The following is a 56,288-nucleotide window of genomic DNA, read 5'->3' as shown; positions in this document are numbered from 1 at the left end:
CCGCAGGAACCGGTCGGTCTCCTCCTGATGCGCGGTCTGCCGCTCCAGGATCTCCAGCTCGCGGCGGGCCGCGGCCAGCTGCAGCTCCGCACCCTTGATCTGATGCCCGAGCTGCGCCACATCGGTCTTCGCCGTGGCCAGCTGCAGCCGCCAGTCCTCCAGCGTCCGCTCGAAGTCGGCCTGCACGGCCAGCACCTCGCCCTGCATGCTGAAGGCCTCGCCGAAGGCCTCCGACACCTCGGCGGTCTTGTCGAGCGCGTCGCCGAACTGCTTCCCGCCCGTCTTGATGCCCATGATGAACGGGCCGGCGAGCACCTGCGGCACACCGTGCGCGACGGCCGCGGCGAGCTTCAGCCCGGCCGCGACGAAGTGCGCGTTGGCGCCGTCCCGCATCGTCGACATCTGCGCCTGCTGTACGGCGGACATGCCGGCGGCGATCTGCCCCTCGTAGTGCGTGACCCGCCCCAGCGCGCCCTCGCGGGCCTCCTGCAGGTCGGCCAGCTGCTCGGCCGCGATGGTGACCTGGCCCTCCTTGATCTCCCGGGTCATCGTCAGGATGGTGGCCTCCTGCCGGGACTGCAGCAGGCTCAGCTCCTCGCCGTCGCGCCGCTCCAGCACGGACAACAGGTCGCTGCCGAGGCCGCGCAGCCGTTCGGTGACGTCCTGCGCGCGGCGCAGCACCGCGGCGAAGCGGTGGTGCGGCACCTCGGGCACCGCCGCGAGGGCGGCCAGGTCCGTACCGGCGCCCGCGGCGGCCCCGCCGACCAGCGCGGACACGTCCAGCGGCGGCTCGAAGAGCGGCACCGGGCGGCTGATGCCGAGGATGTCCAGCGAGGCGCGGATCTTGCGCAGCCGGTCCTCGACCCGCGACCAGTAGTCGCCGAGCACCTCGTTGTCCGGCACGTGGAAGTACGGCAGCGTCACGCTCTCGTGCACCGCGCCCTTGCCGACCACGAGGGTGCCGCCCGCGGTCAGCTCCGGCAGCCGGTCGGCCCGGTTCCCCCCGTTCAGCCCCGCGAAGGTCGCCGCGGGTGCCGGCGCCGGCGGGCTCACCCCCTCCGGCCGCTCGCCGAGCAGGTCGTACGCGACCACGTACAGCATCCGCGCCTCGTCGATGCTCTCCGCCGTGTACCGGCGGAAGAGCGCATCGCCCCAGTCCAGGAGGTTGTCGATGTACGCCATCACCACCGACCTCCGGTACGCGACGGGCCGCAGCCCGGCGATGGCGTGCGGGCTGAACGGGTCGTCCAGATACGCCTGGATCAGCTTGTCCCGGTCGCCCATCGCGTCGTACCCGCGCCGCAGCCCGGCGATCATCTCGACCCGCTCCAGCAGACTGCGCCGCGGCTCGCTCGCGGCCATCCTGCCGAGGATCAGCCGGACCTGCTGCAGCCCGGTCCCGGCGAGCGTGCCGAGGTAGTCGGCCTCCTCGGTGGTGAGTTCGCGGACCTGGTGGAAGGCGGGCGCCAGCGCCTCCAGCTTCGTCAGTACGGGCCCGAGCTGCCGATCGAGCTCCACGGCGGCCAGCGCCGCCATACCGGCCCGGCAGCCCGCCGCGAGCGCCTTCACATCCACGGCGAGGAAGGGCAGGAACCGCCAGTAGTGGGCCTGCTCGGTCGGGTCGAAGACGTACTCGTACCAGCGCCGCGCGTCCTCGAAGCGCTGCCCGGCATTGAGCGCCTGCGCGATGAGCAGCGGCGCGTGGCAGAAGATCTCCCAGTAGTACAGGCCGTTCGCGCTGCGGAAGTCCAGGTGCGAGCCGGTCGGTACGGACGGCACGGACGAGGCCGGGCGCACCTTGATCGTGGTGGCGTCAGAGACCTCCGTGCTGAAGGCCGGCAGCTCGTCGATCTCCTGGGTGGCCGGGGCCAGCAGCGCGGCCACGCCGCCGGTCAGCAGCTCCCGGTTGAGCAGATACGCCGTGCTGGACGTCAGCCGCACCACCTCGTGCGGCAGCGCCGCGTACTCGAAGGGCCGCGGGATCGCCACCGCCTTCGGGTACGCGGCGTATTCCGGGCCGAGGAACAGGAACAGCGCGTCCTGCCCGTCGAGCAGCCCCGTGAAGCGCCGCTCGTACGTGGCCGGCAGCCCGCCCCAGTTGCCCTGCAGCGGCTGGAACTCCAGCGCGGTGTCCAGCTCCTTGCCCGCCGGCAGCTCCGCGTACGCCCGCTCGTTGACCACGTAGGTCAGGTCGGCGCGGCGGATCACACCCCGCACCGGCATCGGCTGCGTGCTGCGCTTCGGATAGCCCTCGTCCATGGTCGCCGGGATGCTCCCGTCGGCCCCGAGGGTGTAGCGGGCGTACTCGTCCCTGGTGACCAGGAAGAGCTTGCCGCTGTCGACATAGGCCGCGTCGACCGCGCCCGTGCGCGACAGCGCGGTCTCGGCCCGGCCGAGGTCGCGGCTGGCGCGCGGCTCGGACGGCGCGCCGCCCTGGTCGCGGAAGGTGTAGGTGCCGGCGGTGTTGTCGAAGGCGTACACGCCGCTGCGGTAGCCGAAGGCGGTGTCCATGCGGGTCTCCGGCAACCCGTCCGGGTTCTTGGCGATGGGCTTCGGATAGCCGGCGTCCGGCCGCCCGTCGCGGGCGCTGATCCGCAGGTACTGGTCGCCGGTGACGACGAACAGGACCCGGTTGACGGTGAAGACGCAGGTCGGGAACCGGGTCAGGCCCCACCGGTCGCGGACCGGGCGGAGCAGGTCCAGCGAGCCGGACTGGACGTAGGCGTCGCGCTCGCGGGAGAAGAAGAACTCCGTCCCGTCGCCATCGGCGACGGCCGCGTCGATACGGCTCCAGCGCGGCAGCTCCTCGGTGTTGCCGGCGAGCGGCTTCGGATAGCCGGGGTCGGGCTGGCTGAACGGCCGTCCGGTGAAGCGGACATACTGGCTGCCGGAGAAGACGAAGGTCTGGTCGCGGCGCACCAGCACTGAGTCGACCACACCGGTGCGGGTCAGGTTGTTGCCCACGATCCCGAACCGGTCGGCGGTGTTGGAGCGCGGCTGCCGCCAGGCGTCCTTGCCGTCCGGCACGGCGATGAAGCTCCGCTCCCCGCTGTGGAAGAAGTACCGGGTCGCGCCCGGCAGTTCCACCGCGGCGTCGATGCGGTCCCAGGTGGTCGGCAGCCGGTCGCCGTTGCCGCGCAGCTGCTGCAGCGCGGGCGGCTCCGCGGAGGCGCTGACCGGACGGCACAGGAAGCTGCCGCCCTTGTGGTCCACGCTCAGCCACGGCCCGTCCAGGGAGCCGGCGGGCGCGCCGAGGCGCACCACCCCGGCCGGGCTGATGGGGCTCTGCTCGGGCTCCAGGAAGATCCGGTCGAGCCGGGTGGCGCGGGACGGCTCGGACAGCCCGGCGACCCGTACCGCATACAGCTCGGGCGTCAGCGCGAAGCCGGAGGTGACCGAGTCGGTGCCGGCGGTGTACGTGCAGGTGACGACGATCGAGTCATGCCGCCCGGCCGGGCCGCCCGGCACCTCGCGGGAGGCCTGGACGTACAGCCCGGCATTTGTGATCGCGGCGCCCACCGGCGTGTCGGTGGCGAGCACCTGGGCGGGCATCCAGTCGCCGTCCAGGCTCCGGAACGAGTAGCAGATCTTCACCCGCCGCACCGGCGGCGGCGCCGTGATGGCCTGTTTGTCGCCGTTCTGCTTGACCTCAAGGGTGGTGTTCGCGGTGCTGTCCGGGGCGACGGTCTCCACCACCGGCCAGAACACGAAGACCCGGCCGAAGGCGTGCACGGGATCGACCACATCGGCGTCGATCTGCACCTTGACCTGCTGCCAGGGCTCCCAGGTGGCCGACAGCTTCTCGCCGTCGCGGAATTCGGCGGTGCGGAAGTAGTAGCGCCGCGGCTCGGTGCGGGTGCGGCCGAACAGCACCAGCTGCCGTACGCCCTCGGCGTCGCCGTCCGCGCGGTAGACATAGCCGCCGGCGATGGCGAGGCGGGAGACCTCGGTGTACTCGTCGAGGTAGCGCTTGTACGCCTGCTGCACGCCGTCCTCGGTGATCTCGCTCTGCAGCAGGTCCTGCTCCAGGGCCTGGAACGCCGGGGTCTTGCCGGGGCGCAGCTCGGGCCGCAGATAGTTCTCGGGGTAGAGGAAGACCTTCCGGTTCGCCTCCCACACCCGGTAGTTCTTCAGCCAGCCCCACCAGGTCTTCAGCCGCTCCCGTACTGCCGCCTCGTCGGCATCCGCGGGCAGCCCGGACTCCTCCAGGTCGAGCAGGTAGCGGTTGAGGTAGAGCTGGCAGGCGGCGATGGCCTCGCGCACCCGGGAGGTGCGGCCCGCGGCGCCCATCTCCACGTCGATGAGCAGCTGCTCGAAGAGATCGCGGGTGGTCTCCAGGCCAGGGTTGAGCGACAGCACCGCCGGGACGAGGGCGTCCCGCTTGAGCACGTTCAGCTCGTCCTTGATACGGGCCGCGAGCGCCGTGAACTCCTCGGCGCCGCGGCCGCGTTCCAGCAGCCGGTACAGCGCGTCGGCGGCCGCGGCGGGGTCGGGGGCGGGCCCGTAGAGCCGCGTCCAGACGGCCGCGTGGACCTCCTCCGGGCTTGCGCCGAGCCGCTCGGTGACGGCGAGGACCTCCGCCAGCTTCAGCAGGAACTCGATCTCGATCCGGTCCTCCTCCGCGGGCACGGCGGCGACCAGCAGCGGGCTGTTGCGCCGCGCCCAGCGCACCTCCTCGGCGTCCCAGCCGCACAGCCGCGCCAGCTTGGCGTAGGGCTCGGGCTCGTTCCGTACGAGGAAGGCGCCGAGCTCGCCGCCGTGCTCGCGCGCGAGGGCGGCGAAGCGGGCGACGGTGTGGACGTCGCTGAGCCGGTAGTCGGCGGTGTCCGCCCAGCGGCGGCCGAAGTCCTGCGGGAAGGTCGGGTCGACGGCCTGGAAGTCGCCGCCCGAATAGCGGACATACCGGTCCCCGAGGGCCAGGTATGTGCGCCCGAGCAGCGTGAACGCGCCGTCCGGGCCCTGCGCCTCGAAGTCCGCCGGCAGGTCGCCGAAGTCGTCGGCGACGGTGCGCGGGAAGCCCTGGTCCACGGTGCGGTAGTCGGGGCCGGAATAGCGCACGTACTGCCCGCCGCCGAAGGCGTACAGCTCGCCCGCCGGGGTGGCGAAGGCGGCCTGCAGCGGCTGGGTGGCGAGCGCGTTTGCGACGACGCCCCACCGGCCGGCCAGCGGCTCCAGGCTGCCGCCGTGCAGCGACTGCCGCCCGCGGAAGAGCCAGGGCATTCCGTCCTGCCCGAGGAAGGCGGCGTCGATGCCGTCCTGGAAGGCCTCGGGGAGCGTCGGGATGCCCAGCTCGGCGCCGAGCGAGGTGGCCAGCGAGCGCGGATAGCCCTCGTCGACCGTCTCGTATCCGAGGCCCGAGTAGCGCACGTACTGGTCGCCGGAGAAGAGATAGGTCCGCCCGCCCTTCACCAGGGCCGCGTCGACCCGCCCCTGCTCCGCGATGTTGTTACGGACCCGGCCGACCGTGTCGAGGCCGAGGGTGGCGGTGGCGCTGTGCGAGGCGACGTGGCAGCCGCCGGCCGCGAAGACGTAGACGGTGCGCTCGCCCGCGAGCACCGCATCCACGCCGCCTGCCAGCACGTCCTCGAAGGTCTCCGGCAGCTGCGCGAAAGGCTCCTCGCGGCGCAGGTTGCCCGCCGTGGACTTCGGATAGCCCGGGTCCGTGTAGCGGTAGTCGGGCGAGGAGTAGCGCACATAGCGGGTGCCCGAGATCAGATATGTGGTGCCGCGCCACACAAAGGCGGCATCGACGCGGGCCGTGCCGTCCTCCGGCACGAAGGGATTCGCCGACACCCCCTAGCGGGAGCGGATCGGCGCGGCCGGCCGCAGGTCGTTGTCGGCGTAGCGCTGATACGCGCCCGCGCGGAAGAAGTACGTCGCCTCGTCGGGCGCGGTGAAGGCCGTGCTCAGCCCTTGCTCGCCCACCTCCAGGCCGCGCCACACCCGCTCGGCGGGCCGCGGCGCCGACCAGCGGCCGGTGCGCTCGTCGCGGGTGACGACCTGCCGCCCGTAGACGAGAAGGAGCAGGTCGCCGTCGGTGAGCACCGCGTCCGGGATGGCCGAGTCGTCGTGGAGGGCAGCGCGGATGTCCTCCGGCAGCTCCCAGAAGCCGGCGTCGGTGACCCGCGGATAGCCCTCGTCGGGGCGGGAGTAGTCGGTGCCCGAGTAGACGGCGTAGCGCAGGGTGCCGCCCTCGTCGGGGGTCTCGAAGACGTAGGTGCGGCCGCCGGAGACGTACGCGAGGGTGACGCTCTCCAGGCCCGCCCAGTGCGCCGCGACCGGCTGCGGATCGCCGTCGGTGACCTCGGCCCGCCCGGTGTACGTGACGAACTGGTCGCCGCTGAACAGGTACGTCTTCCCGTCCCGCCCGGTGAAGGCGGCGTCCACCAGGTTCTCCTGGTAGATGCGGTTGCGCGGGCGGCCCCACTCCTCGGCGAGCGGGAAGGTGCGGCGCAGCTTCACATCGTGGCAGTCGGCGCCCTTGAAGAGGTATGTGCCGCCGTCGGCGCCGCTGAGCACCGCGTCGAGGCCGGTGCGGAAGCGCTCCGGGACGCCGCGGAGGGTGCGCGGCCGGTACGGCATGGTGGCGATCCGCGCGCCCTCGGGCGCGGACTCCTTGAGCCACTGGCCGCCGCGCTCCACGACGACGGCGCCGTCCTCCAGGAAGGCGCAGCCGACGCCCGCGTGGTCGTAGCGGCGGGTGAGCGCGTCGGAGACGACGTGGCACTGGCGGCCGCGGAAGAGATAGACGTTGCGGCGGTCGGCGAAGGCGGCGTCGACGCCGTCGAGTTCGGCGTCGAGCGCGGCGAGCCGCGGCTCCTGGGGGAGCGCGGCGAGGGTGCGCGGGTAGCCGGGCTCCACGGCCGAGTAGTCGTGGTCGCGGTAGCGGACGTACTGGTTCCCCGAGAAGAGGTACGTGTACGTGCGCGGCACCGCCACCCCGTCGACCTGCTCGGTGGCGTCGAGCAGCAGGGTGGCGTCGACCAGGCCCGTACGGGCGAGGTGGTTGGCCACCCGGCCCCAGAAGGCTTCGGTGAGGGCGGGGTAGCCGTCGTCGAGGCGGTTGCGTTCGCGGCCGGAGAAGCGGGCGTAGCGGGAGCCGCTGAACACGTAGGTGCGGCCGTCCTGGCCCGTAAAGGCGGCGTCGACGCGGGCGAAGGGCAGGCTGTCCCAGCCCTCGCGCAGCGGCCGCGGCTCCGACCACCAGCGGCGGCGGCTGTCGAAGGTGACGTACCGGTCGCCGGCGAAGAGGTAGGTCTGGCCGTCCTGGTCGGTGAACACGGTGTCGATGGGGCCCAGTTGCAGGCCCGCGGGCAGGTTCCACCAGTTGTCGCCGAGGGGCTTGGGGAAGCCGGCGTCGCACACCGCGTAGTCGCGGGTCGAGTAGCGGGCGTAGGCGCGCAGGCCGTCCGCCCTGGCCTTGAGCTTGAGGCCCTCGCGGCGGAGGGTGACGGTGATGTTCTGCTCGCAGCTGACCCGCCATTCCGGCGACTTGCCGGTGAGCGTCACGGCGGTCAGGCCGTGCTCGGCCAGGCGCGCGCGCAGCGCCGGGGTCAGCCCCTGCGCGTCGAGCTCGTCCCCGGTCTCGGGCGGCAGCTCGAAGAGCACCCCTGCCGTGCCGAAGAGATACGTCCGGCCGTCCAGCACGAACGCCGTGTCCACCGCGGCGAGCCCGGCCCAGTCCCCGGCGACGGCGCGCGGGAAGCCGGAGTCGACCTGGGTGTAGTCGGCGCCGGAGTAGCGCAGATACGTGCTGCCGCTGAAGAGGTACGTACGGCCGTCGAGCCCGGCGAACGCGGTGTCCACCCGGCCGCTCGGCAGCGCGGGCGGCAGCAGGCCCCACCGCTCGGCGGTGGGCACGACCTGGTCGGAGCCGCCGCCGACGGCGGCGGTGCGGCCGTTCCGGAACAGGTGCAGCACGCCGTTCCCGTCGGTGAAGGCGGCGTCCACCCCGCCCTCGAACTCGGCGGGCACGCCGCTTAGCCTGCGCGGATACCCGTCGTCCACGCGCACCCCGGCCATCTCCAGGCCGTCGGAGTAGCGCACGGTCTGGTCGCCCGCGAACAGATGCACCGCCTCCCCGTCGGCATACGCGGCGTCCAGCCGCTCGGCGCCGGCGAAGGCATTGCGCACCTTGCCCCAGCGGCCCGCGACCGGCTGCTCGGTGCCGCCGACCGCGAGCCAGCTGCCGCCGGTGAACAGGTGCATGCGGCCGTCCGGGTCGCGGAAGCAGGCGTCGACGGACGACGCGAAGTCGCGCGGCAGCGGGCGCTCGCCCTGCCACCACTCGGTCACCGGCCGCGGGAAGCCCTCGTCCACCGCGCGGTAGTCGGGGCCCGAGTAGCGCACGTACTGGTCGCCGCAGAACAGGTGCACGCGCCCGTCCTCGTCCACGTACGCGCTGTCGATGCGCTCGGGGTCGTCGAAGTTGTTGCGTACGGCCCCCCACCGCTGCTCGCGCGCCGCCCAGCGGGTGCCGCCCGGCTCCCGTACGAAGGTCGCGGCGGCGCCGCCCTGCACGCGGCCGACGAGCCATTCGGTGCCGTCCGGCAGGGCGAAGGCGGCGTCGACGGCGGTGAGGGCGGCGAGGCCCGCGGAGAGCTCGGTCAGGGGCTTGGGGCGCGGGTCGGCGAGGGCATGGGTGGTGGCGGAGTACGTCCAGTAGCCGCCGGGGGCGAAGACGTAGATGGTGCCGTCGTGGCTGTGCAGCAGGGCGTCGATGGCCGCCACACCAGGCGGCAGGGCCAGGGGCTCGGGGAACTTGCCCGCGAGGTCCTGGTCGCGGAAGACGGCGGTGGTCTCGTCGGCATCGAGGCCGAGCTTGCCCGCCAGCAGCGCGAATTGGCGGATGCGCCGGTAGGTCCGCTCGAAGCGCGGATCGTCAGGTACGGCCGTGACCTCGCCGCCCGCGGCCGCGGCCAGGACGGGCGCGACGAGGGCGTCCAGCGCGTCGGGGCCCGCGCCCGCGACCGCCGTGCAGATGGCCTCGGCGGTGGGCGCGGGCACGCCGAAGGCGTCGCCGAGGGCGGTGTACAGGGCCTCCTGCTGGCGTGCGGCGAGCGCGGTGAGCGCGTCCGTGACCTCGGTGACGGCGGCGGCGGTCTCCTCGGCCGCGGTGTGCAGCAGGAAGAACACATCCCTGGCGTAGTCCTCCAGGCCCGGCAGGCTGAAGCCGATGGCGTGGCGGACGTTGCGGAAGTAGTCGATCCGGTCGGCGGGGATGCAGCGGGCCGCGTCCAGCAGCCCGGCGGCGGTGAGCTGGTCGGTGAGGCGGGTGGACTGCTCGTCGGTGAAGCCCAGTTCGGTGAGCTCGGCCGGGTTGAGCCGGTACGGGCGGGCGTCTTCGAGGATGCCGGCTATGCGGCTCCGGACGACGGCGCACTCGGCGGGCAGCACGTCGGGGCCCAGTTCCAGCACGCTCTCCGGGTCGGTGAAGAACGCCTCGTCCGTGATCCGGCCGTCGTCCAGCCAGTCGCCGTCGAGGAGTTCGGCGATGCGCTGGGCGGCGGCCGCGTCGGCGGCGTGCGCGAAGTCCTCTGGGTGCAGGGTGAGCAGGTCGAGGCGGAAGGCGGCGATCTGCCGCTGCATGGCGTCGAGGAGCTGCCGGCGCAGCGGGTGGAAGCCGACGGCGAGGCCGAAGTCCTCGATGGCGAGGGCGGCGAGGCGGGCCTTGTCGCGGTAGGTGCCGTCGGGCGCCAGGTGCCCGTTGAAGGCGAGGCTCTGCAGCAGGGCTTCGAGCCGCTCCTCCGTCAGCCCGAGCCCGGCGAAGGTGTCGGCGCCGGGGGCCAGCGGCGTGCCCGTAAAGGCATCCAGCCGCTCCCGCAGCACGGCCCGTACGCCATCGGCCACGTCGTCGAGGCGGACGTCAGGGCGGAACGCGGCGGCGTTGTCGGCCTCGCGGAAGAAGTCCGGGTCGGCGATGTTGCCCTCGCTGTCGAGGTAGCCGTTGTGGACGAGGTTGTCGTACAGCTCGGCCCGGCCGGGGGCCGCCGGCCCCGCCAGCTGCTCCAGGTCGGAGGGGAAGCAGCAGGCGCTGCCGTTCACCAGGCTGGTGAGCAGCTTGAACAGCGGGTCCTGGTAGGCGGCGAAGTCGCCGGCGAGCCGCACGGCGGCCCGGTCCTCGGCGAGGAGGACGCCGTCGGCGTCCAGGGCGCCGGAGAGCACCAGGTTGGCGTAGATCTTGTTGGTGAGGCGGTCGCCGAGGCCGAGGCCGAGGAAGTCCTCCATGACGACGGCGGGCAGGTCGGTGACGGCGTCGTACGCGGCGGCCCGCACGGTCTCGGGCCGCAGCCGCAGCAGGCGCGGCTCGCGGGCGCTGACCACGCCGTCGTCGTACGCGCCGACCACGTCGTGCACGACATCGGCGGCGCGCTCCCCGAACCGCGGGGAGGCGAAGGCCTCGGCGGACAGGCCGAGTTCGGCGAAGGTGCGGGCGAGGGAGTCGAGGACGGCGAGCCGGTCGGGGTCGTCAGGGGGTGTGCCCTCGGATGCGGCGGCGCTCCGGCCGCCGAGGATCGCGGCGAGCTCAGTGCCGCTGAACCCGGTGGCCTGCATCCACGTCACCACCGCGAACAGCGTCTGCAGCAGCCACAGCCCGGCCGCGGGCTCCCCGGCGGCCAGCACCCGGTACGGGTCGGCGCTGTCCGCGGGGGCGGCGCCGATCACGGCGAAGGAGGAGGACCGCTGCAGCGACGGGTCGCTGTCGATCGCGTCCAGGATGTCGAAGAGCTCACCGACGGGGATGCCGAGCGCGGCCGCGGACCGGCCGGCGCGGCGCAGCAGCCCCATGGCCGCGAAGGTGGTCCCGCCGTCGAACGGGCTCGACTCCGCCCGCCGGTAGCGGGCCCGATAGCGCCGCACGATCTCGGCGAGATCGCTCTGCGGCACGTCCAGGGCGAGCGCCAACTGCCGCCGGTACTCGGCGCTCGCGTCCGCCAGGATGTCCCCGGCGGCCTCGGTCACGCCCTCCACGGGCACCGCGGCGACCAGCCGGCACACGTCCGCGACGCCGGCCTGGAGCCCCCGGTGCAGCCGCAGCACCGCCGCGAGCGCGCGGATCGCCGCCGCGTCGATGCGACCCGCGGCGCAGCTGGTCAGCACCGCGTCGAGGTCGGCGAGCGGCAGGTCGCTCATCCGCGCCAGCCGCACGAAGCGGTTCACCCGCTCGAACCAGGCGGCGGGCACCGGCCCGCTGCCGTACACGAGGCGGGTGTCATCCGAGGAGACGGTCACCCGGGGGCCGCCCGCGTGCGGGAATCCCGCCGCCAGCAGCTCGGCGACCCGCTCGCCGCTCAGCCCGGTCGCCCGCCGGAAGCGCTCGACGACCTCGAGCGCGGCGAGCGGCTCATCGGCCGCCAGCCCGTACGCAGCCCGCACCCCGGTCTCGTCCGCGGCCGGGGCAGTGACGGCGGCGACGTCCTCGGGGGACAGGCCGAGGTACTCGCGCGCCAGCACGTCATGATCCACGGCGGCCGCGAACAGCCGGTACAGCTCCTCGGGCGTGGTCTTGAGATGCCCGAGGTGATTGCGTACGCGCTCATGCCGCAGCGAGAACGGCAGCCCGAACGGATGCCGCAGCCCCACCCGCAGCTTCTCGTACGGCTCGGCCCCGACCATGCCCTCCAGCACGTCGCAGACGATGTCGAGATACGGGGCCTCGGTGTACGTGTTCGCCGCGTCCAGGGGGATCTTCGTCAGGTCGGGCCGCCGCTGCAGTAGCGACGCCCCGCCCTCGAAGGCCGCGTCCAGCAGCCGCAGCAGATCGACGAGGTAGGCGGCCGGCGAGTACACCGACCGCGCCGGGTCCGCGGCGCGGAAGTCCAGGTCGCCGAAGAGCCGTTCGTAACTGGGCAGCGAGGCGTTCTTACGCACGGGGACCCCCTCAGAAAGGCGCCGGAGAGGGGGATTCAAGAGCCGGAAGGACCCAGTCGGCAGGGGGCGTTGGATGCCTGAATCCCGCCGAACGGTCCGCTGTCCGCCCCCGCCCGGCTCCTTGCGCGCCCCGCGCGGCAGCAGTATCCATGTTGACCTTCCCCCCGGGTGAAGCCGCACCATCGTCGCCACCGGCCGGACGGCCGGGGCGAGGAGGGGGCCGGTGCCTGAGCTTGTGACGATCGGGGTGTTCGCGCGGGCCGCACGGCTGTCGCCCAAGGCGCTGCGGCGGTACGACGAGCTCGGGGTGCTGCCACCGGCCGCGGTGGACGGCGAGTCGGGGTATCGCTACTACGATCCGGCGCAGTTGGAACGGGCCCGGCTGATCGCCTGGCTGCGGCGTCTGGGGATGCCGCTGCCGCGGATCCGTGAGGTGTGCGAGCTGCCGTCGGGGGAGGCGGCAGAGGCGGTGGCCGCGTACTGGGAGCAGGTGCGCGCCGAGACCGCCGCGCGGGGGGAGCTGGCCGCGTTTCTCGTCGAACATCTGCGGGGGAGCGGTGGCTCGTCGGGCGCTGAGCCCGCTGCCGTACTCGGCCTGCGGTACGCCGCCCGGTCCGAGTCGGGCCTGGTGCGTACGAGCAATGAGGACACCGCCTACGCCGGACGCGGGCTGCTCGCGGTGGCCGACGGGATGGGCGGCGCGGGCGGCGACCTGGCGAGCGCCGCGGCCGTCGACGCGCTCAAGCCGCTGCAGGCCCTCGCCGTACCGGCCGGGGAGCTGCTCGGCGCGCTGGCCGCCGCCGTGGAGGACGCGGACCGGGCGATCGGTGACATCGCGGCGGCCACGCCGACGGGCGCGGCGGGCACGACGCTGACGGCGCTGCTGTGGTCGGGGTCGCGGCTGGGGCTGGTGCATATCGGGGACAGCCGGGCGTATCTCGTACGGGGCGGAGAGCTGCATCGGATCACCCACGACCACACGTATGTGCAGTCGCTGGTCGATGCCGGGCGGCTGACGGAGGAGGAGGCGGGGTCGCATCCGCAGCGGGCGCTGCTGGTGCGGGCGTTGAGTGGCAGCGGGGTGGCCCGGCCGGACCTGTCGTTGCATCGGGCCGAGGCCGGGGATCGGTATGTGCTGTGCTCCGATGGGCTGTCGGCGGTGGTGGGGGAGGGGGAGCTGCGGGCGGCGGTTGTCGGTGGGGGCGGGCCGGAGGAGGTGCTGGACGCGCTGCTGGCGCTGGCTTACGGGGTGGGGGCGCCGGACAACGTCGCGTGCGTGGTCGCCGATGTGGAGGGGCTTGACGGGGCGGCGGGCAGGCCGGCGGCACCCGCCGGGGCCGGGGCCGGGGCCGGGTCTTGGGCCAGGGCCGGGGCCGAGCGGCCGGGGCACGATGCCGCGGCGGGGCGGTGAGCCGGACGACGGCCGTCCGATCCCTCGCCGCCCTCGCGGTCGACCGGCGGCCGCTGGCCGTCCCGGCGTTCCGGAGGCTATGGGTGGCTTCGGTGGTCAGTGCGGTCGGTGGGTCATTCAGCGTGGTGGCAGTGCCGGCGCAGGTGTTCGCCATCGGCAGGTCGTCGGCCGCCGTGGGGGCGGCGGGAGCGGTGTCCTTCGTCGCGCTGGTGGTGGGCGCGTTGTGGAGCGGGGCGGTGGCGGATGTCCGGGACCGACGGGGCGTGCTGCTTGTCGCCAATTGCGGGCTCGCGGCGACGTATGCCGCGCTGGGCGCGTACGCGCTCGTGGGCGGCGGGCTGATCGCGGTCTTGATGGTGCTGGTCGGCTGCCAAGGTCTGGCTTTCGGGGCGATCATGACCACGATGGGCGCGGCCGTGCCGCGGCTCGTGCCCGTCGAGCTGCTGCCCGCGGCCAACAGCTTGACCTCGCTGGTCCGTTACGCGGGCGCGGTGCTGGGGCCGCTGCTCGCGGGGCTGCTGATGCCGCTCACCGGGCTCGGCGCGCTCTACCTGTGCGACGCCGTGGCGCTGCTCGCGGTCGTACGGGCCGTGGCACGGCTCCCGCCGCTGCGGCCTCGGGCACCCGGCCCGTACGACCGCGTCGGGTCCCGTGCTCCGCACGGCCTCGTGCCGCACATCCCGCCCGGCCTCGCGCCGCCCGCCCCGCTCGGCATCCTCCGCCAAGTCACCACCGGCTTCCGCTACCTGGCAGCCAGCCGCCTGCTCCTCGCCGTGCTCGGCGTCGACCTCGCCGCCATGGTCTTCGGCATGCCCGTCGCGCTCTTCCCGGAGCTCGCCCGCGACGTCTACGGCGGCCCTGACGGCGGCGGCCCCGCCCTGGGGCTGCTCTTCGCCGCCTACCCCGTAGGCGTGTGCTGCGTCGCGCTGCTGTCGGGAGCCTTCACACGCGCCGAGCGTCACGGCACTGTCATGGCCGCCGCAGCCATCGCCTGGGGCGGCACCGTCGTGTTCCTCGGCCTCGCCGCCGAGCTGTGGCTCGCGCTCATCGCGCTCGTCCTCGGCGGCGCGGTGAACTTTCTCCTCAGCACCTTCCGTAACGCCATCACCCAGGCCCACACCGACGACGCCCTCCGCGGGCGCGTGCAGGGGGCACTCACGGTCGTGCTCATCGGCGGACCGCAGGTGGCGAACTTCGTGCACGGCGCGGCCGGGGCGCTCATCGGCCCGCGCCTGGCGGTGTGCGGCGGCGGATTACTCACCATGGTGACCGTCGCCGCGATCGCCAGAGCCGTACCCGAGCTGCGCTGCTATCGCGCCACCGGCTGACTCACTCCCCGGCGGCCGGAAACCGCCGCACCAGGTTTCCGCCCAGCTGCACGGCAAGTCCGCCCAGGTCACCGCCCACATGGCGGCCCAGGCGCAGCAGCAGTTCGGCCGCCGCGTGGGCCTCGCTCAGGGACAGCAGAGGCGCGTCCTTCGGGCTCGTCTCCGTGCGGCCGAGCAGCTCGGACAGGCGGGCGATGTCGGCCGGGGAGCCCAGCAGGGAATCGTCGGTATTGCTCATATCCAGCCAACGTACACAGCGGAACTGGCATAGGGTGCGGCGGGCCCGCGGAAGCGGTGCGGGTTTCCCGTGGAGGGTGTTGCGGGCAACTCCCATACGGCGACCGGAGGGGGACGAGCGTGATCGTGTGGCTGAACGGGGTTCCCGGCACAGGACAGCGCGCGGTGGCGGAGGCGCTGGTCGAGGCGATGCCGGGGAGCACACTTTACGAACCCGAGCTGATCGCGGGCGGGCTGCGCATGATGCTGCCGGAGAAGCAGTACGAGTCGCTCGCCGACTTCCGCGAACTGCCCGCCTGGCGGCGGCTGGTCGTGGACACCGCGGCCGCGCTGCTCGCCCAGATGGGCGGCGGCGCGCTGATCGTGCCGATGACCTTGGTCAGCGAGGCGTACCGGGACGAGATCTTCGGCGGGCTCGCTGCCCGCGGCATTGGCGTACGGCATGTGCTCCTGCGCTCGGAGGAAACGGTTCTGCGCGGGGACCGGATGCCGGCCTGGGTGACGCGCGACGCGTACGCCGTCGACGCCGGAGGCCGCGGCCCCGAGGAGATAGCCGACGCACTCGCGGCCGCGCTCACCGCCGGGGCCGGGGACTGCGCGATCGTGCAGACGCCGGAGCCGACCGGGGAGACCATCGCGGCGGGCGTGCTGCTCTTCGACGAGGAGGGGCGGGTGCTGCTCGTCGACCCGACCTACAAGCCGGGGTGGGAGTTCCCTGGCGGCGTGGTGGAGCGCGGCGAGGCGCCCGCGCGCGCGGGGGTGCGCGAGGTGGCCGAGGAGCTCGGCATAGAGCTGGACGCGCCGCCGCGGCTGCTGGTGGTCGACTGGGAACCGCCCGCGCCGCCGCGCCACGGCGGCCTGCGGCTGCTCTTCGACGGCGGGTTACTGGATGCCGGGCAGCGCGCGCAGGTGCTGCTGCCGGGGCCCGAGCTGCGCGCCTGGAGGTTCGCCTCCGAGGCGGAGGCGGAGGCGATGCTGCCGCCGGTCCGCTACACCCGGCTGCGGTGGGCGCTGCGTGCTCGGGCGCGGGCGACGGCGCTCAACCTGGAGGCCGGGGTGCCGGTCGGGTAGCCCATCAGAACCGAAAATGCCCCATTCGGCACACTGTGAGTGCGTGTCGGTGCTTTTGTCTGCATAGCGTCTGTGCCAGTAGCGAATCACTGGCTTGGAAAGAGGACGCGTTGTGATGCGGACGATATGCACGGCGTTGACGGCCACGGCGCTGGCCGCGATAGCCGTCGGGGTGACGGCGCCGGAGGCGGCGGGACAGGGCGGAGACGGGGACATCACCTCTTTCGGATATTCGGTGTCCCCGAAGAAGGTGAAGGCCGGCGGCCAGGTCGACCTCACCGTGCAGGACTGCACGGACTCCGAGGCCACGGCCCGCTCCGGCATCTTCGACCGTACGACCCTCGGCATGCCCGGCGCCGTGCAGAGCGCGCGGGTCACCGTGGACTGGGACGCCAAGCCGGGCGCCCAGTACTCGGTCATCTTCACCTGCGGCAAGGAGACCGGGCGTACCACGCTCACGGTCTCGGGCACGAGCAGCGGCAGCGCCTCGCCGGAGCCGACCAGCCCGTCGCCGCGCACCGGCTCGACCTCCCGGCCGAAGCCGTCGGGCAGCGCTACGCCTGCTGCTCCGGGTGGTACGCGGACCACTCCGGCGCCCTCGGGGTCCGGTGCCGCTGGGTCCACTGGTTCCACTCCCGCGCCCGCCGCGCCGACCGCGCCCGCCCGGGGCGGACTCGGCGGCTCGCAGGACGACGGGCGCTACCTGGTTGCCACCGGTTCGGCACTGAGCTCCGCCGCGCTCGCGGTGGGTGTGCTGACGTACTGCAGACGGCGGGCTGATCAGCGCCGCTAGGGCAGTCCCGTCCGCATAGGGCGCGGCGTCCCGCACCGCCGGGGCGCCGCGTCCGCCGAACCCACGAACGGTGAACCAGCCATGACCCGCCACATACCCGGGGCCGCCCGGGATCCGCGCGGCTACCGCTCCACCATGGTCCTGCTGCTGTGCGCCTTCCTGGTCGGCGTCGGCATGATCCTCAGCGGCCTCGGCCAGGGCGAAGGCCCGCCGCGGCCCACGGGCGTCGACGGCGCCGGGCCGCGCCCGCACGAGCCGCTGCCGGCCGCGGCGCCCGCTCAGGTCCGTATCCCCGCCGTCGGGGTCGACGCGCCGCTGACGGCGACCGGTCTCGACGCATCAGGCTGGCTGCAGGCGCCGCCGTCGAACGTGAAGAACCTCGCCGGCTGGTATCGCGGCGCCACCACCCCGGGCGCGAAGGGCACCGCGCTCATCGTCGGCCATGTCGACAATCGCGTCGGGCCCGCGGTCTTCTACAACGCCGGCAAGCTGAAGCCGGGCACGACGATCCAGATCGACCGCAAGGACGGCCGCACCGCGGTCTTCTCCGTCTACCGGGTACGGCTCTATCCGGTCGACCGCTTCCCCGCCAAGCAGGTCTACGGGCGGAACGGCATGCCCGAGCTGCGGCTGCTCACCTGCGGGGGCACGTATATGCCGGGGAAGGGGTACGAGGCCAACACGGTGGTGTACGCGCGGCTGACCGGGGTGCGGTGAGGGCTCGGCTCGGGTGCCGCAGCTGCTTCAGCTGCCTCAGCTCTGGGCCGCCGCGTACTTCGTGAGGAACAGCGCCTCCGTCAGCGTCAGCTGCCGCAGCTCCTCCGGTGACACGCTCTCGTTCGGGGCGTGGATCTGCGCCTCCGGCTCGCTGAGGCCGATCAGCAGGATCTCCGCCTTCGGGTAGAGCGAGGCGAGGGTGTTGCAGAGCGGGATCGAGCCGCCCTGGCCCGCCGCCTGCATCTCCTCGCCCGGGTACGCCTCCGCCATGGCCGCGGCCATCGCCGTGTACGCCGGGCTGGAGGTGTCGGCCTGGAACGGCTGGCCCTGGCCGACCTGCGTCGTGCTCACCTTCGCGCCCCAGGGCGTATTGGCCTCCAGGTGCGCGCGCAGCAGCCGGGTGGCCTCGGCGGCGTCGGTGCCGGGCGGCATCCGCAGCGACACCAGCGCCCGGGCCTTCGACTGCACGGACGGCGTGGCGCCGACCACCGGCGGGCAGTCGATGCCGATGACGGTGATGGCGGGCCGGGACCAGATCCGGCTCGCGATGCTGCCGGTGCCGGTCAGCTCGACCCCGTCGAGGATTTTTGCGTCCGTACGAAATTGCGCCTCGTCGTACGCGATGCCGTCCCACTCGGCGCCCGCGCCCAGCCCGTCGATGGTCGTCGAACCGTCCGCGGCGCGCGTCGAGTCGAGGGTGCGGATCAGCGCGGCGAGGGCGTCGGGGGCGGCGCCGCCGAACTGGCCCGAGTGCAGATTGCCCGCCAGGGTCTCCACTTCGAGCTGCACCAGCGTCATGCCGCGCAGCGAGGCGGTGACGGTGGGCGTGCCGACGCGGAAGTTTCCGGAGTCGCCGATCACGATCGCGTCCGCGGCGAGCAGCTCGGGGTGCGCCTCGGCGTACCGCTCAAGGCCGCCCGTGCCCTGCTCCTCCGAGCCCTCCGCGATGAACTTCACGCCCACCGGGATCCCGCCGTGCTGCTTCAGCGCGCGCAGGGCGGCCAGGTGCATCACGATGCCGCCCTTGCAGTCGGCGGAGCCGCGCCCGTACCAGCGCCCGTCGCGCTCGGTCAGCTCGAACGGCGGGGTGACCCAGGCGTCCTCGTCGAGCGGCGGCTGCACGTCGTAGTGCGCGTACAGGAGGACGACGGGGGCGCCGGCGGGGCCCGGCAGGTAGCCGTACACCGACTGGGTGCCGTCCGGGGTGTCCAGCACCGCCACGTCCTGGAAGCCTTCGGCGCGCAGGGCGCCGGCGACCCAGTTCGCGGCGCCCTCGCTCTCGCTCTTCGGGAACTGCTCGAAGTCCGCCACCGACCGGAACGCCACCAGCTCGGCGAGCTCGTCTCGCGCACGCGTCTGCAGCGCGGCGACGGTCGCGGCAAGCTGATCGTTCGGGGCGGTGCTCATGGGAACGCTCCTTCGGGTCACACCGTTGATGAGGTGTTATGCGGGGTGCTGCCGATCCTGCCACAGCGGTTCGCCGCCTTAGGATGCGGCGGTACGTACCGGACGGTTTGGCGCGAGCGGGAACGGGACTTCAGGTGAGCAGCGACCAGGTGCAGGACGGCGGCGAGCAGGGACCGGACGGCGGCGAGCGGGGGGACGGCCGGGTGTGGGACGTCATCGTGGTCGGCGCCGGTCCTGCCGGGGCGAGCGCCGCACATGCCGCGGCGGGGGCCGGGCGCAGTGTGCTGCTGCTGGAGCGGGCCGAGCTGCCGCGTTACAAGACCTGCGGCGGCGGCATCATCGGCCCGTCGCGGGACGCGCTGCCGCCGGGGGTCGAGCTGCCGCTGAAGGACAAGGTGTCGGCGGTGACGTTCTCGTACCACGGCAAGCTCGCCCGCACGCGGAAGGCGCGGACGACGCTCTTCGGGCTGGTGAACCGGGCCGAGTTCGACGAGCTGCTGACGGAGGCCGCGGTCAAGGCGGGGGCCGAGCTGCGTACCGGCGCCACGGTGGCGCGGGTGGAGCAGCACGGCGAGAACGTGCCCGACCGGCGCACCGCCGCCGTGGTGCTGTCCGACGGCGAAACGCTGCTGGCCCGGGCCGTGGTCGGCGCGGACGGCAGCGCGTCGCGTATCGGCGCGCATGTCGGGGTGAAGCTGGAGCAGACGGATCTCGGCCTGGAGGCGGAGATCCCGGTGCCTGCGGAGGTCGCCGAGGACTGGCGCGGGCGGGTGCTGATCGACTGGGGGCGGCTGCCGGGGTCGTACGGGTGGGTGTTCCCCAAGGGCGACACGCTGACCGTCGGGGTGATCGCGGCCAAGGGGGAGGGGGCCGCCACCAAGCAGTATCTGGAGGACTTCATCGCGCGGCTGGGGCTGGCGGGCTTCGAGCCGGCGATCTCGTCGGGGCATCTGACCCGGTGCCGTACGCACAACTCGCCGCTGTCGCGGGGGCGGGTGCTGGTGTGCGGCGACGCGGCCGGGCTGCTGGAGCCGTGGACGCGGGAGGGGATCTCCTTCGCGCTGCGGTCCGGGCGGATCGCGGGGGAGTGGGCGGTGCGGGTCGCGGAGGCGCAGGACGCCGTGGACGCGCGGCGGCAGGCGCTGAACTACGCCTTCGCGATCAAGGCGGGTCTTGGCGTGGAGATGGCGGTCGGGCGGCGGATGCTCGCCGTCTTCGAGCGCCGGCCGGGGGTCTTCCATGCGGCGCTTACCGGGGTCCGGCCGGCTTGGCGGGTGTTCGCGCAGTTCACGCGGGGGCAGGTGTCGATGGCGGATGTGGTGCGCAGGTATCCGATGGCGCATCGGGCGCTGGCGGTGCTGGACCGGCGGGAGCGAGAGGCCACCGCTCCGTCGTGACGCGGCACTCCAGCGGCGAAGCCGCGGAGCGCGCCCGTGCCGTGCCGTGCCGATGGCGTACTCCCCGTGTAGTACGCGTGATCACCGCGCACGGCTGACGCCCGGCGCCCGCCCGCCGGTCTAGCGTTGCAGGCATGAAGCGACCGGTGCCCCTGTGGAAGGGCGACGACGAGGACGGCGGCGGCCCGCCGCGGGCCCTGCCCCGCTGGCTGGCGCAGGCGCCGTCAGCGCGGCTGCCCTGGCGGACGACGCTGCTCCTGACCCTGTTCATGGTCGTCGGGACCAGGGGCGCCGCGGGCGGCTTCGAGGCCGGCCCGCACGAGGGCGGCCCGGACCCCTCCGTGGCCGCCTCCAACCTCGACCGCGTGACCCCGAACGGCTGGGCCTATGCGCTCGTCATCGCCTCCGGCCTGCTCCTCCTCTTCCGCTACCGCTACCCGCCGCTCGCCCTCTTCGGCACCACGGCCGCGGTCCTCGGCTATCTGGCCGCCGGCTACATGTACGGCCCGATCTTCGTCAGCGCCGCCGTCGCCGTCTTCGCCGCGGTCGCTGCGGGCCACCGGAAGCTCGCCGGCATCACGATCGCCGCCTTCGCCGTCGGCCACATCGTCCTCTCGCACGCCCTCTACGACTACCTCCCACCCTCGCGCGACAGCGCCCCCAGCTGGGGCCAGCAGCTTTTCGCCGCCGCCTGGATCGCCGCCGTGGTCGCCGCCGGCGAGCTGCTCCGCTCCCGCCGCGAGCAGTGGGCCCACGAGCAGGCCGAGCGCGCCGCCGCCAAGCAGCGCCGCGCCGACGAGGAGCGGCTGCGCATCGCCCGCGAGCTGCACGACGTGCTCGCGCACAGCATCTCCGTCATCAACGTCCAGGCCGGCGTCGGCCTAGCCCTCCTCGACCAGCACCCCGAGAAGGCCCGCGAGGCGCTGACCACGATCAAGGGCGCCAGCAAGGAGGCCCTCGGCGAGGTACGCCAGGTCCTGGAGGCGCTCCGCACCCCGGGCGGCGCCGCCCCCCGCACCCCCGCCCCCGGCCTCGCCCGCCTCGGCGAACTCACCGACCAGGCCGCCGCCGCGGGCCTCACCGTCGACGTCACCACCGAGGGCACGTCCCGGCAGGTCCCCCCGGCCGCCGACCTCGCCGCCTTCCGCATCATCCAGGAGGCGCTCACCAACATCGTCCGCCACTCCGGCTCCCGCACCGCCCGCGTCCTCCTCTCCTACGACCCCGGCGAGCTCAGGCTCCGTATCGACGACGACGGCCCTGCCACCGCGGGCGGCGAGACCGGCGGCGGCAACGGCCTCGTCGGCATGCGCGAGCGCGCCGCCGCGCTCGGCGGCACGGTCGAGGCGGGGGAGCGCCCGGACGGCGGTTTCCGGGTGCTTGCGCGCCTTCCGCTCGGCGATGCGGTTAAGTTGGCCCCGGCCCCCGCCCCGGCCAACGACGGCAAGGAGAGTCACCAGTGATCCGCGTAGTGCTCGCCGACGACCAGCTGCTGGTACGGGCCGGCTTCAGCGCCCTGCTCGACGCGCAGACGGACATCGAGGTCGCGGGCGAGGCCGCCGACGGCGAACAGGCCGTCGCGATGGTCCGCGAACTCAAGCCCGACGTCGTCCTGATGGACATCCGCATGCCGGAACTCGACGGCCTCGCCGCCACCCGCCTCATCACCGACGACCCGGTGCTGAAGGACGTACGGGTGGTCATGCTCACCACCTTCGAGCTGGACGAGTACGTCTTCGAGGCCATCCGCTCCGGCGCCTCCGGCTTCCTCGTCAAGGACACCGAGCCGGACGAACTGCTGCGCGCGGTCCGCTCCGTCGTCGACGGCGACGCCCTGCTCTCGCCGGGCGTCACGCGCCGCCTGATCTCGGAGTTCGCGGCCCGCTCCAAGGAGCCGGAGGCGGCCACCGGCCTGGAGGAGCTCACCGAGCGCGAGCGCGAGGTCATGGCGCTGGTCGGCATGGGCCTCTCGAATGAGGAGATCGCCCGCCGCCTGGTGGTCAGCCCGCTCACGGCCAAGACCCACGTGAGCCGCACGATGATCAAACTCCACGCCCGCGACCGCGCCCAACTGGTCGTCCTCGCCTACGAATCGGGCCTGGTCCGCCCCGGCTGGCTCGGCTGACCCCCGGCCGCACCTCCGTCGATCTTCCTCTGTTACGGTCCGGCCATGCCGCGACTGACGGAGGTCCCCGGATATCCGCGCTTCTGGACGGCCACTGCGATCTCGTCCTTCGGCTCCCAGATCACCGCACTGGCCCTCCCCGTCCTGACCGCCATCACCCTCCACGCCTCCGCCACCCAGGTAGGCCTGGTCAACGCGGCCCGCTGGGCCCCGTACCTCCTCTTCGGCCTGCTCGCCGGCGCCCTGGTGGACCGCTGCCGCCGCCGACCGGTCCTGATCGCGACGGACTTCGGCCGGGCAGCCCTGCTCCTGGCCATCCCACTGCTGTACGCGGCGGACGTGCTGAGCATCGGCGCGCTGTGCGTGATCGTGTTCGCCTTCGGCGCCCTGTGCCTGCTCTTCGAGGCCGCCGACCAGTCCTTCGTGCCCAGGCTGGTCCCGCCCGGCCTGCTCAACTCCGGCTACGCCCGCCTGGAACAGGCCGACGCGGCGGCCCGGGCCGGCGGACCGCTGCTCGCGGGGGTGCTCATCAAGTGGGTGGGTGCGCCGGTGGCGGTGCTGCTGGACGCGATCACGTACCTGATATCCGGGCTGCTGCTCATCGGCGTACGGAAGCCGGAGCCGGTGCCGGACCGGAGTGAGCGGCGCACTCTGGTACGGGAGTTGCGGGAGGGTCTCGCCTGGGTCTACCGGCACCGGACGCTCGCGCCGATGGCTCTCACCTCCCACGCGATGCTGCTCTTCAACACCGTCGTGAGCACCGTCTTCGTGGTCTTCGCCCTGCGCGTGCTGGAGATCGGCGGCTTCGGCCTCGGCGTCGCGTACGCCTGCGGGGGCGTCGGCGCCGTGCTCGGCGGGGCGGTCTCCGCGCGGGTGGCGCGGCGGCTGGACGTCGGCCGTACGGTGGTCGCGGGCCGGCTGATCGCCGCCATCGGCTGGCTGCCGCTCGTCCTCGCCGAACCGGGCCCGTGGGCGCTGCCCGCGGTCTCGGCCGCGCACTTCGTACTGTGGCTGGGCGTCGGCATCGAAGGCCCGGTGTCGATGGGCTACCGCAACTCCGTCACCCCCGACCGCCTCCGCGGCCGCATGAACGCCACCATCCGCTCCTTCAACTGGGGCATGGTCGCGATCGGCGCCCCGGCCGGCGGCCTGATGGCCGACCACATCGGCTACCGCTTCGCCCTCTGGACCGGCCTGACCGGCGCCGTCGCCCAGGCGCTCACCCTCGCGGCCTCCCCGACGAGGCACGCCCGCGGCGCGGACGCACTCACGCCGTCGGCCGCGACCTGACGCAGGGTCGCGCGGCACTCAGCGACGCGCGGCCCCCACCGCCTGCTGCGTAGTCAGCGCGTCGAGCAGCCCGGGAAAGGCACCGGTCGATGCAGCCCTGTCATGCGTTGGCGAGGGGGCTGTCGAACGCTACGTACCACCCCTCAGCCAGCCGGTGCGCGGCACGCGGCGTACCGCCGAACGGGCCGCGCGGCTGCGTACATCCGGGGTATGCCTCACCCCGCGCCGTACCCCCCGTACCCATCCGGCTCCCGCCCCACCGGCTGCACCACCCGCTCCAGCCGCGGCAGCGGCGGGATCGGCCGGGTGGGCTCCTCGTCCGTGGTGATCGTCAGCGGCTCGCCGTGGTGGGCGATCTCCAGCGGGTCGCCGGTGAGGAGGCGGTAGCGGGCCTCTTCCGGTACGACCTCCACCTGCAGGCACCGGCCGCGGTAGCCCATCCGGAAGGACAGCCTGCTCAGCGCCGGAGGGAGGCGCGGGGCGAAGGTGAGCAGGCCGTCGTGGTCGCGCATGCCGCCGCAGCCGGCCACGGCCATGCTCCAGGCGCCGGCCATGGAGGCGATGTGCAGGCCGTGGTGGATGTTGCGGTGCAGGTCGTGCAGGTCCGTGAGCGCCGTTTCGCGCCAGTACGCGTGCGCCAGGTCGAGGTAGCCGACCTCGGCCGCCACCACGCCCTGCGTCGCCGCCGACAACGACGAGTCGCGGACCGTCCTGGCCTCGTAGTACGCGAAGTTGCGCAGCTTCTCCTCGGCCGTGAAGTAGTCGCCGCGCAGGTGCAGCGCCAGCACCAGGTCGGCCTGCTTGATGACCTGCTTGCGGTAGATCTCGAAGTACGGGTGGGTGAGCAGCAGCGGATAGTGCTCGGGGCCCATGGCCGCGAAGTCCCATTCGGCGTGTTCGGTGAAGCCCTGAGACTGGTTGTGCACGCCGAGGTGTTCGTCGTACGGGACCACGACGTTGTCGGCGGCGGTCCGCCACAGCTTCGGCTCCTCCGGGTCCACGCCGAACGCCGCCGCGGCCTCGGGGCGGCGGTCGCAGACGGCGGCGGCCTCGCGGAGGTTCCGCTGGGCCATCAGGTTGGTGTACGCGTTGTCGTCCACCACCGCCGTGTACTCGTCCGGGCCGGTGACGCCGTGGATGCGGAAGCCGTCCTCGTCGTCGAAGTGACCGAGCGAGGTCCACAGCCGCGCCGTCTCCACCAGCAGCTCAAGTCCCGGGCCCGCGTCGAAGTCGGCGTCGTCCGTGGCCGCCGTGTAGCGGGCGACGGCGTCGGCGATGTCGGCGTTGATGTGGAACGCGGCCGTGCCCGCCGGCCAGTACCCCGAGCACTCCTCGCCGCGGATGGTCCGCCACGGGAACGCCGCGCCCTTCTGCCCGAGCGTCACGGCGTGCTCGCGCGCCAGCGGCAGCGTCGAATGCCGCCAGCCGAGGGCGTCGCGGGCGGCGCGCGGGGCGGTGTAGGTGAGGACCGGGAGCACGAACGTCTCGGCGTCCCAGAAGGTGTGTCCGTCGTAGCCGGGTCCGGTCAGGCCCTTCGACGGGATCGCCCGGCCCTGGGCCCGTACCGCCGCCTGCAGAGTGTGGAAGAGGGCGAATCGGACGGCCTGCTGCAGTTCGGGGTCGCCGTCGATCTCGACGTCGGCGTTGGCCCAGAACTCCTCCAGCGCGGCGGCCTGTTCCGCCGCGAGCCCCTCCCAGCCCGCCAGCCGGGCGGTGGCGAGGGCGCCCTCGACCTGGTCGCGCAGGGCCGCGGTGGAGCGGCGGTGCGACCAGCCGTACGCGAGGTACTTCACCAGCCGCACCTTCTCCCCGCGCGGCAGCCGGGTGGCGACGGTCAGGCGGGCGAGGTTGTCGTTCACCACCATGGAGGTGTCCGCCCTGCCGGGCGTGGTGACCAGGTGGTCGGTGCCGACCGCGACCCGCAGGCCGCTGCGCTTGGTGCGGTGCACCAGCGCCGCCTCGGTGCCCTGGCCGAAGGCGGACAGCGGTTCGAGCGCGGAGCCGATCGCGGCGGTGCCGCGCGGGTCGTGGGCCTCGTGGCCGTTGTGCCCCGGCTCGGCGACCAGGAGGTCCGACTGGATCGCTATGTCGAGGTCGCCGTCGAGGGGTTCGACCTCGTACGAGACGGCGGCGATGGAGCGGCGGGTGAAGGAGACCAGGCGCTCGGAGGTGACGCGGACGCTGCGGCCGCTGGGGGAGGTCCAGTCGGTGCGGCGGCTGAGGAGGCCGGTACGGAAGTCGAGGCACTGCTCGTGGGCGTGGATCTCGCCGTAGCGCAGGTCGAGGGGGGAGTCGCCGGCGATCAGCCGGATGATCTTGCCGTCGGGGATGTTGACCAGGGTCTGCCCGGAGGCCGGGAAGCCGTAGCCGACCTCGGCGTGCGAGTACGGGCGTTCCTCGAAGAACCCGTTCAGGTACGTGCCGGGGACCGAGCGCGGCTCGCCCTCGTCCAGGGTGCCGCGCAGCCCGACGTGGCCGTTGGCGAGCGCGAAGACCGACTCGAGCTGGGGGATGGCGCGGAGGTCCATCTCCCGGACCCGTACCGCCCACGGCTCGACGTCGTAGACCGGGCCGTGGTTGGTCATGCCGCCTCCTTGAGCAGTTCCGCGAGATCGTCGACTACGACATCGGCGCCGCTGCGCAGCAGCTCGTCCCGCTGGCCGAGCCGGTCCACGCCGATCACATGCCCGAAGTCGCCGGCCCGGCCCGCGGCCACCCCGGCGAGCGCGTCCTCGAAGACGGCGCAGGCGTCCGGCTTGAAGCCGAGATCGGCGGCGGCGGCCAGGAAGGTGTCGGGGGCGGGCTTGCCCGCGAGGCCGCGCTCGGCGCGGACGATGCCGTCGACGTGGGTGTCGAAGAGGTCGGCGATGCCGGCGGCCTTCAGCACTTCGGCGCGGTTGGCGGAGGCGGTGACGACCGCGGTGGCGTAGCCCGCGGCGCGTACGGCGCGTACGTACCGGACCGAGCCCTCGTAGACGGCGACGCCGTGGGTGCGCAGGTGGCCCAGCAGGCGGGCGTTCTTGCGGTTGCCGACGCCGGCGATGGTCTCCGCCGCGGGCGGGTCGGCCGGGGTGCCCGCGGGGAGTTCGATGCCGCGTGAGGTGAGGAAGTCGCGGACGCCGTCGAAGCGCGGCTTGCCGTCCACGTATGCCTGGTAGTCGGCGTCGGTGAAGGGGTCGGGGCGGCCGTGCTCGGCCAGCACATCGTCGAAGACCGCGCGCCAGGCGGCGAGATGGGCCTCCATGGTGCGGGTCAGCACCCCGTCGAGATCGAATAAACAGGCGCGTACATCTGCCGGCAGTCCCAGCACATTGCCTCCAGCCCCCGGTCGGGATCCCGCGATGGTAGGTGCGCCGGGCAGCAGGTGTCAGCCGGTCCGCCGCGCCGCCGACTTTCGCCGGTGTCCGAAGAGCGTCGCGTACGCCGGTTGGGCGCGGCTAGCGTCGCGCTCGATGTCAGCCCGTCCAGCGATAGCGGTGCTCGGGGCGCCCGGTGCCGCCGTACTTCAGCGACAGCTCGGCGCGGCCGGATTCGGCGAAGTACTCCAGGTAGCGGCGGGCCGCGACCCGCGAGATCTCCCCGGCCCTGGCGCACTCGGTGGCGGAGAGGCCCTCGGGGTGCTCGCGCAGGACGCGTTCGACGAGGTCCGCGGTGCGCGTGTTGAGGCCTTTGGGGAGCGTACGGGACACGGTGGGGCGCGCGCCGAAGACCGCGTCCACGTCGTCCTGGCCCGCGTCGCCGAGGGCGTCGAGCTTGGCGCGGGTGGCGGCGTAGTGGCGCAGCTGCTCCTGCAGGGCGGACTGGGTGAAGGGCTTGATGACGTAATAGAGCGCGCCGCCGCGCAGCGCGCCGCGGATGGTGTCGGCGTCGCGGGAGGCAGTGATCACCAGGACGTCCGTGTCCGGACTGTCGCTCCCGGCGCCCCGCAGCTCCCGCAGCACCGAGATCCCGTCCATGTCCGGCAGATAGATGTCGAGCAGCACCAGGTCGGGCCGCAGCCGCTCGACCGCCCGCAGCGCCTCGGCGCCGCTGTGCGCCACCCCGGCCACCTCGAAGCCCTCGGTGTCCGAGACATAGCGGCTGTGCAGCTTGGCAACCATGAAGTCGTCGTCAACGACCAGTACCCGGATCATGCGGGACACGTTACGTGCCGTTGCGTGCGACCAAAACGACCACAACTTTCCTTGCGGCCGGAAGAGAGACAGCCCGTTAACCCAGCGGCAACATGTGGGCCTCATCACGTGATCCCCAGGAACCCAAACACCTCAACGAAGAGGCGGTGACTCCCTTGCGCCCGCGCACTCCGCTCGCGCTCGCCGTAGCGGCACTGCTGGTCCTGCTCGGCCCGCCGCTGCTCACCTCGGGCAGCGGCGAGGCGGCCGGCAACCGCATCCCCGGACTGCGGTTCATGGTCCCGAACTCGCCCGGCGGCGGCTACGACATCACCGCGCGCACGGCCGCGAAGAACATCGAGGACGCCGACCTCAACGGCAAGGTCCAGGTCTACAACCTCGACGGCGCCGGCGGCACCGTCGGCCTCACCGCGCTGATCAACGACCGCGGCAACGAACGCCTCGCCATGTCCATGGGCCTCGGCGTCGTCGGCGCCCAGCGTACGAACGACACCGACTCGCGGCTCTCCCAGACCACCCCGATCGCCCGGGTGACCGAGGAGCCGGACATCGTCGTCGTACCGAAGAAGTCGAAATACAAGTCCTTCAACCAGCTGCTGAAGGACTGGAAGGCCAGGCCGGGCAAGATGCCGGTCGGCGGCGGCTCCTCGCCCGGCGGCCCGGACCACCTGGCGCCGATGCTGATGGCCCGCGAGGCGGGGATCACCCCGAAGTCCGTGAATTACGTGCCGTTCGACGGCGGCGGCGAGCTGCTCGCCTCGATCCTCGGCGGCAAGGTCGCGTTCGGCGTGTCCGGGGTCGGCGAGTACCTCGACCAGATCAAGTCGGGCGACCTGCGCGTGCTGGCCGTGACCAGCCCGAAGCGGCACCCGGGGCTGGACGCGCCGACGCTGAAGGAGACCGGGCTCGACGTCGAGTTCACCAACTGGCGCGGCATCGTCGCCCCGCCCGGGCTCTCCGACGCCGACCGGGAGAAGATGATCAAGCTCTTCGACCGGCTGCACAAGAGCAAGGAGTGGAAGGCGTCGCTGAAGAAGAACGGCTGGACGGACGCCTACCTGACCGGCGACAAGTTCGGCGACTTCCTCGACGCCCAGGACAAGCGGGTCGTCTCGGTGCTGAAGGAGCTGGGGCTGTGAGCGAGCAGACCATGACAGAGACCACCGCGGACGCCGGTGAAGGCGGCGGGCTGCGGGACCGGCTGCGCGGCAAGTCCGAGCTCGGCCTGTGCGCCCTGCTCGCCGTGCTCGGCATCCTCGTCCTGACCGACGCCCTCACCATGGACGACAACTTCGCCCAGCGCGGCCCGGTCGGCCCCGCCGCCGTCCCCACCGTCGTCGGCATCGCGCTGCTCGTCGTCGCCGCGCTGCTCGCCGTGGACGTGCTCCGCGGCGGCAAGGGCGAGGCCGAGGGCGGCGAGGACGTCGACCTGGACGCGCCCGCCGAGTGGCGCACCGTCCTGCTGCTGGCGGGTGTCTTCATCGCCAACGCCGTCCTCATCGGCATCGTCGGCTTCCCCGTCTCCGGCGCCCTCCTCTTCTGGGGAGCGGCGTATGCCCTCGGCAGCCGCAACTTCACCCGCGACCCGCTGATCGCGGCGGTCCTGTCCGTGGTGACGTACGTCGTCTTCAACAACCTGCTGGGCGTCCCGCTGCCCGGCGGCCCGCTGATGGGGGTGCTGTGACATGCAGCTTGCTTCGCTCATCGACGGCTTCGGCACCGCGCTGACGCCGGTCAACATCCTCTGGGCCGCGGTCGGCGTGCTGCTCGGCACCGCGATCGGCGTGCTCCCGGGCATCGGCCCGGCGATGGCGGTGGCGCTGCTGCTGCCGGTGACGTACGGGCTGGACCCGACGGCCGCGTTCATCATGTTCGCGGGCATCTATTACGGCGGCATGTTCGGCGGCTCGACGACCTCGATCCTGCTCAATACGCCGGGCGAATCGGCGGCGGTGGTCGCGGCCATGGAGGGCAACCCCATGGCGAAATCCGGCCGCGGCTCGCAGGCCCTCGCGGCCGCCGCCATCGGCCACTTCGTCGGCGGCATCATCGGCACCTGCCTGCTGGTCGCGCTGGCCCCGGTGGTCGCGGACCTGGCGGTCGACATCGGCGCACCCGACTACTTCGCCATCATGGTGCTGGCCTTCATCGCGGTGACGTCGGTGCTGGGCAAGTCCCGTATCCGCGGCTTCGCGTCGCTGCTCATCGGCCTGACCCTCGGCCTGGTCGGCATGGACCAGATGACCGGCCAGCAGCGCCTCACCTTCGGCTCCCTCCACCTCAGCGACGGCATCGACGTCATCATCGTGGCCGTCGGCCTCTTCGCCATCGGCGAGGCGCTGTGGGTGGCCGCGCACCTGAAGTCCGGCGGCGACCGGGCGATACCGGTCGGCCGCCCGTGGCTGGACAAGAAGGACCTCAAGCGCACCTGGAAGCCCTGGCTGCGCGGCCCGGTGATCGGCTTCCCGTTCGGCGCGATCCCCGCCGGCGGCGCCGAGATCCCGACCTTCCTGTCGTACGTGACGGAGAAGCGGCTCTCGAAGCACAAGGACGACTGGGGCAAGGGCGCCATCGAGGGCGTCGCGGGCCCGGAGTCGACGGCCTCGGCCTCGGCGGCCGGCACCCTGGTCTCGATGCTGACCCTCGGCCTGCCGACGACGGCGGTCGCGGCGGTCATGCTGGCGGCCTTCCAGCAGTACGGCATCCAGCCGGGCCCGCTCCTCTTCGAACGCGAGCCGGACCTGGTGTGGGGCCTGATCGCCTCGCTGTTCGTCGGCATGGTGCTGCTGCTGGTCCTCAACCTGCCCCTGGCCCCGGTCTGGGCAAAGCTGCTCCGCATCCCGCGCCCGTACCTCTACGCGGGGATCCTCTTCTTCGCGGCGGTCGGCGCCTACGCGGTCAGCGGCGAGGCCCTGGACCTCTTCATCCTGCTGATCATCGGCCTGATCGGGCTGGCGATGCGCAGGTACGGGCTGCCGGTGCTGCCCGCCGTGATCGGCGTCATCCTCGGCCCGGCCGCGGAGCTGCAGATGCGGCGCGCGCTGCAGATCAGCGACGGCAGCCTGACCGGCTTGGTCAACAGCCCGTTCGCGGTGACGGTTTACGTGGTCGTGGCGCTCATCCTGGCGTGGCCGTGGGTGAAGAAGCTGCTGCCGGCGCGGAGCTCCTCGGAGCAGCAGGCCGAGAAGGTCTAACGGCGGCCGAACCGCCAGAGTGTCCAGCAGACGCGGGCCGCGAAGACCACCACGGCGGTGATCTTCGCGGCCCGCCACAGGTTGGCGAGGGTCGAGACGGGCACATCGCCGAGAAACAGCACCGGGCTCATCACCAGTGCGAAGGCCGCGCCTGCGAGGAACACCCCGCTGACCGCGGCGTACACGATCTCCACCGTCGTGTCGTCACGTTCCGTCTGCGCCCTCGGCCCCCGCATGGGGACGAGACTATGGCCGTAGCGTCCGGGCCCGTACCCCTCGTGAGGGATACGGGCCCGGACGCTCACATGCGGACGGTCAGTCTCCGGTGCGGACCCGCTCCGCCTCCTCGGCCGCCTCTTCCTGTACGGACCGCGCCACCAGGATCGTCTGGGTCGGGGTCCGGCGCCGGCCGAGGCCCGGGAGGGTGAGCAGGAGGCCGGCGAAGGCGATGCCGGCGACCGTGTAGAGGCCCGGCCTGAAGGTGTCGAAGACCTCCTGGCGGGAGGCGCCCGCCGAGGCGTCGCTCGCCGTCACCACCGCGGTGACGATCGCGAGGAAGATGGCGCCGCCCACCTGGAAGGAGGTGTTCAGGAGGCCGGAGACCATGCCCTGCTCGTCGTCCTTGACGCCGTTCGTGGCCTGGATGTTGAGCGAGGCGAAGGCGACGGCGAAGCCCGCGCCGAGCAGCAGCATCGAGGGCAGGATGACGGCGGCGTACGACGGGCTGAGGTCCGCGCGCAGGAACATCAGATATCCCGCGAAGTGGAACGCGAAGCCGAGCACGATCATCCGCGGCGTGCCGAAGCGGTCGATGACCGCACCGATCTTCGTGGACGACAGCGCGACCAGCGCACCCGCGGGCAGGATGGCGAGCGCCGTCTCGATCGCCGACCAGCCGAGCAGCGACTGCATGTACAGCGTGGCCAGGAACTGGAAGCCGATGTAGCCGCCCATGAACAGCGCCCCGCCGAGGTTGGCGCGGACGATGTTGCCGGAGCGCAGCACCCCGAGCCGGATCAGCGGCTTCGGCGTGCGCAGTTCGATGGTGATGAAGGCGGCCAGGAGCACCGCGACGGCCGCGAAGGAGATCAGCGTACGGGCCGCGGCCCAGCCGATCTCGGGCGCCTCCACGACGGTGAAGACGAGCAGCATCATCGACGCCGTGCCGGTCAGCGCGCCCGGCACGTCGTACTGGCCGCGGCCGCCCTCGGCGCGCTTGGACTGCGGGATGACCTTCAGTCCGATGAAGAGCGCGATGAGCGCGATCGGCGCCGGCAGCAGCATGGTCAGCCGCCAGGAGACCTCGGTGAGCAGGCCGGAGAAGACCAGACCCATCGAGTAACCGGTGGCGCCGCAGGTGGTGTAGAGGGCGAGCGCGCGGTTGCGCATCGGGCCCTCGGCGAAGGTGGTCGTAATGATGGACAGGCCGGCCGGCGCGGTGAACGCGGCGCTCAGGCCCTTGATGAACCGGGTGGCGATCAGCAGGTTGCCGTCCTCGACGATGCCGCCGAGCACGGACGCGACGGCGAAGACGCCGAGCGCGATGAGGAAGACGCGGCGGCGGCCCAGGAGGTCGGCCGCCCGGCCGCCCAGGAGCAGCAGACCGCCGTAGCCAAGGATGTAGCCGCTGACGATCCACTGCAGGGACGAGGTGCCGAGGCCCAGGTCGGCGCCGATGGATGGAAGGGCGACCCCGACCATGGAGACGTCGAGGGCATCAAGGAAGAGGGCGGCGCACAGCACGAGGAGGGTGGCCCACAGACGGGGCGTCCAGCGCTGATCTGCCGCAGGGACGTTGTGCGGAGTCATGAGGGGAGACACTACATGCATGTGCATCAGATGCAAGCGCATTTAATTCACGTGCATTGAAGTTCGTATTCTGTTAACGTGCGGACATGGCTGACATGGCAGGCACTGACACGAAGGCCGATACGGCCGTCGTCGCCGAGTGGCGCGAGATCCGCGCCGCGCACGCGCGGACGATGTGTGAGCTGGACCGGGAGCTGAATCCCTACGGCCTGGGTGCCAGCGACTTCGAGGTCCTCGACGTGCTCGTCGAGGTCAGCGGCGGCATGCGCGTGCAGGAGCTCGCCGACCGGGTGTGCCTCAGCCAGAGCGCGCTCTCCCGCCTGGTGGCGCGGCTCGAGAAGAACGGCCTGCTCAACCGCGGCATGTGCCCCGAGGACCGGCGCGGCGTCAGCGTCTGCGCCACGGACGCGGGCCGCGCCGTGCACCGCGAGGTGCTGCCGCTGCAGCGCGCGGTGCTGGAGCGGATGATCAGCCAGCCCGTCAGGTGATCATCGAGGTCTCACGCCAGAGGCGGGCGAGTCCGGCGTCGCCGGTGACGGTGGCCGCGTCCGCCGGCAGGCGGTTCCACAGCAGGAGGTAGAGATCCTGCGCCGTGCCGGCCAGCTCACAGTCGGCCGGCCCGTCCGCGTTCCGCTCGGTACGCGGCGCGGCGTCGGACGAGATCCGTACGGTCCACGCGGCATCTGCGTCGGAGGGCCGGACGCGCAGGGTGGCAGGCCGCTCCGCGCGCACCCAGCTCTTCTGCCGGGCATGGAACCCCGCCAGCAGCTCATCGATGCCATCGGCCGCGAACTCCGGCTCGAACGGCGTCAGTTCCCCGCCACGCGCCGACTCGGCGTCCACCCGGTGCACCGCCGTCTCGTGCGCCTGCCGCCGGGCCCAGAAGGCCAGCGGCGACGGCGCGGGCAGAAAGGCCCAGCAGTCCGTGCCCGGATCGGCCGCCCGCAGCGTACGCACCAGCGCACCGTGCCCCTCCAGGAACCATGGCAGCAGCCCCGCCCCCGTCGGCTCGTCCGGCATCGGATCCTCCGGTACGGGCCCGGGCAGCCGCTCGGCGACGATGCGGGCCGCCCACCGGTGGAAGGTGCTCGTATGCCGGACGAGGTCGCCGGTCGTCCACCCGGGGCAGGTGGGGACGGCGGCGTGCTCTCCCGCCTTGGCGGCGGCATCGGCTAGCAGCTCACCCTCGCGCTGGAGGTGGTCGATGTGATCAGACGTACGCATGCCGCGGATTCTGCCCCGCGGGCGGGCTCGGCGTCACGTGGGTGGCGTAGCGTCGCGTTCATGAGCGAACGGCTGACCACCCCTGGCGAGGGTTTTCATCCTCATCTCCAAGAGGCGCCGGAGGCCGCCCCGCTGCGGACGCGCGTGCACCACATCCCGGCCGATGCGCTGGACGGGGACACCGCGCAGACGGGCGGCATGCGGCGATTTGCGGCGGTCAGTGGGCGGAGTGTGGGCTCGGAGAAGCTGTGGATGGGGGAGACGCATGTCGCGCCCGCGACATCGTCGTCCGATCACCATCATGGGGAGTCCGAGACCGCCATTTACGTGGTCAGCGGGCACCCGGAGTTCGTGTTCCTCGATGGCGAGGAGGAGGTCCGGCTGCGTACCTCGCCGGGCGACTACATCTTCGTCCCGCCCTTCGTGCCCCACCGCGAGGAGAACCCCGACCCGGCCGACGAGGCTGTGGTCGTCATCGCGCGCAGCACGCAGGAGGCGATCGTGGTGAACCTGCCGGGGCTGTACGCGCTCAAGGACGCGCCGGGTTAGGGACTCGCTATCCTGTCGATCATGCCATCAGCCTCCGGTCAGAGCGGTCTCCTCACCGAGCGCATCGCGCGCCAGCTGGAGCACGACATCCGCTCCGGTGTGCTCGAGGTCGGCGTCAAGCTGGCGTCCGAGCGGGAGCTGGCCGGGCAGTTCGGGTCGAGCCGGAATGTCGTACGGGAGGCGCTGCGGCAGCTCGAGGCCAAGGGGCTGATCGAAGTGGCGCCCGGCCGCGGCTCGTTCGTGCGGAAGCAGAGTCCGGGGGAGGCGCGGGGGTACGACGCGCTCTACCGGGCCGAGCGGCCCACCGCGCGGCAGCTGATCGAGGCCCGGCTGCCGGTGGAGATCGAGATCGTCCGGCTCGCCGCCGAGCGCGCCACCGACGACGACCTCGCCGCGATGAGCGCGACGCTTCACGCGCTGGAGCGGGCCACGGACGTGGTGACCAAGGCGCGGGCGGATCTGGAGTTCCACGACGCCATCGCGGTGGCCAGCGGGAATCCGGTGCTGCGGATCATGCTGTCGTCGATCAGCGGCATGATGTTCGAGATGATGCTGCGCTCCAACTCCGACGCGTCCATCGCGGAGCCCGGCGTGCCGCACCACCCGGAGATCTTCGAGGCGCTGCGGACCCGGGACGCCGAGCTGGCCTGTGCGCGGATGCGCGAGCACCTGAGCCTGGGGCTGCGGACGTACGGAGCGGATCTCGACGTCCAGCTCGACACCATGGCGCGGCGGCACATCGAGACCCTGCTCGACGGGGGCAGCGCGGGCTGATCGTCCCGGAATCCGGGACGGGGGTTCTCACCAGGGGACAAGGCCTGTTAACGTCGCGTTTCGCAACTGGTCCTACCAGTTGGACCAGACAGGCGATGTGGCGGAACGGATCAGAGGAACGAGACGATGATGTCCCCTCAGGGTCAGATAGGCCGGCGCGGCTTCGTCCGGCTGGCGGCCGGGGCCGGAGCCGCAGGGGCGCTCGCCGCCTGCGGCCGCCCCAGCGGGCCGCCCTCGGCGGACACGCCGCTGCGGATCATGGCGATCAACCACGTCTGGTCGCAGGCCATCCGCCGCCGGGTCGGCGAGTTTGAGGAGCGGATCGGCCGCAAGGTCAGCATCACCCTGCTCACCGCCGACCAGCTCACCAGCAGCTACAACGTGAAGCTGAACGCGTCCGGCACGGACGTCGACGTGATGATGGTCCGCGCCCTGCAGGACCAGCTGGTCTTCGCGCACAACAACTGGCTCACGGACCTGACCGGCCACATCCGCGATGACCGCGGCTTCGACTGGGCGGACTTCCAGCCGGCGCCGCGGCGCGCCTCGGTCACCAAGGGCAAGATCCTGAGCGTCCCGGTGGTCACCGAACGGCCGGTGCTCTACTACCGCAAGGACCTCGCCGACCCGCCCCGCACCCTCGACGCACTGCTGGCGCAGGCGCGGGAACTCACCGACCGCGGCAAGCAGTTCTACGGCTACGCCGGACGCGGCCAGCGCAACGGGGCGGTCTCGCAGTGGTCGAGCTTCCTGTACTCGTACGGCGGCAACTTCACCGTCGACGGCCGCTCCGGGATCGGCACCCGGCAGGCGCTCGCCGCCTACCGCTACTACGGCGAGCTGCTGCACCGCGCCGGCCCGCCCGGCGCCACCAACATGAGCCTGGAGCAGGTCACCCCCATCTTCGCCCAGGGCAAGGCGGCCTTCTGCGTGGAGGCGGACGCCGTATACAGCGGCTTCCTGGACCCCAAGGTCTCCACCGTGCGCAAGAACGTGGGCTTCGCCCCGTTCCCGGCCGGGCCCGCCGGGGCGAAGCCGCACAACATCCCGTCCTGGAGCCTGGGCATAAACCGCTTCTCGCGGCTGCAGGACGACGCCTGGGAGTTCATCCGCTGGGCGGCGGGACCGCGGATGTCCCGCGTCCTGCAGGCGGACGGGATACCCGGCGCGCGGCGCTCCGTATGGGACGACCCGCGCACCCTCGCGGAATTCCCCGACGACCTGGCGGCCGCGATGCGTGTCAACGCCGCCCGCGGCGTGGGCCACGACCGGCCGCAGGTGCTGCAGGTCGGCCGGGCCAGGGACATCGTCGGCCGACCGCTGGTGGCCGGGATCCTGGGCCAGGACGTGGCGCCGGTGGCGCGTGACGCCGACGCGGAGTTCGGCGAATTCCTCGTACGCGACAACCGGCACAAGGAGTCGTGATGACGCGCTCGTTCGACTCGGCCAACCGGCGCCTGAAGTGGGCGATGCTGACGCCCGCGCTGCTCTTCGTCGGCCTCATGATCATCTTTCCGCTCGGCTATACGGTCAACCTGGCCCTGACCGACGCCTTCGGCGCCGTGAACGCCGGATCGAGCCACGTGGGCCTGCGGAACTTCGCCGACCTGCTCACCGACACCCGCAGGTTCTGGCCCGCCGCCTGGCGCACCCTGCAATTCACCGTCGGCGCCGTCCTGCTGGAGACCGTGCTGGGACTCGCCCTTGCGATGCTGCTGCGCCGCCCCTTCCGCGGGATGCGCTGGGCCCGGACGGTCCTGATCATCCCGCTGCTGACCACGCCGATCGCCATCGGCATTCTGTGGCTGCTGATCCTGGACCCCACCAACGGCATCGCCAACCACCTGCTGTCCGGACTCGGCCTGCCGCGCATGGAGTTCCTCGGCTCCGTCAGCCAGTCGCTGCCCACCCTGATGCTGATCGACGTATGGCAGTGGACGCCGATGATGGCGCTGCTGCTCCTCGCCGGCCTCACCACCCTGCCCGAGGAGCCGGAGGAGGCGGCGCTGGTGGACGGCGCGGGCCCCTGGCAGCGCTTCCGGTACGTGATCCTGCCCATGCTCGCGCCCGCCCTGGGCACCGCGCTCGTGCTGCGGGCCGTGGACGCGCTGAAGACCTTCGACCTGCTGTACGCCACCAAGGGCCCGGGCGGCGGCGCCGACTTCGAGGCGGAGACCCTCAACGTCTACGCCTACGGCCTCACCTTCGACTACCAGGAGTACGGCCTCGCCGCCGCGCTGCTGGTGCTCTTCACCCTCGTGATCGTCGGCGTCGTGGTGGCGCTGCGACGCCGTACCGGAAGGAAGGACGCATGAGCGCCATGCGCGGCAGGACCTGGCTGGGGTGGCTGCGGGGCGTCACGATCGGGTGCGTGATGCTGGTCTTCGCGCTGCCGATGGTCTGGATGTTCGCGGCCGCGTTCAAGACGAATGTGCAGGTGACCGACCCGTCCGTGGGCCTGTGGTTCTCGCCGACATTCGAGAATTTCCGCACCGTGCTCACCGAGGGGCCGATCCTGCGGTCGATGGGCAACTCCCTGCTCGTCGGCGCGGTCTCGACCGTACTGTCCGCACTGATCGCGGTGCCTGCGGCCTGGGCGGTGGGCCGGTTCGGGATGCATCGCACCGGATCGCTGATCCTGGTCGCGCGCATCGTGCCCGCCATCTCCCTCCTGGTGCCCTGGTACTACCTGTTCGCCCAGCTCGGCCTGGTGGGCTCCTACACCGTCCTGATCCTCAGCCACATGTTCGTCTCGGTGCCGCTGATCCTCTGGATCATGATCAGCTTCTTTGCCGGGCTGCCCGTGGAGCTGGAGGAGGCCGCGCGCACCGACGGCCTGACCGCCTTCGGCGCCTTCCGGCGGATCACGCTGCCGCTCGCCGCACCCGGCACGGCCACCGCCTGCCTGCTCGCCTTCGTCTTCAGCTGGAACAACTTCATGTTCGCCCTCGTCTTCGCGGACGAGGGTACGCAGACGGTGCCGGTGACGCTGTTCCAGTTCATCTCCTACGCCTCGACCGACTGGGGCGGCCTGATGGCCGCCGCCACCCTCATCACCGTGCCCGTCGTGATCGCGGCGCTCATCGGCCAGAAGTACCTGGTGGCCGGCCTGACTTCGGGCGCGGCCAAGGGCTGAGGCAGCCACCGAGCCCGGCTTCCCGTACGTACCAGAGAAAGCGAACCATGAAGATCGTTGACGTGCAGGTCGTCGTCACCTGCCCCGGCCGCAATTTCGTCACCCTCAAGCTCACCACCGACGACGGCCTGACCGGCCTCGGCGACGCCACCCTCAACGGCCGCGAACTGGCCGTCGTCAGCTACCTCCGGGACCACCTCGCGCCGCTCCTGACGGGCCTGGACCCGCACCGCATCGAGAACACCTGGCAGTACCTCTACCGCGGCGCCTACTGGCGGCGCGGCCCCGTCACCATGGCCGCCATCGCGGCCGTGGACACCGCCCTGTGGGACATCAAGGCCAAGGCCGCCGAGCTGCCCCTGTACCAGCTGCTGGGCGGAGCGAGCCGGGACCGCATCCGTGCGTACGGCCACGCCGACGGCGCCACCCTCCCCGAACTGCTCGATTCGGTGCGCGCCCGCCTCGCCGAGGGATACCAGGCCGTCCGCATCCAGACCGGCGTCCCCGGCCTCAAGGCCGTCTACGGGGTCCACACCGGCGCCGCCCACCAGCAGACCCGCCCGATGGTGGAGGACTGGGACACCGAGGCGTATCTGCTCCATCTCCCCGCCGTCTTCGCGGCGGTACGCGCGGAGTTCGGCCCCGAGCTGCCGCTCCTGCACGACGCCCACCACCGCCTCACCCCCACCCAGGCCGCCCGCCTGGCACGGGACCTGGAGCCGTACCGCCCGTTCTGGCTGGAGGACTGCACCCCCGCCGAGAACCAGGAGGTCTTCCGCCAGATCCGCGGCGCCACCAGCACGCCCCTGGCCGTCGGCGAGGTCTTCAACAGCGTGCACGACTACCAGACACTGATCACCGAGCGGCTCATCGACTACGTCCGCTCCTCGGTCACGCACTTCGGCGGCATCACACCGCTGAAGAAGCTCTTCGACTTCGCCGCGCTCTACCAGATCCGCACCGCGACCCACGGCCCCGAGGACATCTCCCCGGTCGGCCTGGCCGCCGCCCTCCACCTGGACCTCGCCGTCCACAACTTCGGCATCCAGGAGTACTCCGGCCACACCCAGCTCACCGGCCAGGTCTTCCGCCACGCCTACACCTTCACCGACGGCCACCTCCACCCCGGCGAACAGCCGGGCCTCGGCGTCGACCTGGACGAGGACCTGGCCGCCCGGCACCCGTACGAACAGGCCTACCTGCCCGTGAACCGGCTGCAGGACGGCACGGTCCACGACTGGTGAGTCCCGCCGTCAGGGGTGGGATATGGGACATCATGAAGCCCATGGACGTCCCGTCGGTCAAAGAAACCGGTCTCCCGCTCGCGATGGAGCAGAATCTCGCGGAGCACGCCTGTCACCTGCACCGAACCCTGAAGGGCGCGTCCGTTACGGAGACCGGCGACCTGCTGATCGCCGACAGCGGTCTCGACGACGACACCTTCAACATCGTCGCGGCGGCTCGGTTCGCCCCGGAATCCGCCCCGACCCGCGTCGCGGAGACGGCCCGGATCCTGGCCGCCACCGGCCGGTCCTTCTCCTGGTGGGTGGGCCCCGCCTCCACCCCGGGCAATCTCGCCGAGCACCTGCAGGCCGCCGGCCTGGAGGCGACGGAAACCGAGACGGGCATGTGGAAGGACCTGCGCGGCCCGCTCCCCGCGGCACCCGCGGAAGGGCTGGAGATCCACCGGGTGTCCACTCCGGAGCAGCTTGCCGACTACGCCAAGGTCCTCGCGGCGAACTGGGACCCACCCGCCGCGACGGTGCGCCAATTCTTCGCCGCCGCCGGTGACTCGGCGCTCGCCGCCGACTGCCCCTCCCGCTATCTGCTCGGCACCCTCGACGGCCGTCCCGTCTGCTCGGCCGAGGTCTTTCTGCACGCGGGCGTCGCCGGCATCTACAACATCGTCACCCTCGCCACGGACCGCCGCCGCGGGTATGGCGGCGCCATCACCGCGGCCACTCTGCACGCCGCACGCGACGCCGGCTACGAGACCGCGGTGCTGCAGGCATCCGCCGAAGGAGAACCCGTCTACAGTCGCCTCGGGTTCACCGCCTGCGGCAACTTCACCGAATACGCCCTCGCGCCGTGAGCCGTGACAGCAACCTCAGTGATCAGCTGCCTTGCTGCCGGGTCACGTAGCCGATCAGGGCGGCGACGGCCGCGAGCAGCGCCACGCTGGTGAGGGCTACGGGCAGGGTGAACCAGTCCGCCATGAAGCCGATGGCGGGCGGGCCGAGGAGCATGCCGCCGTAGCCGAGGGTGGAGGCGGTGGCGACACCGCTCGGGCCGGCCAGGGCGCCGGCGCGTTCGACCGCTACCGGGAAGAGGTTGGCGAGGCCGAGGCCGGTGATGGCGAAGCCGATCAGCGCCGCCCAGAGGGAGGGCACCAGGGCGCCGATGAGCATGCCGGTGGCGGCCGTGATGCCGCCGGCCACGAGGATCGGGGTCTGGCCGAGCCGTTCGAGCAGTGTGGTGCCGCTGAGCCGGCCGATGGTCATGGCGAGTGCGAAACAGGAGTAGCCGGCCGCCGCGAGGCCCGGGTGCGCGTTCAGGTCCTGTTCGAGGTGGAGGGCGCCCCAGTCGGCCAGGGCGCCCTCGCCGAAGGCCGTGCACAGGGCGATGAGGCCGAAGACCATGACCAGTCGGCGGGTGCGGGAGTCGAGCCGGCGGGGGGCCTTTTCCGTATCGCGGCGGTCGGCGGGCCGCGTGGGAGGTGCGAGGCGCAGGAGCGCGCGACCCGCGACGGCGGTGACAAGCAGGCCGATGACCGTGAGGCCGAGCAGGTGGCGGGTGGGGGACAGGGAGCCGGCGATCAGGCCGCCGAGGCCCGCGCCGACCATGCCGCCCAGGCTGAACGCCGCGTGAAAGCTGGGCATGATCGGGCGGCGCAGCGCGGCCACCAGGTCGACGGCGGCGCTGTTGAAGGCGACATTGATGCCCCCGTATGCCGCTCCGAAGACCAGCAGCACCGCTCCCAGCGCGGTCGCCGAGTGGGTGAGCGGAGGCAGCGCGACGCTCAGCGAGAGGAGCACACCGCAGACGACGGTGACCGGATGGCTGCCGAAGCGCCGGCAGAGCCGTCCGGTGAGCATCATCGTGACGACGGCGCCGACCGAGACGCCGAGCAGCGCGAGGCCGAGGGCGCTGGATGACGCGCCGGTCTGTTCCTTGATCGCCGGAATGCGGACGACCCATCCGGCGAAGATGAACCCGTCCAGGGCGAAGAAGACGGTCAGCACGACGCGCAGCCGCTTCAGGGCGGGGTCGGTCGCGGAGTTGCGATGGGGCACGGGCAACGCTGCCCGTAGTTTGTTTATCTGCGGCACAAATCTAGGATAGGGGCGTGACCCCGACGCATACAAGGCTCGAACGAGGCCGCAGCGCTCTAGGCCCGGCCCTGGAACTCGTCCACACCGGCCGCGCCCCCACCCGCGCCGTCCTGACCTCGGAGCTCGGCGTGACCCGCGCGACCGCGGGCGCCGTGGCCACCGAACTCGAGGCATTGCGCCTGATCAGCGTCGACCAGCGCCCGCATGCGGCGGCCGGCCACCAGGGGCGCCCCTCGCACCGGCTGTCGGTGAACCCGGACGGCCCGGTCGTCCTCGCCGCGCAGGTGCACGCGGACGGCTTCCGGGCCGCGCTGGTCGGCCTCGGCGGGCGGATCGTCACGACCGCGCCCGACTGCATGGACGTACCGGCCGATCCGCAGGCCGTGCTGGCCGCGGTCGTCGAGGCGGGCGCGCAGCTGCTGCGGGAGACCGGGCGGCGGTGCGTGGGTGCGGGCCTCGCGGTGCCGTCGGCGGTCGCCGAGCCGGGCGGCGAGGCGCTGAACCCGCTGCACCTCGCCTGGCCCGCGGGCGCCGAGGTGCGGCGCATCTGGGGCGAGTGCCTGGCGGACGCGGGCGTCGGCGGCTACGGCGGCTTCACCGGCAACGACGTCAACCTCGCCGCCCTCGCCGAACACCGGCACGGCGCCGGGCGCGGCGCGAAGGACCTGCTGTGCGTCGCCACCGGCCACCGCGGCGTCGGCGGCGCGCTGGTGCTGGACGGGCGGCTGCACACCGGCAGCGCCGGGCTGGCGCTCGAGGTCGGGCACCTGACCGTACATCCGGATGAGGGCACGCCGTGCCACTGCGGCAGCCGCGGCTGCCTGGACGTGGAGACCGACCCGATGGCGTTTCTCAAGGCGGCGGGGCGGGCGCCGGGGCCCGAGGTGTCGCTGCTGCAGCAGGCGCGGGACCTGATCGAGACGTCCATGGACGACGACGGCGTACGGACCGCGGTCGAGGTGCTCATCGACCGGCTCGGCCTCGGGCTCGCCGGGCTGGTGAACATCCTCAACCCCGACCGCATCATCCTCGGCGGCCTGCACCGCGACCTCGTGGCGGCCGATGCGGACCGGCTGCACGGGGTCGTGGCGCGGCGGAGCCTGTGGGGGCGAAGCGGGGCGGTGCCGATCGTGCCGAGCACGCTGGATCACGGGAGTCTGGTCGGGGCGGCGGAGTTGGCATGGCAGCCGATTCTTGATGATCCGCTGCGATTGGTGGCCTGAAGGTCAGCCGCGCAGGGGCCTAAGGCGGATTGCGGTGCCACCGGCGGCGGGGAGGCGCAGGTCGAGGACGGTCGACGACCGTACGGCCCGCGTCTCCACCTCGATCGGCAGCGGATTCTCGTGCCACTCCGTGTCGGCCGCGTCGCGGTAGATCTCCGCTGTGTGCCGGCCGGGTGGCAGGAAGCGCAGCGGCACCCGGAGCGTCCGGTCCAGCTCGTCCGTGATCGCGCCCAGGTACCAGGTGTCGCCCTTCCGGCGGGCCGCGACGGTGTAGTCGCCGATCACGCAGTCGAGGAACCGGGTCTCGTCCCAGCTCGCCGGCATGTCCTTCAGATACGCGAAGCCCGGGTGTGCGTGGTAGTTCTCCGGGGTGTCCGCGAGCATCTGCAGTGGGCTGAAGAAGAGCGTGTACAGGGCGAGTTGAGCGGCCGAGGTGGTCTGCACCCTCGTGCCCAGGCCTGCCGGGTCCCACGTCACATTGAGCACGCCGGGGGTGTAGTCGGCGGGCCCTCCCATGTAGCGCGTGAAGGGGAGGATCGTCGCCTGCTCCGGCGGGTTCCCGCGCGGGCCCATGTAGTTCTGCTGCTCCATGCCGGCGACGCCCTCGCCGGTCATCATGTTCGGGTACGTGCGCGCCAGCCCTGTCGGCTTGATGGCCTCATGCGCGTTGATCATGATGCGGTGGCGGGCGGCGGTCTCGATGACCCGCTGGAAGTGGCGTACCGCCTCCTGGTCGAAGGTGCTGCGCGGCACGCCGCCGAGCTCGAACCTCGTCGCATAGCCGGACTTGATCGCGTGGATGCCGAGCTCCTCGTACCGCGTGAAGATCTCCTCCAGATGCTCGTCGTAGTAGTCGACGAAGCCGCGGGTCTCGTTGTGCGCGATGAAGCCGACGCCGTTCTCCCGCGCGTAGCGCAGCACCTCCGGCAGGTCGAAGTCGGGCTGCGGGGTGAGGAAGTCCTGGCCGGTCCACTGGCCGCCGGCGTTCGTGTTCCAGCCCTCGGCGAGGACGCTGCGGGCGCCCGCCTCCTTGGCGAGGTCGATGTACTGCTTGACGCGCGCGGTGGTCGCGCCGTGCTTCGGGCCCGCGGTCCAGGTGGTGTGGCGGCGCTGCAGCTCCCACCAGACCCCGACGTACGTGCCGCTGGAGATCCACGAGGTGTCTTTCAGCGCGCACGGCTCGTTGAGGTTCTCGATCAGATGCGATTCGGCGAGGTCGCCGGGCCGGTCGCCGATCGTCAGGGTGCGCCACGGGGTGGCGAACTCGCCCTTCAGATGCGCCTTGTTGCCGTCGGGGAGGCTGATCAGCTCGCTGGCGAAGGTACCGGGGCTGGTGCCGTCCGAGGTGAGCGTCATGCTCGGATAGTCGATCAGCGCCGCCTCGTGCAGCACCGCGTGGTCGCCGGACGCGGTCATCAGCGTCAGCGGAGTCTGCGCGGTCTCCACCTCGGACAGCGGCGCCCGCCGGTAGTGCTTCTCGTCGGCCCGCCAGTCGGTACCCGCCGCCAGCGACCAGCTCGTGGCCGTCGGCGGCAGCGCGAATTCGGTGCGCTCGGCGGTGACGGTGTATGCGTCGAGCCCTGGCTGCGCCGGCAGGCGATAGCGGAAGCCGACGCCGTCATCGAAGACCCGGACGATCAGGTCGAGCCGCAGCCCTGTCTCCGGCTGTACGGTCCGCAGCACGCACTCGCGGGCGTGGTTGCGTACGCGCGCGTCGGCGCCCCACACGGGGCGCCACCACTCGTCGACGGTCCGGCGCTCGACGGACTCCGCCACCAGGCCGCCGGTGAGGGAGGGGCGGCCGGCGAGGTCGAGCCCGAGGCCCGAGGAGGCCACGAGGGCGCGGCCGCGGTAGTCGACCTCGTAACGGAGACGTCCGTCCACCACGGCGGTGGTCACCCGCACCCGGCCGTTCGGCGAGGTGGTGGTGACGCGGCCGGGCTTCGCGGGGGACGCGGCTGCGGCGGGGACCGGGGCGGCAAGCGCGCCCGTGAATACGGCACTTGCGGTAGCGCCGAGGATCGTACGACGGTTCGGCTTGCTGACCACTTCACGCTCCATCACTGCTGGGCGGATACGGGGCGGGGATGCATCCGGTACATCCTGTGGGCGATCATCGTGGCCCGGCAATGGTCGCGGCAGCCGGGATCGTACGATCCCCTCATGGACGACTCGCGCATAACCGCCGACCGGATCGCCGCCGACCGGACCGCCGCCCGCATCGAGGAACTGGATCAGCAGATCCAGGCCTTCGTGCCGGAGGACGACCGGCGCGGGCGGCTGATGGCCGAGTTCGCGGCGGTGCCGGGGGAGGGGCCGCTGGCCGGGGTCGCGGTCGGGGTGAAGGACATCATCAACGCCGATGGGCTGGCGACCCGTGCCGGGTCCGAGGTGCCCGCGGAGGTGTTCGACGGTCCGGAGGCGTCGCTGGTGGCGCGGCTGCGGGCCGCCGGGGCCGTGGTGGCGGGGAAGACGGTCACCGCGGAGTTCGCGGCCGTGGCGCCGGGGGAGACGCGCAACCCGCACGATCTCGCGCACACGCCGGGCGGGTCGAGCAGCGGCAGCGCCGCGGCCGTCGCCGCGGGGATGGTGCCGCTGGCGATCGGCACGCAGACGCTGGGGTCGGTGATCCGGCCGGCGGCGTATTGCGGGGTGGTCGGGTTCAAGCCGACGTACGGGCGGATTCCGGTGGATGGGGTGATCCCGAATGCCGCGAGCCTGGACACGATCGGCGTCTTCGCGCCGGATGTGGTGGGGGTGGGGCGGGCGGCCGGGGTGCTGTGTGATGGGTGGCGGGCGGGGGAGGCCGGGGGCGGCACACGGCCGGTGCTCGGGGTGCCCGAGGGGGCGTATCTGGAGCAGGCCGAGGAGGAGGGGCTGGCGGCCTTCGAAGGTCATCTGGAGCTGCTGCGCGCGGCCGGGTACGACGTGCGTCGGGTGCCGGTGATGGCTGACTTCGCCGCGATCGTGGAGCAGGTGCGGATCGCCAATCGCTACGAGCTGGCGCAGGCGCACGCCGACTGGTTCGCCCGGCACGGTGACCGGTACCGGGCCGAGACCGCGCAGGCCATCGCCGAGGGGCAGGCGGTGTCGCGGGCCGACTACGAGGCGGCGCTGACGGACCGGGCGACGACGCGGTCGCGGCTGGCGGCGGCGATGGACGACAGCGGCATCGACGCATGGGTGGCACCACCGGCAACCGGGCCCGCGCCGCACGGAATTGCGACAACCGGCAGCCCGGTCATGTGCCTGCCGTGGAGCAACGTGGGCGTGCCCGCGCTGACGCTGCCCGCGGGGCGGGCGGCGAACGAGCTGCCGCTTGGGCTGCAGGTCCTCGCCCACCGGGATGCGGACGAGGAGCTGCTGGTTTGGGGGAGCGAGCTGGAGAAGGTGCTGGCGGCGGCGTGAGGACGGACCCGTACCTGCCCGGAGCGGAGTCAGGCGGGCCGGCCCACGTCCGGGGCCGCGACGAAGGATCCCGCCTGCGGACGCAATGGACTTTGCGGGGCAAGCGGGGCAAGATCCAGGCCTGAACGCACCACGTTCGACCTCAGCCCCTAGGGTGCAGTCTTGGGTAAATCTTTACTCGGCAGAGCCACGGACTCATCGGGGGGAGTAGATGTCCGATCTCTGTATCGACTTCGACATGCTGGACAGCACTCGCAAAGATCTGCGGAAGATCACGCGGATCCTGCGCAAGCCCGGCGAGGAGATGGACCGCCTCGACGCCTCCGATATGGGTGAGCTGACGCTCGCCCGGCGGATGCACGACTTTGGGGACGAGTGGTCGTACGGCATCAAGGAACTGGGCAAGTTCTCCGATGCGGCCGCGGAGGCGCTGAAGAAGATCAAGAAGTCGTTCGCGGACCTCGACGAGGATCTCGAGAAGGCCCTGAGTAAGGGCGGCAAGGGAAGGGGCGCGGCGTGAGCGACTTCTGGGTCGGGCCCCGCCGGGCTACAGCGAAGCGGACAAGGCCGCCTTCCCCGGACTCGGCTTCAACCCTGCCCCCGGTGACCATCGCTCGGCAGATTTGATCGCCCAGTCCGTACGCCATGCTGCCCGGGCTCTCGGCGACATCCAGCAAGTGCTGCATGGCACCGGCAGGGGCGAGTGGCGCGGCCAGGCAGCGGAGAAGTTCCGCGACCAGTTCGACAACGACTTCCGTCCGAAAATAGACAAGGCCGAGGATTCCTTCGGCCGTTCGGCGTCGGCGCTGGAGGACTGGGCCGACTACATGATCCCCAAGCAGCGCCGGGCCCGGGACCTGGAGTCACAGGCCGAGGCCGCCAAGAAGCGGGCGGAGGACGCCCGGAGCGCCGCGGACGGGCTTCCCGGCAAGCCGCCGCCCTGGGACCAGCCCAAGGACAAGGAAGAGGAGAAGCAGCGCGAGCAGCTGGAGGAGCGGCGAGGCAAGGCGGAGCAGGCCGCGGTCGATGCCGAAGAGGCCCTGGAGGAGATCCTCCGGGCGGCCAGACGACTGGCTGAGAGCTACCGCGAAAAAGGCGAGGAGATTGAGCTGCACCCCGTTTCGTAGCGTCCCTGAAGCCAGGTCTATGATCTTGGCGTAAGGAGACACACGAGCAAGTGCCAGCACCACGGAAGTACCCCGACGAGCTCCGCGAGCGTGCCGTCCGCGAGGTCCGCACCAGCGGACGCCCGGTCGCCCATGTCGCCAAAGACCTCGGCATCCACAAGGAAGCCCTGCGGCAGTGGGTCCGCCAGGCCGAGGCGGACAGCGGCGACCGCGATGACCGGCTTACCAGCGCCGAACGCGACGAGCTGAAACAACTCCGCAAGGACAACGCCGAGTTGAAGCGGGCCAATGAGATCCTGAAGGCCGCTTCGGTGTTTTTTGCCCAGGAGATCGACCGTCCCCGGACGAGGCCGAGCAGGTGATCGACCACCTGAAGGAACGCGGCCTCGGGGTCGATCCCGTCTGCCGGGTGCTGGACCTGTCGGTCTCGACCTATTTCGCCCGCAAGCGGCGCCCGAAATCGGCCCGCCGGCTGCGCGACGAACAGCTCATGCCCATGATCGAGGAGATCCACGCCGAGTCCGGCGGCACCTATGGGGCCCGCCGGATCACCCGCGCGCTGCGGCGCAAGGGCGTCGAAGCTGCCCGCTGCACCGTCGAGCGGCTGATGCGCGAGCTGGGCCTGGAAGGCGTCATCCGCGGCCAGCGGCGCCGCACCACGATCCCCGAGCCGACCGCGCCGCGGCCGCCGGACCTGGTCGACCGCGACTTCACCGCGGACCGGCCGGATCAGCTGTGGGTGGCGGACATGACCTACGTGCGGACCTGGTCCGGCTGGGCGTATGTCGCGTTCGTCCTCGACGTGTACTCGCGGATGATCGTCGGCTGGCAGATCGCCGGTCACATGCGGACCGAACTGCCGCTGGACGCCTTGGAAATGGCGCTGTGGCGCCGGAGGATCAAGACGGGTTCCGGTCTCATACATCACAGCGACCGCGGGTCGCAATACGTATCAATTCGATACACAGACCGGCTCACCGACATCGGCGCCTCGGCATCCGTCGGGTCCGTCGCGGACAGTTACGACAACGCCATGGCGGAGGCGCTGAACGGCACCTTCAAGGCCGAGCTGATCGAGATGCAGGGCCCCTGGCACGACGTCCACCAGGTCGAGCGGGCGATCTTTCGCTGGGTGACGTGGTACAACGAGGAACGGCTCCACTCCGCCCTCGACTACGTGCCACCCGCCGAGTACGAGGACGCCTTCTGGCGAAGTCAGGAAGCCACCCAGCAGTCCGCCTGACCAATCAAGTCCGGACGCTATGAAACTCGGGGCAGCTCAAGATCGCCGAGCGGCTGAAGCGGGCCCAGGACATCGCGCCCAACGAGCCAGGCTGGCTCGACAAGTTGGGCGATGCACTGAGTGAACTGGACGACATCATTGGCCAGGCGCTGGACAATGCGCTGGAAGGTCTCAAGAACTTCCTGAAGGAGCACGCGGCATTCTTCAAGATGTTCGGCGACATCCTTGGCATGATGAGCCTCGTCACCGGACTGCTCGCGTTCATTCCTATCCTGGCGCCCATCCTGGGTCCGGTCTCCCTCATCCTCGGTGGCCTCGCCGCAGTCAGCCATTACGCCATGGCAGTCGGCACGACGGGCAGCTTCACCGCCGCTCTCACCGACAAGACGTTCCTCACCTCGGCCGCGGGCGCCGCCTTCGGCGGTGGCGCCTTGGCTGCCGGCAAGGCCCTCAAACTGGCGGTCGGTCCAGGGGCCCCCGGACTTTTCAAGGCGGTCGCCACCGGACAGGCCGGAGGCCAGACCGCGGCGGCATTCTCGGCGAGGAGTCTGCAGTTCGCCGGTAACGTGTGGGCGAACACCACGGCCTTGGCTCCGGGAGGAGGCGCCCAGAACTTCCTGGACATCGGCAAGGCGGCCGTCGAGGGTGGCAAGGCTATTATTCCCGGAGGCGAAGACGGGGACCCCAAGATGCCGGCGTTCCTCGACGGTGAGGCCGCGAGGGACAGCGTGCAAAAAGACATGGAGGCATACGGACGGAAATGACTGGCAGGTCAGTGGGGCGGGGCAGGCAATCCCGAATCCTGTTCAGCCACTCGGAAAGGGGGCTTTCGTGCGCCCAGGGTTTGGCATGACGTCTTGGCCCGCTCAAGCGGGGCTTGGCAGGCCGACACAGGAGAGGCGATCCGATGTCGTGGCTTGAACGGGTGCGGCGCTTCGAGCAGACTGCGTCGCGAGCCCGCCTGATGGCAGCGGGATTCGCGCTCGGCGGCGTGCTGAGCGTCCTCTTTGCGCCGCTGCACCTGACGGGGCTGACGTGGGAGGATGTGCCAACCTACATCATCGGTGTGCCTCTGGTAGGTGCCGGTACCTTCGTCTTCGTGCGGATTTACGTATCGGCTCGGCAATGGATTGTGATTTTCTTCGTGCTTGCCTGCCTGCCGCTGCTCGCCGGATTCATTTCGGACAGTCATGACCGGATTCTTAATGATCGAGGCGAGCGCACTGTGGCGGTCGTCACTCAGGTGATTAACAAGCATCGCAATGGAATCCACTATCGGTTGGCCAAGCCGAATGGTGAGGCTATCTCAGGTGATTTGTCGCAGGCCGGTTCGTACGATGTGGGTGACCATGTCGACGTGGTGGCTGATCCTGCGGGAAAAGCCGACCCAGTCCTCGCGAAGGATATCGACGCAAATGCCACGCTGGCGCCGCACGAATTCATTCTCTTTTGCGCGCCCTTGCTGGCAGTCACAACGTGGGCCGCTGCAACGGTCCACACGAAGCGCCGGCGCCTGCCACCTCCGCCGGTAGCGCCTTACGGACCGCCGCCGGGTGGTTTCGGGCCCCCGCCCGGGCCCAATAGCGCTCCTCCTGGCCATGGCTGGGGCCCCCGCTGAGTCGGAGTGCCAGCGGCAGGCGCCAACGATGCTGCTGATGCGCCGGACTCGTGATCCTTCCGCATAGAGAGAGACCGCGCCATGACCGCACCCCCTACTCATGAGGCCGTTGATTCGGAGCCGGCGCCTGCGATGGGAGAGGTTAGCTTCTATGCGCCAACCGACTGGCTCGACATCCTCGAGGACCCGAACGATGAGGAAGCTGCCTATGAACGCCTCCAGGAGGTGGCGCGCCTTTCCTTCCCTGACCATGCGCAGGACGTGCGGAATTCGATCGTCGAAGGTGTGATGAATACCCGGCGGATCTTCCTCGCCGACGGGATGCTGTCGTGCGGTTTGGTAGCGGTGCCGGAGACGCAAGGCGGACCGGCGGCATGGATGATCTGCAGTGGTGTTGTTGAGGTGGGGGAGGTCGACCCGGATTTCAGTATCGGTTCCATCTTCGCCCGCTATTTCGGCCAGGAGTTGGCCGGTAAGGATGTATATCTGGAGGACTTTCCCACGGCGATCGGCTCCGGAGTGGGGCTGATAAGTACACCCCATGTGTTCGAGGATGGCACCGTCAGCCCCTTTCCCGAGTTGACATCGGCCGACAGCGGTGGGCCAGCTCCGCGAACGACTATCGGGATGGCAGTAGGACTCGCTGTACCTCAGGGTGGCGGCCGCAGTCTACTCATTGTCGGTCACTGCATCGATGCCCGCCAGGTACATGAACTCGCCTGTGTGATTGCGCTGATGGTGAGCAGGTCGACCATCCAGGTATATGGACAGGAGAAGCCGCCGCAGGGCACGGAATGATCTGAGTCATGCCCTGTACGGCAATTTGTGCAGGCCGGTTCCTAGTCCTTCGGGACCGGAGAGCCCCAGCGCGACGTTGCAGGTCATGCGGAGGCGGCCAGGAGGCCGATGATTACTATCACTATTGATGCAACTGGAATGACGACCACCATCAGCAGCATTTGCAGGGCAAAGGCACGGACTTCCGAATAGCGGCGGCCTTGGATGAGATTGGGGTGGAAGCGGCCCATCACGGACATGAGTCCGGTGCGTTCGGCGGCTCTGGTTGAGACGACGACCTTCGAGTTGACCGGCATGGTCAGCAGTGTTCTGCGAATGACGGCTTCCAGGGACTCCTCGTTGTGCTTGAGCCGTTTGACCATGACCCGCACGCCGTGTATGTCCGTGAGTATCAGGCTGTCGTCGACGGTGCCGCGGTTGCCGGATATCTCGAGCCTGCCGACCTTCGCCAGGCGGGCGAGGTCGACCGTGCGGCGCCCGCTCACCGTACGGACGGACGGCAGGCGGTCGTCGTAGAGGCGCGCGTCCCAGCCGTAGTGGGCGTAGATGGCCAGCGCCAGGGACGTGATCAACGTGAAGCCGTTGACGATGGCGAGGGCTGTGCTTGCCGCCCCGTCGCGGACCAGTACCGCCACGACGATGATCGTCACCCACGGCAGTGACCACGCCGTGACATCGACCGCCTTTCGGTTTCCGCGGCCTTGCCCAGGGAAAACCCGGCCTCGCTTCCGGCCGGGGGCGGCGGAGGCGTATTCGGGGAAGTGAGGCTCGGACATCACGATTCCTAACGCTGGAGGAACAGGTGGTGCGTGCCGCCGATGCCGGGCGGCTTCCGTCACCTTAGAAGGCCCGCCAAGCCATTGCGGACGGGGCGGCTGGCGGCGGCCATGGATGAGAGCGGCATCGACGCGTGGGTGGCGCCGCCCACGACCGGGCCGGCGCCGCGGGGGATCGCGACCACCGGCAGCCCGGTCATGTGCCTGCCGTGGAGCAACGCGGGCGTGCCCGCCCTGACACTGCCCGCGGGCCGCGCGGCGAACGACCTGCCGCTCGGCCTCCAGGTCGTCGCCCGCCGGGACGCGGACGAGGAGCTGCTGGCGTGGGGGAGCGAGTTGGAGAAGGTGCTGGCGGAGGCGTGAGGCGCGGCCGCGGGCGGCGGGCGGACCGCGGCAGCCTGTGCGCGGACTGCGGCCGCGGGCGCGCGGCTTGCCGCAGCTGGCGCGCGGACTTTCGCAGCCTGTGCGCGGCCTGCCGCGGCCGGCCCGTGGACCGCGGCAGCATGCGCCTGAACTATCGCAGCCGGCGCGCGAATTCCTGCCGGTCGGCGAAGTTCTCGTAGCCCGCTCGCTCGAAGGCCCTGGCCATCGCGGTGTTACCCGCGTCGCAGTCGCCGCGGATGCCATCCGCGCCGGCCGCTAGCAGGAGCCGCGTGCCGCGGGCCACCACCGCCGTGGCGTAGCCCTTGCCGCGGTGGGCGGGGTGCACGCTCACCAGGCCGATCACGGCGGTCGTGGGGTTACGGGCGGGGAGGCTGAGGGCCGCCGGGGTGCCGTCGGGGGCGTAGCCGAGCTCCCACCACTCGGGCTCGTACACGAGCGCGTCCATGTCCGCGAGGAGGCGCTCCGCCGCTCCGCGGGCTCCGTGCCGCTCGACGTCCGCGGCCAGGTGAGCGTCGGCGCTGGTCGGCAGCGCCGCGGCGAGGAGGTCCAGGAACGGCTCCCGGCCGAGCTCCGGCAGCGCCCGCCATGTCAGCCGCTCGTCGTGGGCGGTGGGTTCGGCCCCGTGACGCAGGCGGTAGCGGCGGCCGTCGCGGGTGGTCGCGAAGCCCGCGGCGCGCAGCAGCTCAGCGCGGCGCTCCGGCCGCTCCTGGAACTGCGGCGGCTGCGCGGGGGAGTCGATGACGTGCTCCAACTGCTCGGCCCCCAGCGATGCGGCCAGCTCGGCGGCCTCGTCCAGCAGTGCCCGGCCGGTGGCCAGGTCCGGCTTGTCCCAAGGGACTTCGAGCAGCACGAGGGCCATCGGGACGTCGTGCCCCGGGAGCGTCCACAGCGCGAGCGCCGCCTCCGGCGCCCCGTTCGCCCCCTCCGCGACTAGGCACCAGTCCGGGCGGGTGCACTTCTTGGCCAGCAGGTCGTCGAGGTAGGCGGCGGCGTTGGCGTTGCGCTCGGGTTGGCCGGGACGCTCGACGAGAGCGGGGAGCTCGGTCGGGCGGGCGCGACGTATGGCCATGAACGGGACCGTCCTGTCTGCGGAGGCGGAGCTCAAGCGAGCACCTGCGCCGCACATCACCTTGGACCGGTGGCGGGTGTCAACCGGATTCGTACGCGATAGCGTTGCGCCCACCCTCTCGCCTGCCGCACAGGAGTCGCATGAACAGGCCCCAGCCACCCTATGGTGGCCCGCCCCAAGGCGGCGGCCAGCCACGCCCGTTCGGCCCGCAGCCGCAGGGCCCGTACGGGGCGCCGCAGCCGGTGCCGCCGGGCGGCGTGCCGCAGGAGCAGTACGGGATGCCCCCGGGCGGGGTTCCCTACGGCACCCCAGCTCCGCCCTCGTTCCCGCAGCCGCTTCCGCCCCGCCGGCGCCGGACCGGGCTGATCGTCTTCTTCGCCGTCGCCGGGGGGCTGTTGTTCGTGAGCGTGGCGATGGCGGTGCTGGCCTGGCTCATACCCGGGGATGACACGGTAGGCGCGGATGCCGGCGACTGCGTCGAGGTGGCGGAGGACGTGGACAACGCGGACGACAAGGCCAAGGACGCTCGCGTCGTCGACTGCGGGGACGCTATGGCCCAGTACAAGGTGCTGGCGAGGATCGAGGGCGTGAACACCACCGCCGAGGCCAGTCCGCGTTGCAGGGCGGAGGCGCCACGGTTCGACACCGTATTCGTTGCGTACACCACAAATCGTGAGGGGACCGTACGCCGCGCAGACATGGACGACTACGCGCTCTGCCTTCAAGAGCTGCCCTAGCTCAGAACAGGGATTCCGCTGCAACGACGTCGTCCGCCACCGGTATCGGCGTGGTCGGCGGTTCCGCCCGCGGTTCTTCCGCCTGCGGACCTTTTGCCCGGACCAGCGGCCAGCCCGCGGCCAGATGCGCGTCGAGGAGCACCTCGCCACCCGCCGTCGACAGATATACGTCGGACCCGGCCACCGCCCGCACCTCGCCCACCAGCGCCGCCCCCGCCGCCAGCCCGGTCACCCGCGCCACCGGCCGAGGAGCCCGCGGCTCGAGGCCGAAGAGTGCGGCGTGGTCCACCGGTTCGTACGGTGCCGGGGTCAGCGTCTCCTGCCAGCCCGGCACCGCGAGCGCCGCCTCGTACCGGCCGCGGAGCTCCGCCTCCCGCTCGCGCGCAGGCGGCAGCGAGACCCTGGCCGCCCGCTTCCGCGGCGCCCGCACCCGCTCCGGGATGCCGAGCGCGGCCCCGAGCACCGCCTCGGTGCGGCGCGCGGACATCAGCGGCCCGTGACCCAGGAAGGTGAAGCACACCGCCGCCTGCTCCAGCAGCCGCGCCGGGCCACGCTCCTGCGCCGTGATCCCCACCTTCACCAGACCGGTCCCGAACCAGGCCAGATACACCGCATACGGCCGCGGATCATCCGGCACCGTATCCGCCGCGACCGACTGCGAACGGTCCAGCGCCGCACACCGCTCACACTGATCCCGCACCGCCGCCGCGGGCGTGCCCGCCGCGTCCGGACACGCCATCCGCCTCCCGTTCCGCACGACCCCGACACACTCGCGCACCGCCCCGACCGGCACCGCCAGCGAAATCGAAGCCCCCAGCCTCAGCTCCCCACCATCCCGCTCCCCGCCCTCCGGACGAAACCACCGCCACCCAGGCACCCCCTTCCGCCACCGAACCCCCGCACACCGCCAGCTCATGCGCCCACGCTAAACGCCCCCACTGACATCCCGTCCAGCCGTCGCAGCACCGAGCGGCGCCTCGGCGTACTGCGCCACGCCGTTCCCGAAGGACCAGTCGATCGGCGCGTTCTCGTGGAGCGACACAAAGACATTCCGCGGCTCCGTCCCCGCGTATTCGTGGCAGCGTTCGGCGATGCCGCGGTACAGGGACTGCTTCTGCTCGTCCGTCCGGCCGCGGCGCATCGTGATGCTCACGTAAACGAGGCCGTCGTCGCGGTGCACGCCGAAGTAGCCGTCGTCGTACCGCAGCGTGCTCGCCGTGCCGTCGTGACCGGTGAGGACCTGAAAGCGGTCGTCCGGCGGGATGCCGATGGCCTGCACCAGCGCGTCATGGACGGCGCGGTCGAGGGCGTCGAGCCGAGCGGGGTCCGCGTGGAGCGCGTCGATGCGTACGAATGGCATGGGGATTCCTCCTTGAGTGCTGAATCGGCGGCCGCGGGGGCGGTACGCCCCGGGCTCACCACTGCCGCCCGGGCCTGATCCCGTCGGCCTCGGGCGCGGACAGGTGCAGGACCTCGTAGCGATCCCCGGCGTCGGCGGGGGCGTCTGCGGACCACAGGGTCAGCCGGATCAGCTCCCAGTGCCGCGGGTCGATCGCCACCGTCGCGGAGTGCAGACCGGGCACCGTCGCCCCGCCGCCGAGCGCCACCTCGATCGCGCTCGCCGGATCCTCGCCCCCCGTCAGATACCGGCGCGCGATGGCCGCCGAGCGCGGCGCCCTGCCGTACTCAGGCCCCCGCTCATGCCCCACCCCGGTCCAGTGCTGCACCACCGGCCGCCCGAAGTCCCGGATGATCCCGCGGAATCCATCGCCCCACAGGAAGGAATTCATCCCCTCCGCGGTACGCCACACATAGAACGGCGCATACGCGTTCACCGGCGACCCGCCCACCCCCCGCTCCCGGATCAGATACGCCTTGAAGCCCAGCCCGCGGAAGCCGTCCAGCAAGTGCCCCTTGGCGGCGACACGTTCACGGATGATCCCCATGTCGTAGTCGGCGGGCAGCGTTATCTCGTACTGCATGGCATGCATGGCATCCCTCAATCGCTCGTACGGATCAGACCGAGCGCCCCGCGCACCGCGTGCTCGAACGGCTCCGCCGACTGCGCCGCCCGCGCCAGGACGTAACCCCCCTGCACCGCCGCCGC

At 71.8% G+C, this 56,288-nt stretch carries 48 protein-coding genes (2 of these 48 cut by a window edge); 30 read left to right on the top strand and 18 right to left on the bottom strand.

The window, feature by feature from the left end; all coding sequences use genetic code 11:
• Positions 1-5,793, bottom strand: partial view of a hemopexin repeat-containing protein gene (locus tag ACNNMR_RS04765; RefSeq protein WP_419993240.1) — the 5' portion only. 1,155 nt of this gene lie to the left of the window's left edge; only the first 5,793 of its 6,948 coding nucleotides appear in the window; the start codon lies at positions 5,791-5,793; the stop codon falls past the left edge of the window.
• 3 nt (positions 5,794-5,796) lie between these two features.
• Positions 5,797-11,871: a hemopexin repeat-containing protein gene (locus ACNNMR_RS04760; RefSeq protein ID WP_419993239.1), complete on the bottom strand. Its 6,075-nt coding sequence runs from the start codon at positions 11,869-11,871 to the stop codon at positions 5,797-5,799.
• Positions 11,872-12,094: 223 nt separating this feature from the next.
• Here ACNNMR_RS04760 and ACNNMR_RS04755 point away from each other — a divergent pair, with 223 nt between their 5' ends.
• Positions 12,095-13,282 (top strand): MerR family transcriptional regulator, encoded by a 1,188-nt coding sequence (locus tag ACNNMR_RS04755; protein WP_419993238.1) that lies wholly within the window; start codon positions 12,095-12,097, stop codon positions 13,280-13,282.
• Positions 13,279-14,610 carry an MFS transporter gene (locus ACNNMR_RS04750; protein WP_419993237.1) on the top strand — a complete coding sequence of 444 codons (1,332 nt, stop codon included), beginning with the start codon at positions 13,279-13,281 and terminating at the stop codon, positions 14,608-14,610. The genes ACNNMR_RS04755 and ACNNMR_RS04750 overlap by 4 nt, the downstream gene beginning before the upstream one ends.
• A gap of 1 nt (position 14,611) precedes the next feature.
• Here ACNNMR_RS04750 and ACNNMR_RS04745 read toward each other — a convergent pair whose 3' ends face one another.
• Positions 14,612-14,848, bottom strand: a complete 237-nt coding sequence (locus ACNNMR_RS04745; protein WP_419993236.1) for a hypothetical protein — start codon at positions 14,846-14,848, stop codon at positions 14,612-14,614.
• A 119-nt stretch (positions 14,849-14,967) separates the two neighbouring features.
• Between ACNNMR_RS04745 and ACNNMR_RS04740 the strand changes: the two genes are divergently transcribed.
• From ACNNMR_RS04740 to ACNNMR_RS04730, 3 genes are all read left to right on the top strand, one after another.
• On the top strand, positions 14,968-15,918 hold the full coding sequence (locus tag ACNNMR_RS04740) for an NUDIX domain-containing protein (protein ID WP_419993235.1): 951 nt from the start codon (positions 14,968-14,970) through the stop codon (positions 15,916-15,918).
• A gap of 115 nt (positions 15,919-16,033) precedes the next feature.
• Entirely contained in the window at positions 16,034-16,711 is a 678-nt protein-coding gene (locus tag ACNNMR_RS04735; protein WP_419993234.1) for a hypothetical protein, read from the top strand.
• Positions 16,712-16,792: 81 nt separating this feature from the next.
• On the top strand, positions 16,793-17,428 hold the full coding sequence (locus tag ACNNMR_RS04730) for a class F sortase (protein ID WP_419993233.1): 636 nt from the start codon (positions 16,793-16,795) through the stop codon (positions 17,426-17,428).
• A gap of 36 nt (positions 17,429-17,464) precedes the next feature.
• Here ACNNMR_RS04730 and ACNNMR_RS04725 read toward each other — a convergent pair whose 3' ends face one another.
• Positions 17,465-18,835, bottom strand: coding sequence for a dipeptidase (locus tag ACNNMR_RS04725; RefSeq protein ID WP_419993232.1), 1,371 nt, complete (start codon positions 18,833-18,835; stop codon positions 17,465-17,467).
• Positions 18,836-18,969: 134 nt separating this feature from the next.
• Between ACNNMR_RS04725 and ACNNMR_RS04720 the strand changes: the two genes are divergently transcribed.
• From ACNNMR_RS04720 to ACNNMR_RS04705, 4 genes are all read left to right on the top strand, one after another.
• Positions 18,970-20,232 (top strand): geranylgeranyl reductase family protein, encoded by a 1,263-nt coding sequence (locus ACNNMR_RS04720; RefSeq protein ID WP_419993231.1) that lies wholly within the window; start codon positions 18,970-18,972, stop codon positions 20,230-20,232.
• 134 nt (positions 20,233-20,366) lie between these two features.
• The gene (locus tag ACNNMR_RS04715) at positions 20,367-21,695 is read left to right on the top strand and encodes a sensor histidine kinase (protein ID WP_419993230.1); all 1,329 of its coding nucleotides are present in this window, start codon (positions 20,367-20,369) and stop codon (positions 21,693-21,695) included.
• Positions 21,692-22,357, top strand: a complete 666-nt coding sequence (locus ACNNMR_RS04710; protein ID WP_419993229.1) for a response regulator transcription factor — start codon at positions 21,692-21,694, stop codon at positions 22,355-22,357. Before ACNNMR_RS04715 ends, ACNNMR_RS04710 begins: the two co-directional genes overlap by 4 nt.
• Positions 22,358-22,402: 45 nt before the next feature.
• On the top strand, positions 22,403-23,647 hold the full coding sequence (locus ACNNMR_RS04705; RefSeq protein WP_419993228.1) for an MFS transporter: 1,245 nt from the start codon (positions 22,403-22,405) through the stop codon (positions 23,645-23,647).
• A 215-nt stretch (positions 23,648-23,862) separates the two neighbouring features.
• On the opposite strand, the gene ACNNMR_RS04700 is transcribed toward ACNNMR_RS04705, so the two are convergent.
• The 3 genes from ACNNMR_RS04700 to ACNNMR_RS04690 form a co-directional block, all read right to left on the bottom strand.
• Positions 23,863-26,232 (bottom strand): glycoside hydrolase family 65 protein, encoded by a 2,370-nt coding sequence (locus ACNNMR_RS04700; protein ID WP_419993227.1) that lies wholly within the window; start codon positions 26,230-26,232, stop codon positions 23,863-23,865.
• Entirely contained in the window at positions 26,229-26,957 is a 729-nt protein-coding gene (locus ACNNMR_RS04695) for an HAD family hydrolase (RefSeq protein ID WP_419993226.1), read from the bottom strand. The genes ACNNMR_RS04700 and ACNNMR_RS04695 overlap by 4 nt, the downstream gene beginning before the upstream one ends.
• Before the next feature lie 145 nt (positions 26,958-27,102).
• Positions 27,103-27,780: a response regulator gene (locus tag ACNNMR_RS04690; protein ID WP_419993225.1), complete on the bottom strand. Its 678-nt coding sequence runs from the start codon at positions 27,778-27,780 to the stop codon at positions 27,103-27,105.
• A 155-nt stretch (positions 27,781-27,935) separates the two neighbouring features.
• Between ACNNMR_RS04690 and ACNNMR_RS04685 the strand changes: the two genes are divergently transcribed.
• Genes ACNNMR_RS04685 through ACNNMR_RS04675 form a run of 3 tightly spaced genes read left to right on the top strand, consistent with a single transcriptional unit; the run spans position 27,936 to position 30,974 of the window.
• Complete coding sequence (locus ACNNMR_RS04685; RefSeq protein ID WP_420000263.1) at positions 27,936-28,919, top strand: Bug family tripartite tricarboxylate transporter substrate binding protein; 984 nt, start codon at positions 27,936-27,938, stop codon at positions 28,917-28,919.
• Between the two features lie 11 nt (positions 28,920-28,930).
• Positions 28,931-29,464: a tripartite tricarboxylate transporter TctB family protein gene (locus tag ACNNMR_RS04680; RefSeq protein ID WP_420000262.1), complete on the top strand. Its 534-nt coding sequence runs from the start codon at positions 28,931-28,933 to the stop codon at positions 29,462-29,464.
• A 1-nt stretch (position 29,465) separates the two neighbouring features.
• Positions 29,466-30,974, top strand: coding sequence for a tripartite tricarboxylate transporter permease (locus ACNNMR_RS04675; RefSeq protein WP_419993224.1), 1,509 nt, complete (start codon positions 29,466-29,468; stop codon positions 30,972-30,974).
• On the opposite strand, the gene ACNNMR_RS04670 is transcribed toward ACNNMR_RS04675, so the two are convergent.
• Both ACNNMR_RS04670 and ACNNMR_RS04665 read right to left on the bottom strand, forming a co-directional pair.
• The gene (locus ACNNMR_RS04670) at positions 30,971-31,210 is read right to left on the bottom strand and encodes a DUF6332 family protein (RefSeq protein ID WP_419993223.1); all 240 of its coding nucleotides are present in this window, start codon (positions 31,208-31,210) and stop codon (positions 30,971-30,973) included. The two genes, ACNNMR_RS04675 and ACNNMR_RS04670, sit on opposite strands and share 4 nt — an antisense overlap.
• A gap of 79 nt (positions 31,211-31,289) precedes the next feature.
• Positions 31,290-32,783 (bottom strand): MFS transporter, encoded by a 1,494-nt coding sequence (locus ACNNMR_RS04665; RefSeq protein ID WP_419993222.1) that lies wholly within the window; start codon positions 32,781-32,783, stop codon positions 31,290-31,292.
• An 86-nt stretch (positions 32,784-32,869) separates the two neighbouring features.
• Between ACNNMR_RS04665 and ACNNMR_RS04660 the strand changes: the two genes are divergently transcribed.
• Entirely contained in the window at positions 32,870-33,271 is a 402-nt protein-coding gene (locus tag ACNNMR_RS04660) for a MarR family winged helix-turn-helix transcriptional regulator (protein ID WP_419993221.1), read from the top strand.
• Here ACNNMR_RS04660 and ACNNMR_RS04655 read toward each other — a convergent pair.
• Positions 33,264-34,007, bottom strand: a complete 744-nt coding sequence (locus ACNNMR_RS04655; protein WP_419993220.1) for a maleylpyruvate isomerase family mycothiol-dependent enzyme — start codon at positions 34,005-34,007, stop codon at positions 33,264-33,266. The two genes, ACNNMR_RS04660 and ACNNMR_RS04655, sit on opposite strands and share 8 nt — an antisense overlap.
• Positions 34,008-34,067: 60 nt before the next feature.
• Between ACNNMR_RS04655 and ACNNMR_RS04650 the strand changes: the two genes are divergently transcribed.
• The 7 genes from ACNNMR_RS04650 to ACNNMR_RS04620 all read left to right on the top strand — a co-directional run bounded on the left by ACNNMR_RS04650 (position 34,068) and on the right by ACNNMR_RS04620 (position 40,558).
• Positions 34,068-34,556 (top strand): cupin domain-containing protein, encoded by a 489-nt coding sequence (locus ACNNMR_RS04650; protein ID WP_419993219.1) that lies wholly within the window; start codon positions 34,068-34,070, stop codon positions 34,554-34,556.
• A 21-nt stretch (positions 34,557-34,577) separates the two neighbouring features.
• Entirely contained in the window at positions 34,578-35,330 is a 753-nt protein-coding gene (locus ACNNMR_RS04645; protein ID WP_419993218.1) for a FadR/GntR family transcriptional regulator, read from the top strand.
• 129 nt (positions 35,331-35,459) lie between these two features.
• Positions 35,460-36,755: an ABC transporter substrate-binding protein gene (locus ACNNMR_RS04640; RefSeq protein WP_420000261.1), complete on the top strand. Its 1,296-nt coding sequence runs from the start codon at positions 35,460-35,462 to the stop codon at positions 36,753-36,755.
• Positions 36,755-37,645: a carbohydrate ABC transporter permease gene (locus ACNNMR_RS04635; protein WP_419993217.1), complete on the top strand. Its 891-nt coding sequence runs from the start codon at positions 36,755-36,757 to the stop codon at positions 37,643-37,645. The genes ACNNMR_RS04640 and ACNNMR_RS04635 overlap by 1 nt, the downstream gene beginning before the upstream one ends.
• Entirely contained in the window at positions 37,642-38,466 is an 825-nt protein-coding gene (locus ACNNMR_RS04630) for a carbohydrate ABC transporter permease (RefSeq protein WP_419993216.1), read from the top strand. The genes ACNNMR_RS04635 and ACNNMR_RS04630 overlap by 4 nt, the downstream gene beginning before the upstream one ends.
• Before the next feature lie 47 nt (positions 38,467-38,513).
• Positions 38,514-39,710: a D-mannonate dehydratase ManD gene (gene manD, locus ACNNMR_RS04625; RefSeq protein WP_419993215.1), complete on the top strand. Its 1,197-nt coding sequence runs from the start codon at positions 38,514-38,516 to the stop codon at positions 39,708-39,710.
• Positions 39,711-39,793: 83 nt separating this feature from the next.
• On the top strand, positions 39,794-40,558 hold the full coding sequence (locus ACNNMR_RS04620; RefSeq protein WP_420000260.1) for a GNAT family N-acetyltransferase: 765 nt from the start codon (positions 39,794-39,796) through the stop codon (positions 40,556-40,558).
• 22 nt (positions 40,559-40,580) lie between these two features.
• On the opposite strand, the gene ACNNMR_RS04615 is transcribed toward ACNNMR_RS04620, so the two are convergent.
• A complete protein-coding gene (locus tag ACNNMR_RS04615) occupies positions 40,581-41,759 on the bottom strand; it encodes an MFS transporter (protein WP_419993214.1) in 1,179 nt (392 codons plus the stop codon).
• A 53-nt stretch (positions 41,760-41,812) separates the two neighbouring features.
• Here ACNNMR_RS04615 and ACNNMR_RS04610 point away from each other — a divergent pair, with 53 nt between their 5' ends.
• The gene (locus tag ACNNMR_RS04610; protein ID WP_419993213.1) at positions 41,813-43,021 is read left to right on the top strand and encodes an ROK family protein; all 1,209 of its coding nucleotides are present in this window, start codon (positions 41,813-41,815) and stop codon (positions 43,019-43,021) included.
• A gap of 3 nt (positions 43,022-43,024) precedes the next feature.
• Here ACNNMR_RS04610 and ACNNMR_RS04605 read toward each other — a convergent pair whose 3' ends face one another.
• Complete coding sequence (locus ACNNMR_RS04605) at positions 43,025-45,070, bottom strand: glycoside hydrolase family 97 protein (RefSeq protein WP_419993212.1); 2,046 nt, start codon at positions 45,068-45,070, stop codon at positions 43,025-43,027.
• Between the two features lie 114 nt (positions 45,071-45,184).
• Between ACNNMR_RS04605 and ACNNMR_RS04600 the strand changes: the two genes are divergently transcribed.
• The 7 genes from ACNNMR_RS04600 to ACNNMR_RS04570 all read left to right on the top strand — a co-directional run bounded on the left by ACNNMR_RS04600 (position 45,185) and on the right by ACNNMR_RS04570 (position 51,215).
• A complete protein-coding gene (locus tag ACNNMR_RS04600; RefSeq protein WP_419993211.1) occupies positions 45,185-46,429 on the top strand; it encodes an amidase in 1,245 nt (414 codons plus the stop codon).
• A 211-nt stretch (positions 46,430-46,640) separates the two neighbouring features.
• The gene (locus ACNNMR_RS04595) at positions 46,641-46,949 is read left to right on the top strand and encodes a hypothetical protein (protein ID WP_419993210.1); all 309 of its coding nucleotides are present in this window, start codon (positions 46,641-46,643) and stop codon (positions 46,947-46,949) included.
• A gap of 103 nt (positions 46,950-47,052) precedes the next feature.
• Entirely contained in the window at positions 47,053-47,556 is a 504-nt protein-coding gene (locus ACNNMR_RS04590; RefSeq protein WP_419993209.1) for a putative T7SS-secreted protein, read from the top strand.
• 50 nt (positions 47,557-47,606) lie between these two features.
• A protein-coding gene (locus ACNNMR_RS04585) for an IS3 family transposase (RefSeq protein ID WP_419993208.1) occupies positions 47,607-48,799 on the top strand; the annotation gives its coding sequence in 2 pieces (ribosomal slippage) (positions 47,607-47,871 and positions 47,871-48,799; 1,194 coding nt in all).
• Between the two features lie 104 nt (positions 48,800-48,903).
• On the top strand, positions 48,904-49,563 hold the full coding sequence (locus ACNNMR_RS04580; RefSeq protein ID WP_419993207.1) for a hypothetical protein: 660 nt from the start codon (positions 48,904-48,906) through the stop codon (positions 49,561-49,563).
• Positions 49,564-49,706: 143 nt separating this feature from the next.
• Positions 49,707-50,417 (top strand): hypothetical protein, encoded by a 711-nt coding sequence (locus tag ACNNMR_RS04575; RefSeq protein ID WP_419993206.1) that lies wholly within the window; start codon positions 49,707-49,709, stop codon positions 50,415-50,417.
• 81 nt (positions 50,418-50,498) lie between these two features.
• On the top strand, positions 50,499-51,215 hold the full coding sequence (locus tag ACNNMR_RS04570) for a hypothetical protein (protein ID WP_419993205.1): 717 nt from the start codon (positions 50,499-50,501) through the stop codon (positions 51,213-51,215).
• Between the two features lie 83 nt (positions 51,216-51,298).
• On the opposite strand, the gene ACNNMR_RS04565 is transcribed toward ACNNMR_RS04570, so the two are convergent.
• Positions 51,299-51,865 carry a hypothetical protein gene (locus ACNNMR_RS04565; protein WP_419993204.1) on the bottom strand — a complete coding sequence of 189 codons (567 nt, stop codon included), beginning with the start codon at positions 51,863-51,865 and terminating at the stop codon, positions 51,299-51,301.
• A 237-nt stretch (positions 51,866-52,102) separates the two neighbouring features.
• On the opposite strand from ACNNMR_RS04565, the gene ACNNMR_RS04560 reads away from it, so the two are divergent.
• Entirely contained in the window at positions 52,103-52,354 is a 252-nt protein-coding gene (locus ACNNMR_RS04560) for an amidase family protein (RefSeq protein WP_419993203.1), read from the top strand.
• A 151-nt stretch (positions 52,355-52,505) separates the two neighbouring features.
• Here ACNNMR_RS04560 and ACNNMR_RS04555 read toward each other — a convergent pair whose 3' ends face one another.
• Positions 52,506-53,444, bottom strand: coding sequence for a GNAT family N-acetyltransferase (locus ACNNMR_RS04555; protein ID WP_419993202.1), 939 nt, complete (start codon positions 53,442-53,444; stop codon positions 52,506-52,508).
• Between the two features lie 140 nt (positions 53,445-53,584).
• Here ACNNMR_RS04555 and ACNNMR_RS04550 point away from each other — a divergent pair, with 140 nt between their 5' ends.
• Positions 53,585-54,181 carry an LppU/SCO3897 family protein gene (locus tag ACNNMR_RS04550; protein WP_419993201.1) on the top strand — a complete coding sequence of 199 codons (597 nt, stop codon included), beginning with the start codon at positions 53,585-53,587 and terminating at the stop codon, positions 54,179-54,181.
• Between the two features lies 1 nt (position 54,182).
• Here the strand turns inward: ACNNMR_RS04550 and ACNNMR_RS04545 are convergent, their stop codons facing one another.
• The 4 genes from ACNNMR_RS04545 to ACNNMR_RS04530 form a co-directional block, all read right to left on the bottom strand.
• Positions 54,183-54,920 (bottom strand): DUF2797 domain-containing protein, encoded by a 738-nt coding sequence (locus ACNNMR_RS04545; protein ID WP_419993200.1) that lies wholly within the window; start codon positions 54,918-54,920, stop codon positions 54,183-54,185.
• A gap of 186 nt (positions 54,921-55,106) precedes the next feature.
• Positions 55,107-55,541, bottom strand: coding sequence for a tautomerase family protein (locus ACNNMR_RS04540; RefSeq protein WP_419993199.1), 435 nt, complete (start codon positions 55,539-55,541; stop codon positions 55,107-55,109).
• Positions 55,542-55,596: 55 nt separating this feature from the next.
• Positions 55,597-56,172 (bottom strand): DUF4865 family protein, encoded by a 576-nt coding sequence (locus tag ACNNMR_RS04535; RefSeq protein ID WP_419993198.1) that lies wholly within the window; start codon positions 56,170-56,172, stop codon positions 55,597-55,599.
• 8 nt (positions 56,173-56,180) lie between these two features.
• Positions 56,181-56,288: the 3' end of a TetR/AcrR family transcriptional regulator gene (locus ACNNMR_RS04530; RefSeq protein ID WP_419993197.1), read on the bottom strand. It continues 468 nt past the right edge of the window; the window shows 108 of its 576 coding nt (coding positions 469-576); its start codon lies off the right edge, out of view; its stop codon occupies positions 56,181-56,183.

Origin of the sequence: Streptomyces boninensis, assembly GCF_048572725.1 — a bacterium.
GTDB lineage: Bacteria > Actinomycetota > Actinomycetes > Streptomycetales > Streptomycetaceae > Streptomyces > Streptomyces boninensis.
Note: the sequence above shows the minus strand (reverse complement) of the source record. Positions and strands in the feature narration are given on the sequence as shown.

What these genes read in the sequence shown, in the direction of transcription:
- ACNNMR_RS04540 (WP_419993199.1), bottom strand. Translation starts at nt 55,541, where the DNA reads ATGCCATTCGTACGCATCGACGCGCTCCACGCGGACCCCGCTCGGCTC.
- ACNNMR_RS04705 (WP_419993228.1), top strand. Translation starts at nt 22,403, where the DNA reads ATGCCGCGACTGACGGAGGTCCCCGGATATCCGCGCTTCTGGACGGCC.
- ACNNMR_RS04545 (WP_419993200.1), bottom strand. Translation starts at nt 54,920, where the DNA reads ATGGCGTGTCCGGACGCGGCGGGCACGCCCGCGGCGGCGGTGCGGGAT.
- ACNNMR_RS04670 (WP_419993223.1), bottom strand. Translation starts at nt 31,210, where the DNA reads ATGCGGGGGCCGAGGGCGCAGACGGAACGTGACGACACGACGGTGGAG.
- ACNNMR_RS04650 (WP_419993219.1), top strand. Translation starts at nt 34,068, where the DNA reads ATGAGCGAACGGCTGACCACCCCTGGCGAGGGTTTTCATCCTCATCTC.
- ACNNMR_RS04555 (WP_419993202.1), bottom strand. Translation starts at nt 53,444, where the DNA reads ATGGCCATACGTCGCGCCCGCCCGACCGAGCTCCCCGCTCTCGTCGAG.
- ACNNMR_RS04735 (WP_419993234.1), top strand. Translation starts at nt 16,034, where the DNA reads ATGCGGACGATATGCACGGCGTTGACGGCCACGGCGCTGGCCGCGATA.
- ACNNMR_RS04715 (WP_419993230.1), top strand. Translation starts at nt 20,367, where the DNA reads ATGAAGCGACCGGTGCCCCTGTGGAAGGGCGACGACGAGGACGGCGGC.
- ACNNMR_RS04630 (WP_419993216.1), top strand. Translation starts at nt 37,642, where the DNA reads ATGAGCGCCATGCGCGGCAGGACCTGGCTGGGGTGGCTGCGGGGCGTC.
- ACNNMR_RS04595 (WP_419993210.1), top strand. Translation starts at nt 46,641, where the DNA reads ATGTCCGATCTCTGTATCGACTTCGACATGCTGGACAGCACTCGCAAA.
- ACNNMR_RS04655 (WP_419993220.1), bottom strand. Translation starts at nt 34,007, where the DNA reads ATGCGTACGTCTGATCACATCGACCACCTCCAGCGCGAGGGTGAGCTG.
- ACNNMR_RS04570 (WP_419993205.1), top strand. Translation starts at nt 50,499, where the DNA reads ATGACCGCACCCCCTACTCATGAGGCCGTTGATTCGGAGCCGGCGCCT.
- manD (WP_419993215.1), top strand. Translation starts at nt 38,514, where the DNA reads ATGAAGATCGTTGACGTGCAGGTCGTCGTCACCTGCCCCGGCCGCAAT.
- ACNNMR_RS04665 (WP_419993222.1), bottom strand. Translation starts at nt 32,783, where the DNA reads ATGACTCCGCACAACGTCCCTGCGGCAGATCAGCGCTGGACGCCCCGT.
- ACNNMR_RS04725 (WP_419993232.1), bottom strand. Translation starts at nt 18,835, where the DNA reads ATGAGCACCGCCCCGAACGATCAGCTTGCCGCGACCGTCGCCGCGCTG.
- ACNNMR_RS04660 (WP_419993221.1), top strand. Translation starts at nt 32,870, where the DNA reads ATGGCTGACATGGCAGGCACTGACACGAAGGCCGATACGGCCGTCGTC.
- ACNNMR_RS04730 (WP_419993233.1), top strand. Translation starts at nt 16,793, where the DNA reads ATGACCCGCCACATACCCGGGGCCGCCCGGGATCCGCGCGGCTACCGC.
- ACNNMR_RS04535 (WP_419993198.1), bottom strand. Translation starts at nt 56,172, where the DNA reads ATGCATGCCATGCAGTACGAGATAACGCTGCCCGCCGACTACGACATG.
- ACNNMR_RS04620 (WP_420000260.1), top strand. Translation starts at nt 39,794, where the DNA reads ATGGAGCAGAATCTCGCGGAGCACGCCTGTCACCTGCACCGAACCCTG.
- ACNNMR_RS04690 (WP_419993225.1), bottom strand. Translation starts at nt 27,780, where the DNA reads ATGATCCGGGTACTGGTCGTTGACGACGACTTCATGGTTGCCAAGCTG.
- ACNNMR_RS04600 (WP_419993211.1), top strand. Translation starts at nt 45,185, where the DNA reads ATGGACGACTCGCGCATAACCGCCGACCGGATCGCCGCCGACCGGACC.
- ACNNMR_RS04575 (WP_419993206.1), top strand. Translation starts at nt 49,707, where the DNA reads ATGTCGTGGCTTGAACGGGTGCGGCGCTTCGAGCAGACTGCGTCGCGA.
- ACNNMR_RS04560 (WP_419993203.1), top strand. Translation starts at nt 52,103, where the DNA reads ATGGATGAGAGCGGCATCGACGCGTGGGTGGCGCCGCCCACGACCGGG.
- ACNNMR_RS04675 (WP_419993224.1), top strand. Translation starts at nt 29,466, where the DNA reads ATGCAGCTTGCTTCGCTCATCGACGGCTTCGGCACCGCGCTGACGCCG.
- ACNNMR_RS04700 (WP_419993227.1), bottom strand. Translation starts at nt 26,232, where the DNA reads ATGACCAACCACGGCCCGGTCTACGACGTCGAGCCGTGGGCGGTACGG.
- ACNNMR_RS04645 (WP_419993218.1), top strand. Translation starts at nt 34,578, where the DNA reads ATGCCATCAGCCTCCGGTCAGAGCGGTCTCCTCACCGAGCGCATCGCG.
- ACNNMR_RS04745 (WP_419993236.1), bottom strand. Translation starts at nt 14,848, where the DNA reads ATGAGCAATACCGACGATTCCCTGCTGGGCTCCCCGGCCGACATCGCC.
- ACNNMR_RS04550 (WP_419993201.1), top strand. Translation starts at nt 53,585, where the DNA reads ATGAACAGGCCCCAGCCACCCTATGGTGGCCCGCCCCAAGGCGGCGGC.
- ACNNMR_RS04635 (WP_419993217.1), top strand. Translation starts at nt 36,755, where the DNA reads ATGACGCGCTCGTTCGACTCGGCCAACCGGCGCCTGAAGTGGGCGATG.
- ACNNMR_RS04640 (WP_420000261.1), top strand. Translation starts at nt 35,460, where the DNA reads ATGTCCCCTCAGGGTCAGATAGGCCGGCGCGGCTTCGTCCGGCTGGCG.
- ACNNMR_RS04680 (WP_420000262.1), top strand. Translation starts at nt 28,931, where the DNA reads ATGACAGAGACCACCGCGGACGCCGGTGAAGGCGGCGGGCTGCGGGAC.